Annotated in this window: 57 protein-coding genes (2 of these 57 running past the window's edge); 30 read left to right on the top strand and 27 right to left on the bottom strand. The window is 70.4% G+C overall.

From position 1 onward, the window contains the following. The 3 genes from pafA to rfbA all read right to left on the bottom strand — a co-directional run. Positions 1-1,269 carry the 5' portion of a Pup--protein ligase gene (gene pafA / locus FB453_RS05795; RefSeq protein ID WP_088989658.1) on the bottom strand. It extends 90 nt beyond the left edge of the window, so 1,269 of the gene's 1,359 nt are visible here — the first part of the coding sequence; it begins with the start codon at positions 1,267-1,269; its stop codon lies beyond the left edge, outside the window. Between the two features lie 68 nt (positions 1,270-1,337). After that, the gene (gene rfbC, locus FB453_RS05790) at positions 1,338-1,961 is read right to left on the bottom strand and encodes a dTDP-4-dehydrorhamnose 3,5-epimerase (protein WP_145788117.1); all 624 of its coding nucleotides are present in this window, start codon (positions 1,959-1,961) and stop codon (positions 1,338-1,340) included. Continuing rightward, a complete protein-coding gene (gene rfbA / locus FB453_RS05785; protein WP_112587307.1) occupies positions 1,958-2,848 on the bottom strand; it encodes a glucose-1-phosphate thymidylyltransferase RfbA in 891 nt (296 codons plus the stop codon). Before rfbA ends, rfbC begins: the two co-directional genes overlap by 4 nt. 85 nt (positions 2,849-2,933) lie before the next feature. Between rfbA and rfbB the strand changes: the two genes are divergently transcribed. From rfbB to FB453_RS05755, 6 genes are read left to right on the top strand one after another with little or no spacing between them, the layout of a single operon-like run. Next, positions 2,934-3,935, top strand: coding sequence for a dTDP-glucose 4,6-dehydratase (gene rfbB, locus FB453_RS05780; protein WP_112587309.1), 1,002 nt, complete (start codon positions 2,934-2,936; stop codon positions 3,933-3,935). Continuing rightward, positions 3,932-4,819, top strand: a complete 888-nt coding sequence (gene rfbD, locus FB453_RS05775) for a dTDP-4-dehydrorhamnose reductase (RefSeq protein WP_112601106.1) — start codon at positions 3,932-3,934, stop codon at positions 4,817-4,819. Before rfbB ends, rfbD begins: the two co-directional genes overlap by 4 nt. Continuing rightward, on the top strand, positions 4,816-5,187 hold the full coding sequence (locus FB453_RS05770; RefSeq protein ID WP_112587313.1) for a DUF2304 domain-containing protein: 372 nt from the start codon (positions 4,816-4,818) through the stop codon (positions 5,185-5,187). Before rfbD ends, FB453_RS05770 begins: the two co-directional genes overlap by 4 nt. After that, positions 5,180-5,881 (top strand): glycosyltransferase family 2 protein, encoded by a 702-nt coding sequence (locus FB453_RS05765; RefSeq protein ID WP_145788115.1) that lies wholly within the window; start codon positions 5,180-5,182, stop codon positions 5,879-5,881. The genes FB453_RS05770 and FB453_RS05765 overlap by 8 nt, the downstream gene beginning before the upstream one ends. Beyond that, positions 5,878-7,188, top strand: a complete 1,311-nt coding sequence (locus tag FB453_RS05760) for a lipopolysaccharide biosynthesis protein (protein ID WP_112587318.1) — start codon at positions 5,878-5,880, stop codon at positions 7,186-7,188. Before FB453_RS05765 ends, FB453_RS05760 begins: the two co-directional genes overlap by 4 nt. Continuing rightward, a complete protein-coding gene (locus FB453_RS05755; protein WP_145788113.1) occupies positions 7,185-8,213 on the top strand; it encodes a glycosyltransferase family 2 protein in 1,029 nt (342 codons plus the stop codon). The genes FB453_RS05760 and FB453_RS05755 overlap by 4 nt, the downstream gene beginning before the upstream one ends. A 53-nt stretch (positions 8,214-8,266) precedes the next feature. Here FB453_RS05755 and prcA read toward each other — a convergent pair whose 3' ends face one another. The 7 genes from prcA to FB453_RS05720 all read right to left on the bottom strand — a co-directional run bounded on the left by prcA (position 8,267) and on the right by FB453_RS05720 (position 15,476). After that, on the bottom strand, positions 8,267-9,106 hold the full coding sequence (gene prcA / locus FB453_RS05750; RefSeq protein ID WP_145788110.1) for a proteasome subunit alpha: 840 nt from the start codon (positions 9,104-9,106) through the stop codon (positions 8,267-8,269). A 58-nt stretch (positions 9,107-9,164) separates the two neighbouring features. Next, positions 9,165-10,004: a proteasome subunit beta gene (prcB, locus tag FB453_RS05745; protein ID WP_181518379.1), complete on the bottom strand. Its 840-nt coding sequence runs from the start codon at positions 10,002-10,004 to the stop codon at positions 9,165-9,167. Beyond that, positions 9,923-10,609, bottom strand: coding sequence for an endonuclease VII domain-containing protein (locus FB453_RS05740; protein ID WP_145788108.1), 687 nt, complete (start codon positions 10,607-10,609; stop codon positions 9,923-9,925). Before FB453_RS05740 ends, prcB begins: the two co-directional genes overlap by 82 nt. A gap of 22 nt (positions 10,610-10,631) precedes the next feature. Then, on the bottom strand, positions 10,632-10,847 hold the full coding sequence (locus tag FB453_RS05735) for a ubiquitin-like protein Pup (protein ID WP_088948111.1): 216 nt from the start codon (positions 10,845-10,847) through the stop codon (positions 10,632-10,634). A gap of 108 nt (positions 10,848-10,955) precedes the next feature. Further along, a complete protein-coding gene (locus FB453_RS05730) occupies positions 10,956-12,182 on the bottom strand; it encodes an acyltransferase family protein (protein WP_186718076.1) in 1,227 nt (408 codons plus the stop codon). A gap of 113 nt (positions 12,183-12,295) precedes the next feature. Then, positions 12,296-13,813, bottom strand: coding sequence for a depupylase/deamidase Dop (dop, locus tag FB453_RS05725; RefSeq protein ID WP_112726389.1), 1,518 nt, complete (start codon positions 13,811-13,813; stop codon positions 12,296-12,298). Positions 13,814-13,850: 37 nt separating this feature from the next. Then, the gene (locus FB453_RS05720) at positions 13,851-15,476 is read right to left on the bottom strand and encodes a DUF2142 domain-containing protein (protein ID WP_145788104.1); all 1,626 of its coding nucleotides are present in this window, start codon (positions 15,474-15,476) and stop codon (positions 13,851-13,853) included. On the opposite strand from FB453_RS05720, the gene FB453_RS34785 reads away from it, so the two are divergent. Next, positions 15,399-15,983 carry a GtrA family protein gene (locus tag FB453_RS34785; RefSeq protein WP_486480168.1) on the top strand — a complete coding sequence of 195 codons (585 nt, stop codon included), beginning with the start codon at positions 15,399-15,401 and terminating at the stop codon, positions 15,981-15,983. The genes FB453_RS05720 and FB453_RS34785 overlap by 78 nt on opposite strands. A 64-nt stretch (positions 15,984-16,047) precedes the next feature. Here the strand turns inward: FB453_RS34785 and arc are convergent, their stop codons facing one another. Continuing rightward, on the bottom strand, positions 16,048-17,832 hold the full coding sequence (gene arc / locus FB453_RS05710) for a proteasome ATPase (RefSeq protein WP_030332887.1): 1,785 nt from the start codon (positions 17,830-17,832) through the stop codon (positions 16,048-16,050). A gap of 178 nt (positions 17,833-18,010) precedes the next feature. Here arc and FB453_RS05705 point away from each other — a divergent pair, with 178 nt between their 5' ends. After that, complete coding sequence (locus FB453_RS05705; RefSeq protein ID WP_091408893.1) at positions 18,011-18,304, top strand: ferredoxin; 294 nt, start codon at positions 18,011-18,013, stop codon at positions 18,302-18,304. A gap of 50 nt (positions 18,305-18,354) precedes the next feature. Here FB453_RS05705 and FB453_RS05700 read toward each other — a convergent pair whose 3' ends face one another. From FB453_RS05700 to FB453_RS05690, 3 genes are read right to left on the bottom strand one after another with little or no spacing between them, the layout of a single operon-like run. Beyond that, on the bottom strand, positions 18,355-18,927 hold the full coding sequence (locus FB453_RS05700; RefSeq protein WP_091408625.1) for a hypothetical protein: 573 nt from the start codon (positions 18,925-18,927) through the stop codon (positions 18,355-18,357). A gap of 46 nt (positions 18,928-18,973) precedes the next feature. Then, the gene (locus tag FB453_RS05695) at positions 18,974-19,975 is read right to left on the bottom strand and encodes a tRNA (adenine-N1)-methyltransferase (RefSeq protein ID WP_373861095.1); all 1,002 of its coding nucleotides are present in this window, start codon (positions 19,973-19,975) and stop codon (positions 18,974-18,976) included. After that, complete coding sequence (locus FB453_RS05690; RefSeq protein WP_145788101.1) at positions 19,972-21,126, bottom strand: site-2 protease family protein; 1,155 nt, start codon at positions 21,124-21,126, stop codon at positions 19,972-19,974. The genes FB453_RS05695 and FB453_RS05690 overlap by 4 nt, the downstream gene beginning before the upstream one ends. 77 nt (positions 21,127-21,203) lie before the next feature. Here FB453_RS05690 and FB453_RS05685 point away from each other — a divergent pair, with 77 nt between their 5' ends. From FB453_RS05685 to FB453_RS05665, 5 genes are all read left to right on the top strand, one after another. Next, the gene (locus FB453_RS05685) at positions 21,204-22,118 is read left to right on the top strand and encodes a RecB family exonuclease (protein ID WP_112587336.1); all 915 of its coding nucleotides are present in this window, start codon (positions 21,204-21,206) and stop codon (positions 22,116-22,118) included. A 211-nt stretch (positions 22,119-22,329) separates the two neighbouring features. Then, positions 22,330-23,016, top strand: coding sequence for a response regulator transcription factor (locus FB453_RS05680; RefSeq protein ID WP_145788100.1), 687 nt, complete (start codon positions 22,330-22,332; stop codon positions 23,014-23,016). Between the two features lie 355 nt (positions 23,017-23,371). After that, a complete protein-coding gene (locus FB453_RS05675) occupies positions 23,372-24,139 on the top strand; it encodes an ABC transporter ATP-binding protein (RefSeq protein WP_112587338.1) in 768 nt (255 codons plus the stop codon). After that, positions 24,139-26,694: an ABC transporter permease gene (locus FB453_RS05670; protein ID WP_145788098.1), complete on the top strand. Its 2,556-nt coding sequence runs from the start codon at positions 24,139-24,141 to the stop codon at positions 26,692-26,694. The genes FB453_RS05675 and FB453_RS05670 overlap by 1 nt, the downstream gene beginning before the upstream one ends. A gap of 158 nt (positions 26,695-26,852) precedes the next feature. Continuing rightward, positions 26,853-27,230: a carboxymuconolactone decarboxylase family protein gene (locus FB453_RS05665; RefSeq protein WP_145788096.1), complete on the top strand. Its 378-nt coding sequence runs from the start codon at positions 26,853-26,855 to the stop codon at positions 27,228-27,230. Positions 27,231-27,278: 48 nt separating this feature from the next. On the opposite strand, the gene FB453_RS05660 is transcribed toward FB453_RS05665, so the two are convergent. Together FB453_RS05660 and FB453_RS05655 are read right to left on the bottom strand one after the other, a co-directional pair. Further along, on the bottom strand, positions 27,279-27,935 hold the full coding sequence (locus tag FB453_RS05660; protein WP_112700579.1) for an HAD family hydrolase: 657 nt from the start codon (positions 27,933-27,935) through the stop codon (positions 27,279-27,281). 121 nt (positions 27,936-28,056) lie between these two features. Then, positions 28,057-28,800, bottom strand: a complete 744-nt coding sequence (locus FB453_RS05655; RefSeq protein ID WP_112726387.1) for a neutral zinc metallopeptidase — start codon at positions 28,798-28,800, stop codon at positions 28,057-28,059. Between the two features lie 574 nt (positions 28,801-29,374). On the opposite strand from FB453_RS05655, the gene FB453_RS05650 reads away from it, so the two are divergent. Then, a complete protein-coding gene (locus FB453_RS05650; protein WP_112587347.1) occupies positions 29,375-29,776 on the top strand; it encodes a YciI family protein in 402 nt (133 codons plus the stop codon). A gap of 4 nt (positions 29,777-29,780) precedes the next feature. Continuing rightward, the gene (locus FB453_RS05645; protein ID WP_145788919.1) at positions 29,781-31,037 is read left to right on the top strand and encodes a DUF6596 domain-containing protein; all 1,257 of its coding nucleotides are present in this window, start codon (positions 29,781-29,783) and stop codon (positions 31,035-31,037) included. 48 nt (positions 31,038-31,085) lie between these two features. On the opposite strand, the gene FB453_RS05640 is transcribed toward FB453_RS05645, so the two are convergent. After that, the gene (locus tag FB453_RS05640) at positions 31,086-32,186 is read right to left on the bottom strand and encodes a calcium:cation antiporter (protein WP_145788094.1); all 1,101 of its coding nucleotides are present in this window, start codon (positions 32,184-32,186) and stop codon (positions 31,086-31,088) included. 112 nt (positions 32,187-32,298) lie between these two features. Here FB453_RS05640 and FB453_RS05635 point away from each other — a divergent pair, with 112 nt between their 5' ends. Beyond that, positions 32,299-32,661 (top strand): metalloregulator ArsR/SmtB family transcription factor, encoded by a 363-nt coding sequence (locus FB453_RS05635; protein WP_145788092.1) that lies wholly within the window; start codon positions 32,299-32,301, stop codon positions 32,659-32,661. After that, positions 32,658-33,161: an SRPBCC family protein gene (locus tag FB453_RS05630; protein ID WP_145788090.1), complete on the top strand. Its 504-nt coding sequence runs from the start codon at positions 32,658-32,660 to the stop codon at positions 33,159-33,161. The genes FB453_RS05635 and FB453_RS05630 overlap by 4 nt, the downstream gene beginning before the upstream one ends. Here the strand turns inward: FB453_RS05630 and mug are convergent. Next, positions 33,158-33,727, bottom strand: coding sequence for a G/U mismatch-specific DNA glycosylase (gene mug, locus FB453_RS05625; protein ID WP_186718072.1), 570 nt, complete (start codon positions 33,725-33,727; stop codon positions 33,158-33,160). The genes FB453_RS05630 and mug overlap by 4 nt on opposite strands. 74 nt (positions 33,728-33,801) lie before the next feature. Between mug and FB453_RS05620 the strand changes: the two genes are divergently transcribed. The 3 genes from FB453_RS05620 (at position 33,802) to FB453_RS05610 (ending at position 36,220) form a co-directional block, all read left to right on the top strand. After that, the gene (locus FB453_RS05620; RefSeq protein ID WP_112737345.1) at positions 33,802-34,545 is read left to right on the top strand and encodes an SAM-dependent methyltransferase; all 744 of its coding nucleotides are present in this window, start codon (positions 33,802-33,804) and stop codon (positions 34,543-34,545) included. Positions 34,546-34,582: 37 nt separating this feature from the next. Beyond that, the gene (locus tag FB453_RS05615; protein ID WP_186718071.1) at positions 34,583-35,401 is read left to right on the top strand and encodes a type II CAAX endopeptidase family protein; all 819 of its coding nucleotides are present in this window, start codon (positions 34,583-34,585) and stop codon (positions 35,399-35,401) included. 105 nt (positions 35,402-35,506) lie between these two features. After that, on the top strand, positions 35,507-36,220 hold the full coding sequence (locus FB453_RS05610) for an alpha/beta hydrolase (RefSeq protein ID WP_145788083.1): 714 nt from the start codon (positions 35,507-35,509) through the stop codon (positions 36,218-36,220). Between the two features lie 42 nt (positions 36,221-36,262). On the opposite strand, the gene FB453_RS05605 is transcribed toward FB453_RS05610, so the two are convergent. Beyond that, positions 36,263-36,610 carry a hypothetical protein gene (locus tag FB453_RS05605; RefSeq protein WP_145788081.1) on the bottom strand — a complete coding sequence of 116 codons (348 nt, stop codon included), beginning with the start codon at positions 36,608-36,610 and terminating at the stop codon, positions 36,263-36,265. 362 nt (positions 36,611-36,972) lie between these two features. On the opposite strand from FB453_RS05605, the gene FB453_RS05600 reads away from it, so the two are divergent. Further along, on the top strand, positions 36,973-38,112 hold the full coding sequence (locus FB453_RS05600) for a ThuA domain-containing protein (protein ID WP_225855254.1): 1,140 nt from the start codon (positions 36,973-36,975) through the stop codon (positions 38,110-38,112). A gap of 88 nt (positions 38,113-38,200) precedes the next feature. Then, positions 38,201-41,032, top strand: a complete 2,832-nt coding sequence (locus FB453_RS05595) for a PQQ-dependent sugar dehydrogenase (protein WP_145788079.1) — start codon at positions 38,201-38,203, stop codon at positions 41,030-41,032. Positions 41,033-41,077: 45 nt separating this feature from the next. Here FB453_RS05595 and FB453_RS05590 read toward each other — a convergent pair whose 3' ends face one another. After that, positions 41,078-41,890 carry a helix-turn-helix transcriptional regulator gene (locus FB453_RS05590; RefSeq protein ID WP_486480167.1) on the bottom strand — a complete coding sequence of 271 codons (813 nt, stop codon included), beginning with the start codon at positions 41,888-41,890 and terminating at the stop codon, positions 41,078-41,080. Positions 41,891-41,926: 36 nt separating this feature from the next. On the opposite strand from FB453_RS05590, the gene FB453_RS05585 reads away from it, so the two are divergent. Then, on the top strand, positions 41,927-42,313 hold the full coding sequence (locus FB453_RS05585; RefSeq protein WP_145788078.1) for a nuclear transport factor 2 family protein: 387 nt from the start codon (positions 41,927-41,929) through the stop codon (positions 42,311-42,313). On the opposite strand, the gene FB453_RS05580 is transcribed toward FB453_RS05585, so the two are convergent. From FB453_RS05580 to FB453_RS05570, 3 genes are all read right to left on the bottom strand, one after another. Further along, a complete protein-coding gene (locus tag FB453_RS05580) occupies positions 42,310-43,254 on the bottom strand; it encodes an acyltransferase domain-containing protein (protein ID WP_145788076.1) in 945 nt (314 codons plus the stop codon). The genes FB453_RS05585 and FB453_RS05580 overlap by 4 nt on opposite strands. Before the next feature lie 29 nt (positions 43,255-43,283). Next, complete coding sequence (locus tag FB453_RS05575) at positions 43,284-43,868, bottom strand: hypothetical protein (protein WP_486480166.1); 585 nt, start codon at positions 43,866-43,868, stop codon at positions 43,284-43,286. A 128-nt stretch (positions 43,869-43,996) separates the two neighbouring features. Further along, on the bottom strand, positions 43,997-44,425 hold the full coding sequence (locus tag FB453_RS05570) for a VOC family protein (RefSeq protein ID WP_112700187.1): 429 nt from the start codon (positions 44,423-44,425) through the stop codon (positions 43,997-43,999). Between the two features lie 84 nt (positions 44,426-44,509). On the opposite strand from FB453_RS05570, the gene FB453_RS05565 reads away from it, so the two are divergent. Beyond that, entirely contained in the window at positions 44,510-45,427 is a 918-nt protein-coding gene (locus FB453_RS05565) for an NAD-dependent epimerase/dehydratase family protein (RefSeq protein ID WP_145788071.1), read from the top strand. Here the strand turns inward: FB453_RS05565 and FB453_RS05560 are convergent. Then, positions 45,395-46,315, bottom strand: coding sequence for a LysR family transcriptional regulator (locus tag FB453_RS05560; protein WP_112734484.1), 921 nt, complete (start codon positions 46,313-46,315; stop codon positions 45,395-45,397). The genes FB453_RS05565 and FB453_RS05560 overlap by 33 nt on opposite strands. Before the next feature lie 167 nt (positions 46,316-46,482). On the opposite strand from FB453_RS05560, the gene FB453_RS05555 reads away from it, so the two are divergent. Then, the gene (locus FB453_RS05555; protein WP_145788068.1) at positions 46,483-47,202 is read left to right on the top strand and encodes an SDR family oxidoreductase; all 720 of its coding nucleotides are present in this window, start codon (positions 46,483-46,485) and stop codon (positions 47,200-47,202) included. 136 nt (positions 47,203-47,338) lie between these two features. Here the strand turns inward: FB453_RS05555 and FB453_RS05550 are convergent, their stop codons facing one another. Continuing rightward, positions 47,339-47,779, bottom strand: coding sequence for a VOC family protein (locus tag FB453_RS05550; RefSeq protein WP_145788065.1), 441 nt, complete (start codon positions 47,777-47,779; stop codon positions 47,339-47,341). A gap of 211 nt (positions 47,780-47,990) precedes the next feature. Here FB453_RS05550 and FB453_RS05545 point away from each other — a divergent pair, with 211 nt between their 5' ends. Further along, positions 47,991-48,560, top strand: a complete 570-nt coding sequence (locus FB453_RS05545) for a hypothetical protein (RefSeq protein WP_112625105.1) — start codon at positions 47,991-47,993, stop codon at positions 48,558-48,560. 33 nt (positions 48,561-48,593) lie between these two features. Beyond that, positions 48,594-48,872 carry a hypothetical protein gene (locus tag FB453_RS05540; protein WP_145788063.1) on the top strand — a complete coding sequence of 93 codons (279 nt, stop codon included), beginning with the start codon at positions 48,594-48,596 and terminating at the stop codon, positions 48,870-48,872. A gap of 66 nt (positions 48,873-48,938) precedes the next feature. Here FB453_RS05540 and FB453_RS05535 read toward each other — a convergent pair whose 3' ends face one another. Next, complete coding sequence (locus tag FB453_RS05535; RefSeq protein ID WP_145788060.1) at positions 48,939-49,691, bottom strand: MBL fold metallo-hydrolase; 753 nt, start codon at positions 49,689-49,691, stop codon at positions 48,939-48,941. A 359-nt stretch (positions 49,692-50,050) separates the two neighbouring features. On the opposite strand from FB453_RS05535, the gene FB453_RS05530 reads away from it, so the two are divergent. Beyond that, the gene (locus tag FB453_RS05530) at positions 50,051-50,539 is read left to right on the top strand and encodes a DUF6193 family natural product biosynthesis protein (protein ID WP_145788059.1); all 489 of its coding nucleotides are present in this window, start codon (positions 50,051-50,053) and stop codon (positions 50,537-50,539) included. A gap of 83 nt (positions 50,540-50,622) precedes the next feature. Here FB453_RS05530 and metH read toward each other — a convergent pair whose 3' ends face one another. Further along, complete coding sequence (gene metH, locus FB453_RS05525; RefSeq protein WP_486480211.1) at positions 50,623-54,123, bottom strand: methionine synthase (cobalamin-dependent); 3,501 nt, start codon at positions 54,121-54,123, stop codon at positions 50,623-50,625. 276 nt (positions 54,124-54,399) lie between these two features. Here metH and FB453_RS05520 point away from each other — a divergent pair, with 276 nt between their 5' ends. Both FB453_RS05520 and FB453_RS05515 read left to right on the top strand, forming a co-directional pair. After that, on the top strand, positions 54,400-55,269 hold the full coding sequence (locus tag FB453_RS05520; protein ID WP_030332815.1) for a PAC2 family protein: 870 nt from the start codon (positions 54,400-54,402) through the stop codon (positions 55,267-55,269). Positions 55,270-55,392: 123 nt separating this feature from the next. Continuing rightward, on the top strand, positions 55,393-55,987 hold the 5' portion of the coding sequence (locus FB453_RS05515; RefSeq protein ID WP_145788057.1) for a GntR family transcriptional regulator. Its footprint extends 197 nt past the window's final position; only the first 595 of its 792 coding nucleotides appear in the window; it begins with the start codon at positions 55,393-55,395; its stop codon lies beyond the right edge, outside the window.

Genomic DNA, 55,987 nt, shown 5'->3' with positions numbered 1-55,987 from the left:
CTTCAGGTGCACCCAGTCGACGGTGAAGTCCCGGCGCTTCTCCTGGGCGTGCCGGATGAACTCGCCCCGCAGCCGGGCCCGGGTGGTCTGCGGCGGGGTCTCCTTGGCCTCGAAGATCTCCGGGTCGGTGGCCACCCGGTCGACCTCGCCGCGGCGCTCCAGGAGCCCGTAGAGGCCCCGGCCGCGGCGCACGTCGTGGTAGGCCAGATCCATCTGCGCCACCCGGGGGTGCGACAGCGGCAGGTCGTGCTTGCGCTGGTAACGCTCGATCAGCCGCAGCTTGCTGACCCAGTCGATCTCCCGGGAGACCGGCTCCAGGTCGCCAGTCTCCACCGCGTTGAGCACCCGGCCCCACAGCTCGACGACCCGCTTGGCGGCCTGGTCGCCACCGCGTCGCTCGACGAACTCGGTGGCCTTGGCGAGGTATTCCTGCTGGATGTCCAGGGCGCTGACCTCCTTGCCGTTGGCCAACCGCACCTTGCGCCGGCCGGTGATGTCGTGCGACACCTCCCGGATGGCCCGGATCGGGTTCTCCAGGGACAGGTCGCGCATCACCACCCCGGCCTCGATCATCCGCAGCACGATGTCGGCGGTGCCGACCTTGAGCAGCGTGGTGACCTCGTTCATGTTGGAGTCACCGACGATCACGTGCAGCCGCCGGTAGCGCTCGGCGTCAGCGTGCGGCTCGTCGCGGGTGTTGATGATCGGGCGGCTGCGGGTGGTCGCCGAGGAGACGCCCTCCCAGATGTGCTCGGCCCGCTGAGAGAGGCAGTAGACCGCGCCGCGTGGGGTTTGCAGGACCTTGCCGGCCCCGCAGATCAACTGCCGGGTGACCAGGAACGGGATGAGCACGTCGGCGAGCCGGCCGAACTCGCCGTGCCGGGAGACCAGGTAGTTCTCGTGGCAGCCGTACGAGTTGCCGGCCGAATCGGTGTTGTTCTTGAACAGGTAGATCTCACCCGCGATGCCCTCGTCGTGCAGCCGCTTCTCCGCGTCGACGAGCAGGCCCTCCAGGATCCGCTCGCCGGCCCGGTCGTGGGCGACGAGATCGGTCACCGAGTCGCACTCCGGTGTCGCGTACTCCGGATGCGACCCGACGTCCAGGTAGAGCCGGGCCCCATTGCGCAGGAAGACATTGCTCGACCGACCCCAGGACACCACGCGACGGAACAAATACCGCGCGACCTCGTCCGGGGACAGCCGCCGCTGCCCGCGATAGGTGCAGGTGACGCCGTACTCGGTCTCGAGGCCGAAGATTCGCCGCTCCATGGTGTGACATTAGCCGCCCGGAGGCCCGGTTCGTCACTGTCAGACCACAGGTCGTGCCCCGAGCGCGGTCACATACCGGTTGAGTGCGACATTCCGTCCGGACCGAGGCTCGCCACGAACCGCCGGCAGCTGTCGTACTCCGGAAGCAGGCCCCGCTCGCGCGCCTGCGCCAGAGTCGGCGCCGCGTCGTCGCGCGCGGACAACAATGGAACGTCGGCGGGCCACTCGATGTCCAACTCCTCGTCCAGCGGGTGCACAGCGTGCTCGCCGGTCGGGTTGTAGGTGGCCGAGCAGAGATAGCTCAACGTCGCGTCGTCGGTCAACGCGCAGAACCCGTGCCCCAGCCCCTCGCTGAGGTAGACCGCCCGACGGTCGGTGTCGTCCAGTCGGACGCCCTCCCAACGACCGAAGGTCGGCGAGCCCACCCGCAGGTCCACGATCACGTCGAGGACCGCCCCCCGCACACAGGTGACGTACTTGGCCTGCCCGGGCGGGACGTCGGCGAAGTGGACGCCGCGCACCACGCCACGCGCGGAGACCGACAGGTTGGCCTGGGCCAGCCGCAGCGGATGCCCCGCCACCTCGGCGAGCTTGTCGAAGCGGTACCACTCCATGAACATGCCGCGCGGGTCACCGTGCTGCTGGGGGGTGATCTCCCAGGCACCCACGATGCTCAGCTCCCGGATCTTCACCAGGAACCCCCGTCGTCGCCGGCCTTGTCGCTGAGCAGACCGAGCAGGTAGTTGCCATAACCGCTCTTGGTCAGCGGCTCGGCGAGCGCACGCAGCTGCGCGTCGTCGATCAGGCCGGCCCGCCAGGCGACCTCCTCGACGCAACCGATCTTGAGGCCCTGCCGCTCCTCGACCACCCGGACGAACTCGGCGGCCTGCATCATCGAGGTGAACGTGCCGGTGTCCAGCCACGCGGTGCCCCGATCCAGCACCGTCACCGCCAGCTCCCCGGTCTCCCGGTACACCTCGTTGACCGCCGTGATCTCCAGCTCGCCGCGGGCGCTCGGGGTGAGCTTGCGGGCGATGTCCACCACCCGGTTGTCGTAGAAGTAGAGGCCGGGCACCGCGTAGCGGGACTTCGGGCGGGCCGGCTTCTCCTCGATCGAGAGCACCCGACCATCGGCGTCGAAGTCGACCACGCCGTACTCCTGCGGGTTGGCCACCTGATAGGCGAAGACCCGCCCGCCGACCGGGTCACCGTGGTCGGCGAGCTGCCGGCCCAGACCCACGCCGTGGAAGATGTTGTCGCCGAGGACCAACGCCACCGACTCGGTGCCGATGAAGTCCGCGCCGAGGATGAACGCCTGCGCGATGCCCTCCGGGCGCTCCTGGCTGACGTACTCCAGCCGCAGCCCGAACTGGCTGCCGTCCCCGAGCAGCCGACGGAACTGGTCCTGGTCGTCCGGAGTCGTGATCACCAGGATCTCCCGGACCCCGGACATCACCAGGGTGGAGAGCGGGTAATAGATCATCGGCTTGTCGAAGACCGGCATCAGCTGCTTCGAGACCGCCCGGGTGATCGGCCAGAGCCGGGACCCGGTGCCGCCGGCAAGTAGGATTCCGCGCATCGGGGAAGCCTAACCGCACCCGGACACGGTGTGCGGGGGTCGCATACCAGGAGCCGCGCCGTCCGTCGCGTATACTTCCGGACCCGTGAGGATCCTCGTCACCGGCGGAGCCGGATTCATCGGGTCGGAGTACGTTCGTCTGCTGCTGGGCAAGCCCCTCGGCAGTGCGGACGGCGTGCCGCCGCTCGAGCCGGCCGTCGTGACCGTACTGGACAAGCTGACCTACTCGGGCAACCTGGCCAACCTTGAGCCCGTCCGCGACGACCCGCGACTGCGGTTCGTGCAGGGCGACATCTGCGACCCGGTCGTGGTCGACGAGGTGGTGGCCGAGCACGACGTGATCGTGCACTTCGCCGCCGAGTCACACGTCGACCGCTCGATCGCGGGCGCCGCGCCGTTCGTCACCACCAACGTGCTGGGCACCCAGACGCTGCTCGACGCGGCGCTGCGCCACGGCACCGGCCGGTTCGTGCACGTCTCCACCGACGAGGTCTACGGCTCGATCGACGAGGGCTCCTGGACCGAGACCTGGCCCCTCGCCCCCAACTCGCCGTACTCGGCATCCAAGGCCGGCTCCGACCTGCTCGCGCTGTCGTACCACCGCACCCACGGCATGGACGTGGTCGTCACGCGCTGCTCCAACAACTACGGCCCGTACCAGTTCCCCGAGAAGGTCATCCCGCTGTTCGTCAGCAACCTGCTCGACGGCGGCACCGTCCCCCTCTACGGCGACGGCGGCAACATCCGTGACTGGCTGCACGTGCACGACCACTGCCGGGGCATCGCCCTCGTCCAGCAGAAGGGCCGCGCCGGTGAGGTCTACAACATCGGCGGCGGCACCGAGCTGACCAACAAGGAACTCACCGGCCTGCTCCTGGACGCCTGCGGCGCCGGGTGGGACCGGGTCGTCCCGGTCACCGACCGCAAGGGCCACGACCGCCGGTACTCCCTCGACATCACCAAGATCAGCGAAGAGCTCGGCTACCACCCCAGCATCACCCTGGACCAGGGCCTCGCCGACACCGTCCGCTGGTACCGGGACAACCGCAGCTGGTGGGAACCCCTCAAGTCCGCGCCGACCGCATGACCCGAATCCTCGTCACCGGCGCGGGCGGGATGCTCGGCCGGGACCTGATCACCGTGCTGGGTGCACGGCCCGACCTCAAGGTGACCGCCGCCACCCGCACCGACCTGGACGTCACCGACCGCGCGGCGGTCCACGCCGCCGTCGCCGGGCACGACCTGGTGATCAACGCGGCCGCGTGGACCAACGTCGACGCCGCCGAGGCCGACGAGGCCGCGGCGACCGCCGTCAACGGCCACGCCGTGGCCAACCTGGCCGCGGCGTGCGCCACCGACGGAACCCGGCTGATCCAGGTCTCCACCGACTACGTCCTCGCCGGCAACGCGGACACCCCGTACCCGGAGGACGCGCCCACCGCGCCGGTCAACGCCTACGGGCGCGGCAAGCTGGTCGGCGAACAGGCCGTCGCGCGGCTGCTGCCCGACACCGGGTACGTCGTGCGCACCGCCTGGCTCTACGGCGCGCACGGCCCGAACTTCGTGGCCACCATGCTCCGACTCGCCAGCCAGCGCGAACACCTCGACGTGGTCGACGACCAACACGGCCAACCGACCTGGTCGTACGCGCTCGCCGAGCGGCTCGTCGCGCTCGCCGACGCCGCGCTGGCCGGTCACGCGACGCCCGGCGTCTACCACGGCACCTGCGCCGGGCAGACGACCTGGTACGGGCTTGCCCGCGCCGCGTTCACGCTGGCCGGACTGGACCCGGACCGGATCCGACCCACCACCAGCGACCGGTATCCGCGTCCCGCCCCCCGGCCTGCGTACAGTGTGCTAGGGCACAGCCGCTGGGCAGCCGTGGGTCTGCCCGCGCTTCCAGACTGGCACCGCGCCCTGGTTGACGCGTTCCACTCCCCCGCTCCACCCGCCCCGTGGAAGGTCGCATGAAGCTCACCCTCGTCACCGGCCTGACCGGCCTGCTGCTCCTCGGCACCATCGTCGAGCTGTTGCGCCGCCGTCAGCTGCGCGAGAAGTACGGCATGCTCTGGCTCGCCGTACTGATCATCGTGATTCCGCTGTCCCTTTTCCCCCGGCTGCTCGACAACGTCGCCGAACTCCTCGGCGTCGCCTCCGGTGTCAGCCTGGTGCTCTTCCTCGGCATCGTCTTCCTGCTGCTGGTGTGCGTACACCTGAGCTGGGAGGTCAGTGCCCTGGAAGAAGAGACCCGCACCCTGGCCGAAGACTTCGCCCTGCTGCGCGCTGAAATCGACGCGGACCGGGCAGCCCGAGACGAACTGGTGTCGACCGATGGTTAACGGCAAGCGCACACTGATCATCATCCCGGCTCTCAACGAGTCGGGCTCGATCGCCGACGTCGTCGGCGAGGTCCGTGGCGAACTGCCCGGCGTCGACGTGCTCGTCGTCGACGACGGCTCCACCGATCGCACCGCCGCCGCCGCCGCCGCCGCCGGGGCCCTGGTCGCCAAACTGCCGTACAACCTCGGCGTTGGTGGGGCCATGCGACTCGGCTACCGCTACGCCCGGGACCACGACTACGACGTCGCCATCCAAATCGACGCCGACGGCCAGCACGACCCCCGGTACGTGCCGAAGCTCGTCGACCTGCTCGACGACAACGACCTCGTCATCGGCGCCCGCTTCGCCGGTGAGGGCGACTACAACGTCCGCGGCCCCCGCCGCTGGGCGATGGTGATGCTCTCCGCCGTGCTGTCCCGGGTCGCCCGCACCAAGCTCACCGACACCACCTCCGGCTTCCGGGCCGCCAACCGGCGGGTCATCGAGATGTTCGCCGGCTGGTACCCGGCCGAGTACCTCGGCGACACGGTGGAGACCCTGGTGCACACCGCCCGCCGCGGCTACCGCATCCGCCAGGTGCCGGTCGCCATGCGCAAGCGGATGGCTGGCACACCCAGCCACTCCCCCGCCAAGGCGATGGTCTACCTCGGCCGCGCGTTCGCCGTTCTCACGCTGGCGCTCATCCGCCGGTGATCCGACGGCTACTGAGCCTGGTCCCGCCCGGCACCGTCGCTGTCGGTGCCGGGCTGGCCCTTCTCGGGCTCGCCTCCTACGTTCACCTCGCAGTCGCCGGCCACAGCCTCAGCCAGGCCGACTACTCGTCCCTGTCGGTGCTCTGGTCGATCGTGTTCACCCTCGGCATCGGCGTGTTCATGCCGATCGAGCAGGAGGTCGCCCGGGTCGTCGCCGCCCGACACAGCCAGGGCCTGCCCCCCGGGCCGGTACTGGCCCGCGGCGTCACCGTCGCCGCCGTGATGCTCGCGGTGCTGGTGTTGGCCGTCACCATCGGCCGTCAACCGCTCGCCGACAAGCTCTTCGCCGGTGACGGCAACCTGGTCACCGTGCTGATCGGCGCGCTCGCCGCGATGGCCGTCGCCTACGCCACCCGAGGCGTCCTCTCCGGCCTGCAACTGTTCCCCTGGTACGGCGCTCAACTCGGGATCGACGGCGGCCTGCGGATCATCATGGTCGCCCTGCTCGGGCTGGCCGGAGTGACGTCACCCGTCTGGTACGGGCTCGTGCTCGTCGCCGCCCCACTGGTCAGCGTCCTGCTCACCCTGCCGCCGGTGCTGCGCGCCATCGGCGGAGGCCCGCCGGTGGCCTGGGCCACCCTGCTACGCGGCCTCGGCCTGCTCACCGCCTCCAGCCTGCTCTCCCAGGTCGTGGTGAACATCGGCGTGATCAACGTGCAGCTACTCGCCCCCTCCGACGCGGCGGCCGCCGGCGCACTGCTCTCCGCCCTCGTGCTGGTCCGCATCCCCCTGTTCGTCTTCGGCTCCCTACAGGCGTCACTGCTGCCCGGCCTGGCCACCACCGCCACCACCGGCGACCAGGCCGGCTTCCACAGCCTGCTGCGCCGGGCGCTCGGCATCGTCACCGCACTCGGCCTCACCGGCGCCCTCGGCGCCGTGTTGCTCGGCCCATGGCTGGTCGGCACCCTCTTCGACGCACCCGGCGTTCTCGGGCACGGCGACTTTGCCTGGTTGGCGGCCGCCACGCTCGCCTACCTGTGGGCGATGGTGCTCGGCCAGGCCCTTCTCGCCCTCGACCGGCACCGCGCCCAGGCCCTCGCCTGGACCGCCGGCGTCGCCGCCCTGATCGCCGTGACGCTGATCCCGGCTCCGGTCACCCTGCGAGTCGAACTGGCGTACACCATCGGCTCCGTCATCGTGGCCGCCACCATGGCGATGCTGCTGCGCGGCGGCGTCCGCCGACCCACCACCCCCACCCGGCCGCTCGCCGAGGCCGTCGCCCCTGCCGCATCCGGAGGCATCCGATGACCCGACCCCGGGTGAGCGCCGTCATGCTCGCCTACGGCCCGGAGCCCTACCTCGTCGACGCCGCCCATGCGGTGCTGGCCAGCACCGACGTCGAGATCGACCTCATCGTCGTCGACAACGGCTGCACCGGGGACGGCATCGACATCGTCAAGGGCCTCCCCGGGGTGCGGGTGATCCGACCGGAGGAGAACACCGGCTACTCCGGCGGTTGCCGGGTCGGCGCGGCCGAGGCCACCGGTGACTGGCTCGCGTTCGTCAACTCCGATGCCGTCGTCGCACCCGACGCCCTGGCCAAGACCACCGCTGTGGCCGCCGAAGCGGGCGTCGGCGCGGCCATGGCGTCCATCCGGCTGGCAGACACCCCCGAGCTGATCAACACCAGCGGTAACCCGCTGCACTTCACCGGCCTCTCCTGGGCCGGCGGCAACGGCGAACCGGCCAGCAACCACGCCGAGCGGCGGGCCGTACCCTCCCTCAGCGGCTGCTGCTTCGTGATCAGCAGGCAGCTCTGGCGCGAACTCGACGGCTTCGCCGCCGAATACTTCGCGTACCACGAGGACACCGAACTCAGCCTGCGACTGTGGCAACGCGGACTACGACTGGAGTACGTGCCGGACGCCGTCGTCCGTCACCACTACGAGTTCTCCCGCAACTCCCTGAAGCTCTACCTGGTCGAGCGGAACCGACTGGTCACCCTGCTCACCGCCTACGAGGCGCGGACACTCGTGGTGCTCGCCCCGGCGCTGCTGCTCACCGAGGCCGCCATGCTCACCGCCGCGGTCGTCGGCGGCTGGTCCCGGCAGAAGCTGCGGGGTTGGGGCTGGTTGTGGCGCAACCGCGACTGGGTTCGCGGCCGTCGACGCCAGCTACAGGCCGAACGCCGGGTGCCGGACGGGGTCATCGCGGAGCTGATGACCGGTCGGGTCACACCCTCCGGTGTGCCGACCACACCCGGCCTGGGCGCGTTCAACGCCGTCGCCGGCGGTTACTGGGCCCTGGCCCGGCCCCTGCTGCGCCGAGGATGACCGCCGCGCTGGTGCCGGCCCCGAACGCGGGCCCGGCACCAGCGGGCGAAACCCTAGCGCTCGCCGCCCTCCGCGGGCCGGTCCTCCAGGTCCGCGGAACCGGCCGAACTCGTCGGCTTGTGCCCCTCCGTGGTCGGCACGACCGGCTCGGCGGGACCGCCCGCCGCATCCGCCGCCTGCCCCTCGGCAGCCGCATCCCCGTCCAACAGGGCCGTCAGCGCGGCACCGGTGATCCGCCGGAACGTCCGTCCGATCCGCTGACGGTCCAGGACCGCCACCTCGAGCTGGTTCGCGGCGATCGTGCGGGCGGCACCGCCCTCACCACCGACGGTGCTCAACGCCTGCACCGCCACCCTGACCGCCTCGCCCAGGGACATGTCCGCCCGATGCTGCGACTTCAACACGCCGGTGATCGCCTCGGCCTGGCCACCCATGGCCATCCGCCCTGGCTCGTCGTTGACCGAACCGTCATAGGTCAGCCGGTACAGCTCGTCCGCCTCCGGGGTGGCACCGACCTCCGCCACGCAGATCTCCACCTCGAACGGCTTCGACTGCTCGGTGAAAATGGCACCCAGGGTCTGCGCGAACGCGTTGGCCAGGGCCCGACCAGTGACGTCACGCCGGTCGTAGCTGAGCCCGTTCAGGTCGGCCATCCGAACACCGGCGCGGCGCAGGTTCTCGAACTCGTTGTACCGGCCGACCGCGGCGAACCCGATCCGGTCGTAGATCTCGCTGACCTTGTGCAGGGCGCTGGAGAGGTTCTCCGCGACGAAGAGGACCCCGCCGGCGTAGCTGAGGACCACCGCGCTGCGACCCCGAGCGATGCCCTTGCGGGCCAACTCGGAGCGGTCGCGCATGATCTGTTCGGGGGAGGCGTAGAACTGCATGGCCACGTCGGCGGTTCTCCTTACGGCGCTGTGCTGACGACTGCTGACTGGTGGGGTGCGGGTCTCAACCGCCCGGGTTCTCCATCCGGCCGGCAACCACACCCTCGGCGATCGCCGCCGTCTCGGTGTCGGTCAACCGGCGGGTGCCCTCGGCGGTCGCGGTCATCACCACGGGGTAGATGCGGCGGGTCAGATCCGGCCCACCGGTCGCGGTGTCGTCGTCGGCGGCGTCGTAGAGCGCCTCGACCGCCAGCCGCGTCGCGTCCTCGACGGACAACCCGGCCCGGAACCGCTTCTTCAACGCGGACTTCGCGAACAGCGACCCGGACCCGATCGCGTCGTAGCCGGTCTCCTCGTACGGGCCACCGGTCACGTCGAAGCTGAAGATCCGACCGGCGCGCGCCGGGTCGGCGGCGGCCAGGTCGAACCCGGCGAAGAGCGGCACCACTGCCAACCCCTGCATGGCCGCCCCCAGATTGCCCCGGATCATCGAGGCCAACCGGTTGGCCTTACCGTCCAACGAGAGCATCGCGCCCTCGATCTTCTCGTAGTGCTCCAGCTCCACCTGGAACAGTCGCATCAGCTCGATGCCGATACCGGCGGTGCCCGCGATGCCGACCAGCGAGTACGCGTCGGCGGGGTGCACCTTCTCGATGTCGCGCTGAGCGATCAGATTGCCCATGGTGGCCCGTCGGTCGCCCGCCATCACCACACCCTCGGCGGCCGCGATGGCCACGATGGTGGTCGCGTGCGGCGCCAGGTCGGCGGCCATGCCCGGCGGCAGCGGTCGCCGACCGGGCAACATCTCGGGGGCCACCCGACTCAGAAACGTCGTGAAGGAGGACGTCCCCGCGTTGGTGAACACATCTGGAAGACGCCCGGATGGATCAAAGCCCGCTGCCACGTGGTTCCTCTCAGGTACGTGATCGCCCTGGCCAGCCTCATGGGACTGTCACGGAACTGGCCAAGACCACCGTTGCAGTTGAAGCAGAGTATCCCGCGCACCCATCCGGTGCGATGATCGTGGTCCAGATGTTGAGGGTCGGCACTGCCACAGATGGCGCAGACCCCGCCCTGCTCGGCCAGGAGCTCCTGAAACTCCTTCTCCCCGATGCCGTACCGCCGCCGCAGGTGGTACTCGCGAAATCCGCCGTGCAGGCGAAGCTTGCTCTCCTTGCCCTTCGCGTTGTGGCAGGGCTTGCAGTATCGGCCGTAACCTCCACGGCCGGAGCGGTTCCGCGGAAAGTCATCGAGGGGCTTGGTGGCACCGCAGTCGGGGCATCGCCGGTGGCCCGCTGGTACCAGCGGCAGTTGACGCACGTCCCTACCCTGCTGCTCCTTCAGGCGCTTGGCGTAGCTCGCCTTCGACCGAATGTTGAAGCAGGGCTTGCAGTAGCTGCCGCGACCGTCCGGTCGTCTGCTGTTTGCGCAAAATTGATCAAGGGGCAGCCACTCGCCGCAGTCGCGGCAGCGGCGGTGGCCATCCCGGTCATCCAGAGGAAGAGGCATGTCCGCTTTAGGCGATTACGCCCTATTCGCCCCCTTTTTGAACATAGCCTCTCACAAATTCCTCTGCGTTCTCTTCCAGGACGGAGTCGATCTCGTCGAGGAGGTCGTCGACGTCCTCGGTGATCTCGGCGTGCCGCTCGGCCACCTCGGGGTTGGCCTCGGTGGTGACGTCCTCGATTTCCTCGCCCTGACGGGACTTGCCGGACTGCGACTGGCCGCCGCTGTCATGAGTGGCCATGGCTGTCTCCTCCACGATCGTCTGGGATGAAATCTACCCCGCGCAGGCGACAGAAAGCCCTCACGTCCGCCGTGTTCGGGTCGGGGGCCTTCGATTGCGCCGAAGCGGTCAGCCCCGAGGAGCCGACGCGTCGGCCGGGGCCGGGGCCGAGACCGGCACCGGGACCCGCTCCGGCTCACGCTGCCCCTCCCCCGACGCCTCCACCGGTGGTGCCTCGCGCCGCAGGCGGGGCGTCCAGTCCTTGAACCGCAGCGCCTGCTTCTCCACCAGATGCCAGGACAGGAACGCCAGGACGACTGTGAAGACCATGACCACCGCGAAGTAGCCGACGAACCCCCAGGCAGCCGCCCCCAGCCAGGCCAGCATCTGCTGCACGACGAAGGAGTAGATGTAAATGCCGTACGAGTAGTCGTTCTTCTGGCCCACGCGGTGCAGCAGCCGTGGCAACCGGACCGCGAGGTAGAGGATGGCGTACTCGTAGGTGAGCAACGCCGGGCCGAACAGGTGGCCCTCCAGGGTCTGCCAGCCGGTCACCACGATGGCGAGCACGCCAAGGACGTCGCTGATGGGCAGCTTGTCGCTGTACAGGTCCGCCACGGCGCCCACCAGGAACATGAAGCCGAACCGCAGGAACCAGATCTTGCTGAGCGCGCCGAGCAGCGGCAGCGTGCCGACGGAGCCGCTGGTGAAGTACGTCGACCCGCCGAAGCGCAGCGCCTCGTACTGGTTCCAGAGCAGCAGACCGAACACGAGAACGGCGGCCGCGAGCACCAGCCAGCGGGCACGGCGCAGCACCGCCACCACGGCCAGCGAAGCCACGATCAGGTAGCAGAAGATCTCGTAACTGAGCGTCCAGAGTGAGCCGTCGAGGACGCTCTTACGCACCAGGTCGCCGTACGGCGTGTCCCGGAAGACGTCGACGATCCCCTGCTGACGGTAGCCACCCCACCAGTTCGCCTGCAGGAAGTTGACCACGCCGGCCGGGTGCCGCCACAGGCCGTCCAGATTGCCCCGATCGGCGTACCAGACGATCGGGGCCACCACGAAGCCGATGAACAGCAGACACACCCAGAGGCCCGGCCAGATCCGCAGGGCCCGGTGCCACAGGTAGCGGGGCAGGCTGGCCCGCCGGGCGCTGCGGGTGATCAGGAAGCCGGAGATGCCGAAGAAGCCAGCCACCCCCAGACCGGCCACGTCGACAACCTCGGTCAACGGTCGGGCATACCCGATCACCGCGGTGTGCGCGAGGACGACCGCTACGGCAAAGCAGAGCCGCAGGAAGCCGAAACTGTTGGCACGCCCGGCGTACGCGTTCGACAGCGGTACGGCGGTCATCGCACGCAGGCCAACCTGCCGGGCAGAGGGGAGCATCGCATCACCGTGTGGGTCGACGGATCGGGGGACGGCCTAGCATGCCACAGAGCGATCGCCGGTGGAGGCACCGGAGCTCAGCCCCCGGTCAACGTCTCCAACAGGTCCTTGGCGCTGGCACAGCGGTCGAACAACGCCCCGACGTGTGCACGGGTGCCCCGCTCCGGCTCCATCATCGGAACCCGGACCAACGACTCCCGGCCCACGTCGAAGATCACCGAGTCCCAGCTCGCGGCAACGACCTCGGAGGCGTACTGGGCGAGGCAGCGACCGCGGAAGTAGGCCCGGGTGTCCTCCGGCGGCTCGGTCATCGCGCTGCGCGTCTCGTCGTCGGTGAGCAGCGTCTTCATCGCCCCCCGGCTGACCAGGCGGTGGTAGAGGCCCTTCTCCGGCCGGACGTCGGAATATTGAAGGTCGACGAGCTGGAGCTTGTGCGAACCCCAGCCGAGCTTCTCCCGCTCCCGGTAGCCCTCCAGCAGCCGCAGCTTTGCCACCCAGTCCAACTCGTCGGCGCAGAGCATCGGATCCCGGCCCAGCCGGTCCAGGACGCTCTCCCAGCGGTCGAGCACGTCGATGGTCTGCTCGTCGGCGTCGGTGCCGTACCGGTCGTCGACAAAGGACCGGACCCGCTCCAGGTACGCCCACTGCAGGTCGAGGGCGGTGAGCCGACGGCCGTCGCGCAGTCGCATGCGGTGCGTCAGAGCCGGGTCATGGCTGACGGCGCGCAGCTCGCTGACCGGGTCGGCGATGCCGAGGTCGGCGCCAAGGGCCTTCTCCTCGATCATGGTGAGGATCAGCGCGGTGGTGCCGACCTTGAGGTAGGTGGAGATCTCGGAGAGGTTGGCGTCGCCGATGATGACGTGCAGCCGGCGGTACTTGTCGGCGTCGGCGTGCGGCTCGTCGCGGGTGTTGATGATCGGCCGCTTGAGGGTGGTCTCCAGGCCCACCTCGACCTCGAAGAAGTCGGCACGCTGGGAGATCTGGAAGCCGCTCTGGCCGCCGTCCTGGCCGATGCCGACCCGGCCGGCGCCGCAGACGATCTGCCGGGTGACGAAGAACGGCGTCAGGTACGCCACGATGTCGGCGAACGGCGTCTGCCGGCGCATCAGGTAGTTCTCGTGGGCGCCGTAGCTGGCGCCCTTGTTGTCGGTGTTGTTCTTGTAGAGGTGGATCGGCTGGGTGCCCGGGATGGTGGCGGCCCGGCGGGACGCCTCGGCCATCACCCGCTCGCCGGCCTTGTCCCAGCGCACGATGTCCCTGGGGGTGGTGACCTCGGGGGTGGAGTATTCGGGGTGGGCGTGGTCCACGTAGAGCCGTGCGCCGTTGGTGAGTATCACGTTGGCCAGGCCGAGGTCTTCGTCCGCGAGGGCCTCGGCGGGGTCGTACGCGGCGCCGGAGTAGGTGAAGCCGCGGGCGTCGCGCAGCGGCGACTCTTCCTCGTAGTCCCACCGGGCGCGGCCGCCCCGGTTGAGTTCGGGGCGTGCCCCATAGGCGTTGACCACCTGCGACGAGGTGACCATCGGGTTGGCTCCGGCCTGCCCGGGCACGGAGATGCCGTATTCGACCTCGGTGCCCATGATCCGTCTTACGCTCATCGACCTACCCGCTTCGCTCGCCCGACCCGGTCCCCCGTCAGGTCGAGCGTAGTCCGCCCTGAGCACCTGCACTCTGCAGGTGAGTGCCGGCGGGGCGGAACAGTTCGGTGGATTCGGTGTCGGAACGCTCAATGGTCGGCGTCGGGTCGTCGCTCGGCGTGGAGCGCGTGGTCCAGACGAGCCACCCGAACAGCACCAGGCCGAGGCTGGCGCTCAGCAGCGGGATCACCGAGCCGACCACCGGGTGCCAGTCGCCGGCGAGGGGGTTGAGACTGCTCAACCCGATGTTCGCGGGCAGGCCGTTCTGCCAGCGAACCATCGTGTACGCCAGGCAGAAGAGCTGGATCGGCAGGAGGAGCAGCACGGCGAGTCGGGTGAACGAGCGTGCCCGGGCGATCTCGAAGCCGCGTTGTTCGGCGATCCACGCGGCGTAGAGCAGGACGCCGACCAGCATGGGCAGCATGTAGCGGCCCTGGGTGACGAAGCCGCTCTCGTTGACCAGGGCGATCTGCATGAGGGAGGGGACCGCCACGCCGCCGCCGAGCAGCACGAGCAGCCGCCACCGGTCGAGTGTGCTGCCCCAGACGACACCGATGAGCAGCAGCGCGCCGGCGACGAGCTGCCAGATCAGGTACGGCGGGGCGGGCATTCGGGTGTCCAGCCAGGAGGTGACCCCGACGATCTGGTCGAGGTATCCCCGCCACCGGTCGGCCTCGCGCAGCGCCGCCTGCCCGTAGGTGAGCCGGTCGGCGGAGTAGTTGCCGAGGTCGGAGGTCTGTTGGCGGACGGACCAGGCGAGCACGACGAGGGTGGCCAGGACGATGCCGCCCGCCCAGAGCTGCGCGGCCCGGTCCCGTAGCAGGCCGAGGAGGTTGCTGCGGCGCAGTGGGAAGGCGAACGCGATGAAGGCGGTGGCCAGCCAGAGCGGGCCGGTCTGGCGCAGCACCGCCAGGAGCAGCGCGCTGATCCCGACGAGGACGATGAGGCCGCGCCGTGGGCCGGGTGGGCCGAGCAGCAGGGGGATGACCGCGCTGAAGAAGGCGATGCCGGCGGCGATCTCCAGGCCGTTCGGGTTGACCGCGCTGGCCATGTGCACGGCCATCGGGGTGGTGACGACGACCAGGGCGCCCATCATGAGGCCGCGGCGGGAGCGGTTGCGGATCACGACGTACGCGCAGGCGAGCAGCGCGGCGCAACACAGGGCGCTGATCATGCGGGCGAGCAGGACGCCGGACCAGCCGGGCCAGAGCACCGTCGGCGCGCCGACAAGGGCGTAGTAGGCGGGGAAGTAACGGCCGGCCCCGGTGCCGGCCCGGGTTGGCGTGTCGTCGCTGCCGGGCGGCTGGGCGCAGGCCGCCGAGACTTCCTTCTTGAACTGCCAGCACTGCTCGCGGACGAGACCACCGGGGACGGTCTGGAAGGCTCCGGTGCCCTTCTTCGCGGCGGCCGGCGGGGGTGCGATCTGCCCGGCGGCGACGCCGGCCGCCCGGACGATGTGCTCGCGCTCGTCCGGGGTGCCGTCGTAGGGGGCGGCCATCGACCAGGCGAAGATGATCAGGAAGAACGCGGCGAAGGCGAGGGCCCAGTGTCGTCGGGCGGTGCTCGTGGTGGCTGCCGGGCTTGCGCCGGCGGCCGGCGGCGTCACTCTTCCGGGATCAGGCACGTCAACCTCGCGGCTCGCGCGGGCAGGCCCCGCTGGGTGGATGGACAGACGATAGACTCCCTCGTCGTCCTCACCGCTCCGGGTCCCCCCTTGGAGAACTCTTTGCTGTCACCTGTTGCCGATTCCGTCCGCCACCTGTCCCGACACAGTGCTGTGCGGTTCCTGGTTGTCGGTGGTCTGAGCGTTGCCGTGGACACGGGATCACTCTTCGTGTACCACGGAGTTCTCCGGATTGTCCTGCCCGTTGCGGCCGCCATGTCGTTCCTGACCTCGTTCTGGGTCAACTTCGGGCTGAACCGGGCGTGGTCGTTCGGCTCGTCCGCCCAGATGGTGCCGCAGGTGGGGCGCTACTTCGCGCTGGTCCTCGCCAACCTGACCGCCAACGTGGTGCTGGTGTCCGCGTTGACCTGGGCGGGCGTGCCGTACCTGCTGGCGAAGCTGCTGGTGACGGCATCGTTGTCGGCGGCGAACTACGTGGTGTCGAAGCGGTGGATCTTCGCGGCCTGACCGACGCACTGACATACCCGCAGCGAGGGTGCCCACCGTCCGGTGGGCACCCTCGCTGTTGGGGTCAGAGGTACTGGCCGGTGTTGCTGGCGGTCTCGATGGACCGGCCGGCTTCGGCGCCCTTGCCGCCGGAGACGAGCGTGCGGATGTAGACGATCCGCTCACCCTTCTTGCCGGAGATGCGCGCCCAGTCGTCGGGGTTGGTGGTGTTGGGGAGATCTTCGTTCTCGCGGAACTCGTCGACGCAGGCGTCGAGCAGGTGCTGCAGGCGCAGCCCCTTGCGACCCGAGGTGAGGAACTCCTTGATGGCCATCTTCTTGCTCCGGTCGACGATGTTCTGGATCATCGCGCCGGAGTTGAAGTCCTTGAAGTAGAGGACTTCCTTGTCACCGTTGGCGTAGGTGACCTCGAGGAATCGGTTCTCCTCGGTTTCCGAGTACATCCGCAGCACCACGGCGTCGATCATCGCCGCGACGGTGGCCTGGGGGTCGGTGCCGTGTTCGGCCAGGTCGTCCGGGTGCAGGGGCAGCCCGGAGAGGATGTACTTGGAGAAGATGTCCTTGGCCGCCTCAGCGTCCGGTCGCTCGATCTTGATCTTCACGTCGAGGCGACCGGGGCGCAGGATCGCCGGGTCGATCATGTCTTCCCGGTTGGAGGCGCCGATGACGATGACGTTCTCCAGCCCCTCCACGCCGTCGATCTCGCTGAGCAGCTGCGGAACGATGGTGTTCTCCACGTCGGAGGAGACACCGGAGCCGCGGGTCCGGAAGATCGAGTCCATCTCGTCGAAGAACACGATCACCGGCGTGCCCTCGCCGGCCTTCTCCCGGGCGCGCTGGAAGATCAGCCGGATGTGCCGCTCGGTCTCACCGACGTACTTGTTGAGCAGCTCCGGGCCCTTGATGTTCAGGAAGAAGCTGGTGTGCTTCTCCTTGCCCTGCCGCTCGGCGATCTTCTTGGCCAGCGAGTTGGCCACCGCCTTGGCGATGAGCGTCTTGCCACAGCCGGGTGGACCGTAGAGCAGGATGCCCTTGGGTGGGCGGAGCTGGTGCTCACGGAACAGGTCCGCGTGCAGGAACGGCAACTCCACCGCGTCGCGGATCTGCTCGATCTGCGACTGGAGGCCACCGATGTCGCCGTAGTCGACGTCGGGCACCTCCTCCAGGACCAGCTCCTCGACCTCGCTCTTCGGGATCCGCTCGTACGCGTACGCCGAGCGGGGCTCGATCATGAGCGAGTCGCCGGCCCGGATCGCCGAGCCGATGAGCGTCTCGGCGAGGTGCACGATGCGCTCCTCGTCGGAGTGGGAGACCACCAGCGCCCGGTCGCCCGGCCCGCCGTTCGGTCCCTCCAGGATCTCCTTGAGCATCACCACTTCGCCAACCCGCTCGTAACCGAACGCGTCGACGATGTTGAGCGCGTCGTTGAGCAGGACCTCCTGGCCGCGCCGCAGGTCACCCACGTCGAGCGAGGGCGAGACCGCGACCCGCAGTTTGCGGCCACCGGTGAAGACGTCCACCGTGCCGTCCTCGTGCTTGGCCAGGAAGACTCCGTAACCGCTCGGCGGTTGCGCGAGCCGGTCGATCTCTTCCTTGAGCGTCACGATCTGCGTGCGAGCTTCCTTGAGGGTGCTCACCAGCCGGTCGTTGTTTTCTGTCAGCCGCGCCAACTGTGCCTGGGTGGCCGCCAGCCGCTCTTCGAGCTGCCGGACGTGTCGGGGGCTTTCGGTCAACTTGCGCCGCACCAGGGCGAGTTCCTCTTGCAGGAACGCGACCTGCGTGGAGAGATCGTGGGCTTCCTTCTCCCACCGTGCGGCGCGCGAGTCCGCGTCGTCGCTACGTGCTGCCACGTCCCACCTCCCCGGGGGGCTTGAACGTTCTGCCCTAACACTAGCCGCTATGAGGCCGATTCGGTCCCACGCAACACCCTCGTCACCGAACCTTGATCGCCAAGGGTGGCCTGACGGGCCGTTACCGGCGTTCGGGTACCGTCGGAGCGTGGCACGGGAGAACATGGGGGGTGCACAGGTGGCCGAGGTCGCGACCGACGAACTGCAGGTCTGGGTCGACCAGGACCTCTGCACGGGCGACGGGCTCTGCGTGCAGTACGCGCCGGAGGTGTTCGAGTTCGACATCGACGGTCTGGCCTACGTCAAGGGCGTCGACGGTGAGCTGCGGATGGCACCGGGCAGCCGGGTCGACGTCCCCGCGCACCTGCGACTCGAGGTGATTGACTCCGCGAAGGAGTGCCCGGGCGACTGCATCCACGTGGTGCGCGGCGACGGCGTCGAGGTCGCCGGCCCGGACGCCGAGGAAGACTGACCCACCGGCCGGGCCGCGAAGGCCCGGCCGGGCCCGGTTCGGGGTACGCCTCAGAGCATCGGACGGCCGACGACCGAGGCGACCAACCGCGCGAACTCCTCCAACCGGGCGATCTGCCCGGCCCCGCCGTCGTCGAGGGTCTTGCCGAAGCGCAACGCGTCGTGCCGGGGTGTGCCGGCCATCTCCTCGCTCGGCGGCGCCTCGTCCAACGAGGTGAGCAGCAGGTAGACGTCGATGCTGTCGACCCGGATCTCGCCGCTCTCGGCACGGTTGAGCCGCCGCCGGCAGCCCACCTCGGTGACGGTGGAGACCGGCACCACCCGCAGCGACGAGGTCATCGAGCCCGGCGGGCCCTCCTCCGGCGGTACGTCCTCGCCGTGCCAGAGGATGAGCCGGCTGCCGTCGCAGACCACGACCTCCTGCCACACCCCGTTGACCTCGTTGACGAAGCGTTCCAGGGTGAAGCCGAGCACCGACGCGCCGCGCAGCACGCCGCCGAGCGCCTCCAGGGCGACGTCCGGGTCACGCAGGTAGGCCCGCGCCGCCGACTCCAGGTCCTGGTAGGGCGACCAGTCGGGAAAGACCGCGGGGAGGTCTCCACCGCCGTAGCCCGGTCGGCTCATGCCAGCGTCTCCCCCTGCTCGGCGCTGCCGACACCCAGCTCGATGGTCACGGCCTGTCCATCTCCCCCGCACCGTTGGGTTGCGCGCCTGCGGCCTGCGCGGCGGCGGCCTGTCGGGCCGCCTCCGCCTCGCGCAGGTCCTGGCGGCGCTGCGCGTACGCCTCGGTGCCCTTGCTGGGCTTGCGCCGGCGCGGCGGCGCGGTGACCCCCGGGGCCAGTTTGCGCGCGGACACCAGGAAGGCGGTGTGCGCGATCATCCGGTGGTCCGGACGGACGGCGAGGCCCTCGGCGTGCCAGTCGCGCACCAGGGACTCCCAGGCCCGCGGCTCGGTCCAGCCGCCGCGCTCGCGCAGCGCCTCCACCAGCTCGGAGAGCTGCGGTGTGGTGGCGACGTAGCCGATGAACACCCCACCGGGCACCAGCGCCCGCTCGACCATGTCGAGGGTCTCCCAGGGGGTCAGCATGTCCAGGATGATCCGGTCGAAGCCGGTCTCCCGGCACTGCGCGACGTCGCCGACGTGCAGGTTCCACGAGGGGTGCGGCCCGTTGAAGAACGCCTCGACGTTGCGCTTGGCGATCTGGGCGAAGTCGTCGCGCAGTTCGAACGAGTGCAGCTCGCCCTCGGTGCCGACGGCTCGCAGCAGGGAGCAGCTCAGCGCGCCGGAGCCGGCGCCGGCCTCGAGGACCTTCGCGCCGGGGAAGATGTCGCCCATCGCCACGATCTGCGCCGAGTCCTTGGGGTAGATCACCTGGGCGCCGCGCGGCATGGACAGCACGTAGTCCGACAGGAGCGGCCGCAGGGCCAGGAACGCGGTGCCGCCGCCGGCGGTGGTCACCACGCTGCCGTCGGGGAGCCCGATCAGCGCGTCGTGCGCCAGGATGCCGCGGTGGGTGTGGAACTCCTTGCCGGGCTCCAGCGTCACGGTGTGCATCCGCCCCTTGGGGTCGGTCAGCTGGACCCGGTCGCCGGGCCGGAACGGCCCGCGGTGCACGGGTGTCAGCGCCGGGTTGGCGGGGTCGGCGGCGACGGTGGAGGGAGTTGCGGTCACGGTGTCATCTTCCGGTTGGGTTCGAGGAGCTGTGCCAGGTCCGCGATGTGCAGAATGCCGACGACATCTTCGCCTGACGTCACCACGTACTGTGCGCCCGGGTGGGTCTGTACGGCCTCCATCACCCGCTCGCCGTCCCACCCGACCGACAACGTGGGAAGGGTGCCCAGCGACCGGGCTACGGCGTCGACCGCCAGCCACGGTCGGCGCTCGAGGGGCACCGCGTCGGCGGCCGCCGGGTCGACCAGCGCCACCGGTCGACCGGTGGAGTCGGTGACCAGCAGCGCGGCGTCGGGCTGCCCGCTCTCGGCGCGTCGGCGCTGGGCCTCGGCCAGCGGCGTGCCGGTGGCCACCGGCCAGACCGGCCGGGCCAGCCGGGCGAGGTCGATCAGCGGGAACCGGCGGCTGACCCGGGCGGCCCGGATCGACTGCCCGGCGCCACGCCAGAGGGTGACGGCGACCAGCAGCATCAGCGGCAGCGCCAGCGGCGCCAGCCGCCGCTCGACGGTGAGCAGCAGGACCAGGGCCGCGGTGCCGACGGCGACGACCCGGCCGGCCCACCCGGCGACCTCGGTGCCGAGGTGCCGGTCGCGGGTCAGCCCCCACACTGCGGCACGCAGCGCCCGGCCGCCGTCGAGCGGCAGCCCGGGCAGGCTGTTGAACAGCGCCACGATGACGTTGCTGACCGCGAGCTGGAAGGCGAGCTGGTGCGCCACGGTCCCCTCGGGCAGGGCGAGCGTGGCGGTGACCGCCAGGACGCCGAGCACCGCGGAGACCGCCGGGCCGGCCAGCGAGACCAGCAGGTCGACGCGGGGCGACGGGGCGTCCCGGTCCATCTCGGTGTAACCGCCGAGCAGCTCCAGGGTGATCCCGCGCACACCGATGCCGTACCGCCGGGCGGTGAGGGCGTGGCCCAGCTCGTGCAGCAGCACCGAGCCGAGCAGCGACACGACGAACCCGAAGCCGATCAGGTAGCCGCTGAGCTGCGGCAGGTCCAGTTGCCGGCGGGCGAACTCGCCGTACAGCACCGCGATGAGCACCGCGAGCAGGACCATGGAGCCGTTGAGGTGCAGCGGCACCCCGAACACCTTGCCGACGTTCAGGCCGAGGCGTCGGTCCGGTCGGCGCGGCGGCCTGGTTGTCTGCTCCATCGCCACGATGCTACGGACCGTCGCTGTGTGGGGCGGGCGGCGGTCGGTGTCACACCGGTGCCCTAACCTTTGCCGACATGACGGCGGAATCGGTCACCACCTCCCAGCCCTCCCCCGCGGCGCAGACGCCGCCGACGGTGCGGGCCTCGCTGTCCCCGTCGCGGGCGGCGGATTTCAAGACCTGCCCGCTGCTCTACCGGTTCCGCAGCATCGACCGGCTGCCCGAGCGCACCACCATCGAGCAGGCCCGGGGCACGTTGGTGCACGCGGTGCTGGAGCGCCTGTTCGACCTGCCGGCCACCGGCCGCACGCCGGAGGCGGCCGGTGACCTGGTGGCCCCCCAGTGGGACCGGCTGGTCACCGAGCAGCCGGAGCTGGCCGGGATCTTCGACGGCGCCGAGCCGGCCGGCCCGGTGGAGTTCCTCCGCTCCGCCGCCGGGCTGTTGCAGGGTTACTTCGCGGTGGAGGATCCGACCCGGCTGGAGCCGGCCGAACGCGAGAGCCTGATCTCCGCGGTCGTCGACGAGGAGCTGCTGATCCGGGGCTACCTCGACCGGCTCGACGTCGCTCCGGACGGCGCGCTGCGGGTGGTCGACTACAAGACCGGCGGCGCTCCACGGGAGGCGTTCGAGGCGCGGGCGCTGTTCCAGCTGAAGTTCTACGCCCTGGTGCTGTGGCGCACCCGGGGGGTGGTGCCCCGCGTGCTGCGGCTGCTCTACCTGCGCGACGCCGAGGTGTTGGACTACACCCCCGATGCCGACGAGCTGGTCCGCTTCGAGCGCACAGTGGTGGCGCTGTGGCGCGCGATCGAGCAGGCCACCGCCCGACAGGATTTCCGGCCCCGGCCGAGCCGGCTCTGCGACTGGTGCAGCCACCAGGCGCTCTGTCCCAGCTTCGGCGGCACCCCGCCACCGTTCCCGGTCGCCGCGGCGAGCGCCGACCCGCTGCGCGACTCCCGGTCTACCCCGGTGGCGCCGGGCGCCGACGAGTGACGGCCTCCTGAGCGACGCGTACGCCCGGCGCGGCGATTCAGGCCGGCGGGATCGCCTGCCGCACGCCGATGCCGAAGACCCGACCGCAGCGGTGCCGCCTCGGTCGGGACAGGGCGACCGGCCGGCCTCTACGGTGATCCGCGACGCATCGGCTCCGGTACGCGAGGATGACCGGTGCGCGCGCCACGACGTCGGCGGGACGGGAGACGAGATGAGCGATCAGGCGCCCTCGGCGCGGCCGGTGCGGATCCTGCTCGCCGACGACCAGCCGCTGCTGCGGACCGGGTTCCGGATGGTGCTGGGCGCCGAGAGCGACCTGGACGTGGTGGCGGAGGCCGGTGACGGCATGGAGGCGGTGGAGTTGTCCCGCCGGCTGCTGCCCGACGTCGTACTGATGGACATCCGGATGCCTCGGATGGACGGGGTGGCGGCGACCCGGGCCATCGTCGACGCCCGACTGCCGGTACGGGTGCTGGTGCTCACCACCTTCGACCTGGACGAGTACGTGGTGGGCGCGTTGCGGGCCGGCGCCAGCGGGTTCCTGGCCAAGGACGTGCCGGCCGAGGATCTGATCGCGGCGATCCGCACTGTCGCCGGCGGGGACGCGGTGGTGGCACCTCGGATCCTGCGGCGGCTGCTGGACCGCTTCGCCGAACTGCTGCCCGACCCGGCGGCGACGCCGTCGGCGGCGCTCAACGCGCTCACCGACCGGGAGCGCGAGGTACTCGTGCAGGTTGCCCGGGGGCTGTCCAATGCCGAGATCGCGACGGTCCTGTCGGTGAGCGAAACCACAATCAAGACGCACGTCGGGCATGTGCTGACCAAGCTGCGGCTGCGCGACCGGGTGCAGGCGGTGGTGCTGGCGTACGAGTCGGGTCTGGTCCGCCCCCGGGCGTAGTCGGACCGGCCCGGGTACCTCACCCGGCGTACTCGAAGATCCCTCCGTGGGGGGACGGCTGCCGTTGCCGTCGTCACCTACCGTGACCGGAGATGGCCCGGTTCGGTTGACCCTCCTGTGGCGTCAGGTGCAAGTGTCGGTGCGGCCGCCCGCCGCCGTGGGGAAAAACGGTCGACCGGCCGTCGACTCAGGGGCAACCCTGATCCGACATGGGGGTGCACCCGCAGCGGGAAATCCGCGCCGGGTCCCCCCTGGGTCGGACGGGGTGGGCGTACCCAGCACCGATGATTGAACAGTCGCGCCGGACCATCGGGGGGCGGCGTGCATTTTCGGACAGACGGAAGAGGTAGATGACGTGACCGCGACGGTAGGCCAGCAGGCGCAGGCCGCGGCCCGGGCGAACGACGTGTGGAAGGTGTACGGCAGCGGCGAGGCTCAGGTCGTCGCGCTGCGGGGGGTCAGCGCGGAGTTCGAACGTGGCCGCTTCACCGCGATCATGGGCCCGTCGGGTTCCGGTAAGTCGACGCTGATGCACTGCCTGGCCGGCCTGGACTCGGTGACCCGGGGGACGGTGTCGATCGGTGAGACGACGGTCACGGGGCTGGGCGACGCGGGGCTGACGAAGCTGCGGCGCGACAAGGTGGGCTTCATCTTCCAGCAGTTCAACCTGCTGCCGACGTTGACGGCCAAGGAGAACATCCTGCTGCCGCTGTCGATCGCCGGGCGCAAGCCGGACCCGGCCTGGTACGACACGGTGATCGAGACGGTGGGTCTGAAGGACCGGCTGGACCACCGGCCGGCGCAGCTCTCCGGTGGGCAGCAGCAGCGGGTGGCGTGTGCCCGGGCGCTGGTCTCCCGCCCCGAGGTGATCTTCGCGGACGAGCCGACCGGCAACCTGGACTCGCGGTCCGGCGCGGAGGTGCTCAACTTCCTGCGTAACTCGGTGCGGGAGCACGGCCAGACCATCGTGATGGTCACTCACGACCCGACGGCCGCCGCGTACGCCGACCGGGTGGTCTTCCTCGCCGACGGCGAGATCGTCTCGGAGCTGATCGAGCCGACCGCCGAGACGGTGCTGGACACCATGAAGAAGCTGGACACTCCGGCCGAGGTGGGCAACTGATGTTCCGCGCGACGCTGAAGAGTCTGCTGGCCCGTAAGGTCCGGCTGATCCTGTCCGGCCTGGCGGTGGTGCTCGGGGTGATGTTCGTCTCCGGCGCGTTCGTGCTCACCGACACGCTGGGTCGCTCCTTCGACTCCGTCTTTGCCGACGGTTTCTCCGAGATCGACGTGAACGTCGCGGCGAAGCCGAAGGTGCAGGTCAACGAGATGGAGGGCGAGCAGACCGTCGCCCCGCTGCCGGCCGCCCTGGTGGAGCGGGTGAAGCAGGTGCCGGGGGCGGCTTCGGCGACCGGTGTGGTCAACGCCGACGGCGCCCGGGTGATCGGCAGCAACGGCAAGGTCGTCACGTCGTTCGGCCCGCCGCAGTTGGGCGAGAACTGGACCGGCGAGAGCGAGCTGCTGAAGCTGCGTGAGGGGCGCGCGCCGCAGGCCGAGGACGAGATCGTCATCAACAAGGCGTTGGCCACGGCCGCGAAGGTGCAGGTCGGCCAGAAGGTCGGCGTGCTGACCGCGTTCGAGTCGAAGAAGCGGGATTTCACACTGGTCGGCGTCTTCGGGTACAGCGGTGACCGGGACTCGATCGGCGGGGTCAACGAGGTCTTCTTCACGACGCCGGTGGCGCAGCGGCTGATGCTGGGCGAGCCGGACGTGTTCAGCAGCATCACCGTGCAGGCCGCCGACGGGGTCTCGGACGAGAAGCTGCGCGACGACGTGGCGCGCACCCTGGGCGCGGACTTCGAGGTGAAGACCGGCGAGCAGGTGGCCGCGGACGCCTCGGCCAGCCTGAAGGAGGGCCTGTCCTTCTTCAACAAGATCCTGCTCGGCTTCGCCGCGGTGGCGCTGCTGGTGGGCACCTTCCTGATCCTCAACACCTTCTCGATCATCGTGGCGCAGCGGACCCGGGAGTTGGCGCTGATGCGCGCCATCGGGGCCAGCGGCCGGCAGATCATCGGTTCGGTGGTGCTGGAGGCCATCGCGGTGGGGTTGATCGCGTCGGTGCTCGGCCTCGCCGCCGGTATCGGGGTGGGCGCGCTGCTGGCGTACCTGTTCGGCAAGCTCGCCGGTGGGCTCACCCTGGCCGGCATCGGCGTGCCGGCGGCTGCGGTGATCGGTTCGTTCGCCGTCGGTCTGGTGATCACCGTGGTGGCGGCGCTGCTGCCGGCGCTGCGGGCGTCCCGGATCCCGCCGATCGCGGCCATGCAGGACGTGGCCACCCCGGACCGGCCGTTGACCAAGATCACCGTGGCCGGGTCGCTGGTCACCGGTATCGGCGCGGTGCTGCTGTTCCTCGGGCTCAGCGGCAACGCCGGCGGTCAGACGCTGTCGACCATCCTCGGTGGGGTGCTGTTCGCCTTCATCGGGGTGGCGCTGCTGACCCCGCTGATCAGCCGGCCGGTGGTGAGCCTGCTCGGGGCGATCTTCTCCTGGTCGGTGCCGGGCAAGCTGGGCCGGCTCAACTCGGGGCGCAACCCCCGTCGTACGGCCATCACGGCCGCCGCGCTGATGGTCGGCATCGCACTGGTCACCGGCGTCACGGTCATCCTCGACTCGGCCAAGGGCAGCATCAGCGCGCTCGCCCAGGACACCATCAAGGCCGAGCTGGTGATCGCCGGTCAGCAGGGCGGCCCGCGTCCGCCGACCTTCGACCCGGGTGTGCTGGACCAGGCCAAGGCCCTGCCCGGTGTGCGGTTGGTCGACGGCGAGTACGGCGACATGGCGCGGATCGACGGCGAGGGCACCTGGGTCGCGGCGAGCAGCGACATCGCGTCGCTGCGGCAGATCTTCGGCGCGAAGCCGACCGCCGGTGACATCGACCGGCTCGGGCCGACCCAGATGCTCGCCAGCTCGGACACGGCCACGTCCCGTGGCTGGTCGGTGGGCTCCACTGTCAACGTGCAGCTGACCCGGGGCGAGGCACGCACCTACACGATCAGCGGCATCTACGAGTCGTCGCAGCTGACCAACCCGGTGACGCTGCCGGTGACCGCGGCTAAGGACTTCGCCATCCCGCAGCCCATCCAGGGCTTCATCCAGCTGGACCCGGGCACCCGGGTGTCCGACGTCCAGCCGCAGGTGGAGGCGTTGCTTGCGGACAGCCCCGAGGTGTCGGTGGCCGACCGGGACGCGTTCATCAAGCAGCAGACCAGTTCGCTCGACGGGCTGCTCACGATGATCCAGATCCTGCTCGCGTTGGCCATTGTGATCGCCGTGCTGGGCATCATCAACACCCTGGCCCTGTCGGTGCTGGAGCGGACCCGCGAGCTGGGTCTGCTGCGGGCGATCGGCCTGCGCCGGTCCCAGACCATGGGCATGATCACCGTGGAGGCGGTGGTGATCTCGGTGTTCGGCGCGCTGCTCGGCGTGGTGGTGGGCACCGGCCTCGGCGCCGCGGTGGTCGAGGCCCTCAAGGACGAGGGCATCACCGACCTGATCCTGCCGTGGGGGCAGATGGGTGTCTTCCTCGGTCTCGCCGCCATCATCGGCGTGGTGGCCGCGGTGCTCCCGGCCGTCCGGGCGGCCCGGATCAACGTCCTGGGCGCCATCGCCCACGACTGATCGGCACCGCCGAGGCCCCCGGTCGCCATCCGCGCGACCGGGGGCCTCGGCCTGTCCCATTCCCCCTCGGCCACCCGTACGCGACTGCAAGGCTGGTGCTGCCGGCAGGGCGCCGGCCCGCCCCGCCAACGGGCGGCCGGATAGCCGGGACTGGTGACATGACCGATCAGGACGCGTACCAGCGGGCACTCGACAACGCCGAGCGGCTGCTCGGGCAGCCGTTGGTCCTGCCGCTCGGCGAGGGCGAGCCGCCGGTGGGGCACGACTTCCGTCGACTCGCCACAGAGCAGACCTTCGGCGCGGCCTGGCCCCGGGAGGGCCTGGACCTGCGCAGCCGGTGCCTGGTCTCGGTGGCGATCGCCGCCGCCCTCGGCACCCACGAGCCGCTGCGCGGGCAGCTGCGCATCGCGCTGACCTCGGGCGTGACCAGGGAGGAGATCGTCGAGCTGTTCATCCACCTGGCCGCGTACGCGGGGGCCGCTCGGGCCTTCGACAGCTACCAGGTGGTCGCCGCGGTCTTCGCCGAGCGTCGCTGAACGAGGCCGGTCGCGACAGCCGAGCGCCGGCGACCCGCGCCGGGCGGGTCAGCCGGTCGCCGCGGCCCGATCGGTCAGCAGCGCCGCGAGCAGCGCCAGGTCCACGCCGGTCAGGCTCTCCACCTGGTGTACGCCGACAGTGCTCGGCAACGCCACCTCCGCCGGTACGGCCAGCACCGCCGCGCCCGAGGCGAGCGCGCTGGCCACCCCGGTCGGTGAGTCCTCGATCGCCACACACCGCTCGATCGGCACACCCAGCAGCCGCGCCGCGGTCAGGTACGGCTCGGGGTGCGGCTTGGCCGCCACCACCTCGTCGCCGGCGACCACCGTGTCGAAGTTGTCCCGACCGAGGGTGTCCAGGGCGATCTCGACCAGCGCCCGAGGGCTGGAGGTGACCAGCGCGGTGGGGATGCCCGCAACGCGGACCGCGCGCAACAGGTCGAACGCGCCCGGCCGCCAGCGCAGACCGGTGCGGAACAGATCCAGGATGCGCGCGTTGATCCACGCCGCGCTGATCTCCGGATCCCGTTCGGGCTGCCCCAGATCGTCGTGCAGGATGCGCATCGACTCGGCCATGGCGGTGCCGATGATCGACTGGCGGGCGTCGACGGAGAGTTCCCCGCCGTACTCCTTCGCGAGTTCCTGCAACGCGACGTCCCACAGCTTCTCGCTGTCGACCAACGTGCCGTCCATGTCGAAGAGCACAGCGGCGGGGTGATGGCTGCTCAGCGGAACCTCCAGGGTCGTGACCGACACCGGCGATCCTGCCAGCACCCCCCGGGGCCGGTGGCGGCAACGGGCGCCAGGGTGATCCGGGCAACCCAGTTCAGCCCAGGTCGCACTCCTTCAGGGAACCCTCGTAACCCCGGAAGAACATGTCGGTGCGCTGCTCGGCGGTGCCGTGCGCCCCTTCCGCGAACCACGGCTGGTCCGGGTCGTCGCCGACCGCCGCCACCCCCTCCCGGAACTCGTCAAGGTCGCCCTCGGCGAGGGTCAGGGCCTCCGAGCGCACCGAGTCGCCGAGGTACGCCCCGGCCATGCAGTCGGCCTGCAACTCCTGCTGGATGGTGAAGCTGTAGTTGATGCCGAGCCGCACCTGGATGGCGTGCGCGTACTCGTGCCCGAGCAGGTAGAACACGAACGCGTCGCCGACCTGGCGGAACGCCGCCACCGACCAGGCGACGTCGTACGCGATGAAGTCGCCCTGCGAGCAGTAGACGGCGTTGTTGCGGGGCAACGCCTGACCGCCGCAGGACACCTCGCCCTCGCGCTGGTACGGGATGATCCGCCGGATCGGTCGGAACCGCTGCCCGGATTCCTTGAACTGGGCCGCCCAGTACCGCTCGGCGACCGCCTGCGCGTCGGCGACGTCCTGCTCGAACTCGGCGACGCTGGTGGTGCTGTCGGCCCGGGTGGTTCTCGGTCCCGGTGACGCTGCCGACTGGTTCGCCCCGGGGCGCTCGGCCTCCGGCTCGGCCAGGCCACCGCCTGCGCAGGCGAGGGAGACCAGGGCGGCGACCAGCAGGCCTGCCAGCGGGCCCCGCGCGTCGCGTCCGAACCGTGCCCCCACTGTGCCTCCCCAGACATCGGTGCTCAGGCTGGTAGTACCCCGACGACAGGACCGAAACGCCCGTCACCGGTTTCACGCAGGGCACGGCCGGACGGTTCACGCACTACCTGGTCAACCACCGGCTACGCCGCTCGTACGGCCAGTAGGGTCGCTCAACCGCCCGAATCCCGACCGCGCTGCCACGTGTCACCCTGGTCACCGTGCCGCTCGGCCTCGTACCGCTGCTGCCGCGCCCGAGCGTCCCGCCCGGCCCGAGGTTCGTCGCCCCCAACCTCACCGACCCGCCCCCGCCGCACCACAACTCCAAACGCCACCCCCGCCACGACGACAAAAACCCCCACCAAGACCCACACCACAGTCATCCCGCCAACCTAGGCCCCACCCACCACCCCTGAACCCCGGTGATCATGGAGTTGGCGTCATCCCACTCGGCGTGTCGTGACGCTACCTTCATGATCACCGGTTCTGGTGGGGGGCAGACCCGGGGGCGGTGGGGTGTCCGGGTGGGGGGTTGGGGTTCGACGTTTCCTGTGAGGCGCCGGGGTGGTGTCCTCGCAGGAGGAGGGGAAGAACCATGAAGTACATGATTTTGCTCTACGGGTCGCAGCAGGACTATGACGTGCTGTCCGGGCGGGCCTCTGACCGGCCGGCGATGTCGGCCGAGCAGATCGCGGCGATGCACCAGCACATGGAGACCTTCCACCAGACGCTGGCCGAGTCCGGGGAGTTGGTCGACGCCCGGGGCCTGAGCGAGCCGGTGCACGCCCGCCGGGTGCAGGTGCGCGAGGGGGCACCCGTGATCACCGACGGCCCGTACCCAGAGACGCAGGAGGTCCTCGCCGGTTACACCATCGTGGAGTGCGCCAGCTTCGACCGGGCCACCGAGATCGCCGCCGGCCTGGTCGACCCGGACGCCCCCGGTGGGTACGTGGACGTGCGGCCGGTGCTCGACGGTGTCGAGGACCTGGCCGGCTGACCCGGTGCCGGAGACTCCCGCCGAGGATCTGCTGCGCGAGCTGGCGCCGCAGGTCCTCGGCGCGCTGGTCCGCCGCTACGGGCACTTCGACACGGCCGAGGACGCGGTGCAGGAGGCGCTGATCGCCGCCGCGCACGGTTGGCCGCGCGACGGCGTACCGGACAATCCGCGTGGCTGGCTGATCACCGTGGCGTCCCGTCGGCTGACCGACCTGCTGCGTCGCGAGCAGGCCCGGATGCGGCGGGAGGACACGGTGGCCCGGTGGGTGCTGCCGGAGCAGTGGCGCGCCCCCGCCGCCGACCGTCCGCCGGCGGACGCCGACGACACGCTCATCCTGTTGTTCCTGTGCTGCCACCCGGCGCTGTCAGCGGCGTCGCAGATCGCGCTCACCCTGCGGGCGGTGGGCGGGCTGAGCACCGCCGAGGTGGCGCGCGCGTTCCTGGTGCCGGAGGCGACGATGACCCGGCGGATCAGTCGGGGTAAGCAGCGGATCCGTGACAGTGGGCTGCGGTTCGCGCCGCCCACCGGCGCGGAGCGCGCCGACCGGCTCGCCGCCGTGCTGCACGTGCTCTACCTGATCTTCACGGAGGGGTACGCCCGCACCGCCGGGCCCGGGTTGCTGCGCGCCGACCTGACCGCCGAGGCCATCCGGCTGACCCGGCTGGTGCGCCGGCTGGTGCCCGAGGATCCCGAGGTCACCGGACTGCTCGCGTTGATGCTGCTCACCGACGCCCGCGCGCCGGCGCGGATCGGCCCGCACGGTGAGCTGGTGCCGATGGCCGAGCAGGACCGCTCCCGGTGGCGCGCCCACCAGATCACCGAGGGCGTCGAGCTGATCACCGGGGCGCTGCCACGCGGGGTGGTCGGGGCGTACCAGCTCCAGGCGGCCATCGCGGCCGTGCACGACGAGGCGTCCTGCGCGGCGGCCACCGACTGGGCGCAGATCACCGCCCTGTACGAGGTGCTCCTCGGGATGTCCGACAACCCGGTGGTGGCGCTCAACCACGCGGTGGCGGTGGCCATGAGCCGAGGCGCGTCGGCCGGGTTGGCGCTGCTCGCCGACCTGGCCGACGACCCGCGTCTCGCCGACGACCCGCGACTGCCGGCCGCCCGCGCCCACCTGTGGGAGCTGGAGGGTGAGCGGCTCGCGGCGCGGGAGGCGTACCGGATGGCGGCAGCCCGCTCGACGAACCTGGCGCAGCAGCGCTACCTCAACGCCCGCGCGGAGCGCGTCGCGGGCGACCCGCCGCCCGCCGGCTGAGCCGCACCGTCCGTGCGGGTCACGGCCTGAGCCGGCACGCCGTGCGGGTCACGGGCTGGCGGCCAGGAAGACGAAGGCGGCCATCAGCACCAGGTGCACGCCGCCCTGCAACACGTTGGCCCGGCCGGGCACCACGGTGAGGACGGCGGTCACGGCGGTGAGCGCGAGGAGGGCGAGCTGGGTACCGCCGAGGCCGAGCAGCAGCGGGCCGTCCAGCCAGATCGAGGCGATCGCTATGGCCGGGATGGTCAGGCCGATGCTGGCCATCGCCGAGCCGAGCGCGAGGTTCAGGCTGATCTGCACGCGGTCGCGGCGGGCGGCGCGGGCGGCGGCCAGGGTCTCCGGCAGCAGCACGAGAAGGGCGATGATCACGCCGACGAACGCGTGCGGCAGGTTCGCCGCGGCCACACCGGCCTCGATGGTCGGCGAGACGGTCTTGGCGTCGCCGACCACCGCCACCAGCGCCACCAGCAGCAGCCCCAGGCTCATCAGCGCCGCGCGGGTGGTCGGCGGCTTGGCGTGCTCCTCCGCGTCTATCACCTGACCCCGGCTGTCGACCGGTAGGAAGTAGTCGCGGTGCCGGCCGGTCTGCACGAGCACGAACAGCCCGTAGAGCGCCAGCGAGGCGACGGCGGCGAAGGCGAGCTGGGCCGGGCTGAACTCCGGGCCGGGCCGGGCCGTGGTGAAGGTCGGGATGACCAGACTCAGGGTGGCCAGGGTGATCACGGTGGCCAGGGCCCCGCCGGTGCCCTCAGGGTTGAACACCGCGACGCGGCGGCGCAGCGCTCCGAGCAGTAGGGACAGGCCGAGTATCCCGTTACAGGTGATCATGACGGCGGCGAAGACGGTGTCCCGGGCGAGCGACTGGGTCTTCTCCGGACCGCTGATCATCAGCGTGACGATGAGGGCGACCTCGATCACGGTGACCGCGACGGCGAGCACCAGCGACCCGTACGGCTCCCCCACCCGGTGGGCCACCACCTCCGCGTGGTGCACGGCCGCGAGCACGGCACCGCCCAGCAGCACCGCGACCACCACGATGATCGGGCCGGGCAGGCTTCGTCCCCAGGTGACGATCAATACCAGAACCGCGAGCACGGGTACGGCGAAGGTCCAGTCGGTCAGGCGGGAGCGAAGCAGGGCGGCCATGCCGTAAAGAGTGCCAGGTCAGGTGATCATGTGCCCACCATCGACGCACGGATCTGCGGTGTCGACGGTCCACAACCGGCAAAACCCGTAACCTATAGGTTACGCTTTCGGGGTGGATGAGGTGGCCGTCGCGATCGCCGACCCGGTGCGGCGGCACATCCTGACCATGTTGCGCGCCGAACCCCTCTCCGCCGGCGACATCGCCCAGCGGTTCGCGATCAGCCGGCCCGCCATCAGCCGCCACCTGCGGGTGCTGCGCGACAGCGGGCTGGTCCGTGACGAGCTGGTCGGACGGCGGAGGATCTACCGGCTCGATCCGGTCCCGCTCGCCCCGCTGCTCGACTGGCTCACCGGGCTCACCACAGTCGACCGGTGGGGCCGGCACCTCGACGCGTTGGAGACCGAGGTCTATCGCACCCGCCGAGAGCGCCGCAGCCGCGGCCCGGCGGAGCATCGAAGGGAGCACACGGCATGACCCGCACACCCGCCGGACGCCTGTTCCAGACCGACACCGGCCACGATCTCGTCCTCACCCGAACCTTCCGCGCCCCGGCGGCGGACGTCTGGGCCAGCCTGACCGAACCGGAGCGTACGGCCCGCTGGTTCGGCCCGTGGGAGGGCGACGCCAGGCCCGGACGGACCATCCGGGTCCAGATGGCGTACGAGGAGCAGCAGCCCTGGTGCGAGATGCGCATCGACGTGTGCGAACCGCAGCAGCGCCTCGCCGTGTCGATGGTCGACGACTACGGCAGTTGGCTGCTGGAGCTGTCGCTGACCGAGACCGACGGCACCACCGAGCTGCGGTTCGTGCAGCACCTGAGCAGCGTGGAGGGCATCGCCGAGGTGGGCGCCGGTTGGGAGTACTACCTGGACCTGCTGGTGGCCTCCCGGGACGGCTCGCCCCGCCCGGAGTTCGACGACTACCACCCGGCCATGCAGCCCTATTACCAGGGGCTAATCGCCACGGCCGGCTAGGCGTCGAGCTCCCGCCGCAGCTTGGCGAACTCGGCGGTCAACGCCGGCAGCGGGAAGTGCGCGTTCAGGCCGCTGGGGTTCGGCAGCACCCAGACCTGGGCCGGCCCCAGCCGGTCCGGTCGCGGGCCCAGCCCGGCCTTCGGTCGGGCGAAGGCGATCCGGTACGCGGTCACCCCGAGGATGGCCACCCAGCGCGGCCGGTAGCGCTCGGCCTTCACCGCCAACCCGGTCACCCCGGCCACCAGCTCCTCCGACGTCAGTTCGTCGGCGCGGGCGGTGGCCCGGTTGCTCAGGCTGGTGATGCCGAGGCCGTGGCGCAGCAGCTCGTCGTGTTCCCACGGGTGCAGCTCGCGGTCGGTGAAGCCGCCGCCGTGCAGGGCCGGCCAGAACCGGCTGCCCTTGCGGGCAAAGGGCAGCCCCACGGCGGCCGAGTAGAGGCCCGGGTTGTAGCCGCAGAACAGCACCCGCAGCCCGGGACCGATGATGTCCGGCAGACCCCGGCCGGCCGCCGCCGCCACCTCCTGCGGGGTCGGCCGCCGCGCCGGCCCCGCACGCTCCGCGTCCACTCCACCGATCCTGCCGTACGCCGGGGTGTCGGACCCGGCGCACGGCGACGATCACGCCTTGACACCCTCAACGGATGCAGTCAACCGACCACCTCGCCGCCAGCCGTTACGCGCGGATGCGCTGGAACACTCCGCTCTCGCCGGAGCACGCCGCGTTGCTGCTGCAACGACTCGACGTGCGCCCCGGCGCGCGTGTGCTCGACCTCGGCTGTGGCTGGGGTGAGCTGCTGCTGCGGGCGGTCGCCGCCGGCGGTGTCTCCGGCCCGGTCGCGACGCGCGGCGTCGGCGTCGACAGCGACGAGGCCGCGCTCGCCAGAGGGCGGCGGCTGGCCGCGGGGCGGTCGCTGAACCGGCACGTCGCCTTCGTGATGGGGGAAGCGGCGGCCTGGCAGGAGCCGGCCGACCGGGTTCTCTGCATCGGCTCGGCACACGCCTTCGGCGGCACCGAGGCCGCCCTCGACGCCCTCGCCGCAGTGGTCCGACCCGGCGGGCGGTTGCTGTTCGGCGACGCGTTCTGGGAGCGGTCCCCCACGGCGGAGATCGCCGAGATCTTCGGCCCGGAGGTCCCGACCCTTCCCGGGCTGGTCGAGGCCGCCCGCCAGCGAGGCTGGCGGTTGCTGCACCTGAGCACCGCCGACCAGCGGGAATGGGACGACTTCGAATCCACCTGGCTCGCCGGTCGGCAGGAGTGGCTGCTGGCGTACCCGGAGGATCCCCGCGCGGCCGAGGTCCGCGCGGAGCTCGATGACCGGTTGCGCCAGTACGTCGGCGGCTACCGGGGTGTCCTCGGCCTGGGCTATCTCGTCCTCGGCCGCTGACCGTCGGCCCTTGACGCCGCTGGCTACGCTGCGCGTGGTGAGCGCCGGATCTCGTCTCGCCCTGCCCTGGCGGATCCTCGTGTTGGCCACCGCCGCCGTGCTGGTGTGGCTGTTCCTGGGCGCCCTGCTCGACCATGACTACGACCGGCCCACCCATGCGGTCGGGGCGGTCCTCACCACAGCTGTCGTCGTACCCCTGGTGGTCGTCGCCCGTCGCGTCCTGGACCGACGGCCCTGGGTCGACCTCGGGTTGCCGTCGCTGCGCGCCGGCTGGCGGCGTCTGCTGTTCGGCATGGCCTGCTGGCTCGTGCCCGCCGCGGCGGGGTTCGCGCTCTGCCTCGGTGTCGGCTGGGTCGAGATCAGTGTCCGGACGTCCGTCGGGGACGTGCTGCGGGTGGCGGCGCTGCTGGTCGTGCTGGTCTTCCTGAAGGAGGCGCTGCCGGAGGAGCTGATCTTCCGCGGGTACCTGCAACACAACCTCGCCACCCGGCTGCCCGCCGGGCAGGCCGTCCTTGGGCAGGCAGTGCTGTTCACAGTGTTCGGGTTCCTCGTCGGGGCGGCCAGATCCGTCGACCGACTGGCGCTCTTCTTCGTCTTCGCGCTGCTGCTGGGTGCCTTCCGCGCCGCCACCGGCGACATCTGGGCCGGCATCGGCCTGCACGTCGCGTTCCAGACGGTCGCTCAGCTGTTCGGCAACGTCGGGGCGGTCTTCGACGTGGTCGGCGCGGACGTCCTGGGCGTGGTGGCCATGGGGGCCATTCCGTTCTCGGTCAGCTGGTTGGTCCTGCGACACCACTACCGGGACGATCTGAACTGGCGCGCCCTCGCACCGCACCCGGTGCGCCAGAGCGGCTGAAGCTGGGCGTTTGGCCCACCGCACCGACCGGCGTGGGGAAGAGTGGCGGGCGAGAGCTGTCGTCGAGAAACGAGCGACGGCGCGGCGTCGTGCGGAGGTTTTCGGATGAGCGACACGTCTTCGGCCCAGCCCGCCCGCAACGTGGTCCTGGTCCACGGCGCGTACGCCGACGGCTCGTCCTGGTCCGACGTCATTCCGCTGCTACAGCGGGCCGGGCTGACGGTCACCGCGGTCCAGAACCCGCTGACCTCCCTGGCCGACGACGTCGCGGCCACCAACCGCGCCCTCGACCGCCAGGACGGCCCGACGGTGCTGGTGGGCCACTCCTGGGCCGGCACGATCATCAGCGAGGCCGGTAACCACCCGAGGGTCACCGCCCTGGTCTACGTCGCCGCCCGCGCGCCGGACGCCGGCGAGGACTACGCCGCGCTCGCGGCGAAATACCCCACGCCGCCGGCGAATGCCGGCCTCGTGCACCACGACGGGTACGCGCAGCTCAGCGAGAGTGCCTTCCTGGCCGACTTCGCCGGTGGAATCGAGCAGACCCGCGCCCGCGCCCTGCACGCGGTGCAGGGCCCGATCGCCAAGGACCTCTTCCAGGGCCGCACGACGACGGCCGCCTGGCGGGACCGGCAGTGCTATTACTCGATCTCCACCCAGGACCGCACGACCGCGCCGGAGCTGGAGCGGTTTCTGGCCGATCGGATGAACGCGACGACCATCGAGGTCGAATCGTCGCATCTGGCCATGGTCACCCACCCGGAGACGATCGCCGACCTCATCCTGATGGCGACCCGGGGCACCCGCAGCCCCGCGTAGGGCGGCAGAGGCTGGCCGCGCGACGGCCGGCCGACGTGGTGCTCAGGTCAGGCCGCACGCGGATCCGCAGTACGGGCAGAACGCGCGCTTGGCATTCGAGACGACCTCGATGTCGCACCGTGCGCAGTGGCCGTTCTCCCACAGGCCCTGGTCCATCCCGAGGTCCCCGTCGTAGTAGTCGCGGTCGGGCCAGGCGACCAGTTCGACGTTGAGGCCCGGTTCGACCTCGTCCTCGTAGTAGGTGACGCTGGCCAGAGTCAGCGTAGTTCGCATGCCGTACGCCTCCTCGGTGAAGTGCGGCAGGGCACGGCGCAGGACGTCGACCAGCTCGCGGACCGGCAGCGCCACGAGTTGCCCGGCGAGCCGTTCTCGATCTTCGTCGGTGGCCATGCCACCGACCATACGTCGCACCTCCACGCCGACGCCGGCCGTGCGCGGGCGTACTCGGGACCGAGCACGTGGGCTTGACGGGGCCTAGACATCGGAGGTTTACTGCGTCAACGATGCCAGTCGATGAATTGTGACCGTCCACTGTGGGTGGTTCGAGTCGTCGGCTGGTTTCACCGCCCCACCCCTGCACCCCCAACCACCCCGCACCACCTCAGCCGAGCATCGGCGGCCCGGCTTCCGCACCACCGCCATCGCGGCCTCCGGCCTGCCCGTGTGCACAGCCTGAGGTCGACGCTCAGCAGAGGAGCAAGACCATGCGTTCCCGTCCCCGCCTGTTGGCACTCGTCACCGGCCTGGCCGTCATGCTGGCCAGCCTGGTCGCCCTGCCGACCCCCGCCTCAGCGGCACCCCTGACCAAGGTCCTGGTGTTCAGCAAGACCGCCGGCTTCCGGCACTCGTCCATCCCCAACGGCATCGCCGCGATCCAGCAGCTCGGCTCGGCCAACGGCTTCACAGTGACCTCGACCGAGGACGCCGCCCAGTTCACCACCTCCAACCTGGCCCAGTACCAGGCGGTGGTCTTCATGTCGACCACAGGTGACGTCCTCAACGCCAGCCAGCAGAGCGCGTTCGAGTCGTACATCGCCGCCGGTGGTGGCTACGTCGGCGTGCACGCCGCGGCCGACACCGAGTACAGCTGGCCGTGGTACGGCTCGCTGGTCGGAGCGTGGTTCGACTCGCACCCGGCGATCCAGAACGCCACCGTGAAGATCGAGGACCAGACCAACCCGTCGACCGCCCACCTCGGCACCACCTGGGTCCGCTCCGACGAGTGGTACAACTACCGCACCAACCCCCGGTCCAGCGCACGGGTTCTGGCCAGCCTCGACGAGTCGTCCTACAGCGGCGGCAACATGGGCGGCGACCACCCGATCACCTGGTGCAAGGCGTACGGCGGCGGGCGTGCCTGGTACACGGGCCTCGGGCACACCGAGGCGTCGTACACCGACCCGAACTTCACCCGCATGCTGCTCGGTGGCCTCCAGGTCGCCGCGGGCTCCGTGACCGCAGACTGCTCGCCGCGCACGACGACCCCGCCGCCCACCGCCAGCGGTTCCACCCTGCGGGCCCGCGCCAACAACCAGTACGTGAGCGCGCCCAACGCCACCACCTCGCTGATCGCCAACAAGACCTCCGTCGGCACCACCGAGCGGTTCGACCTGGTCAACCTCGCCAACGGCAACGTGGCGCTGCGCGCCAAGGGCAACGGGCAGTTCGTCGCGGCCGAGAACGCCGGGGCCGCCGCGCTGATCGCCAACCGGGCCACCGCCGGCGCCTGGGAGACGTTCCAGCTGGTCCGCAACTCCGACGGCACGGTGAGCCTGCGGGCCACTGTGAACAACCGTTACGTCGCCGCCGACAACGCGGGCGCGTCCCCGCTGATCGCCAACCGGACCTCCATCGGTCAGTGGGAGAAGTTCGACCTGGTCACCACCAACTGACCTGGTCCCCCCGCACGTTCTCCACCACCCCACCTGGTCGTGGTGCGCCCCCGCGCGCCCGTCCCCCGGTCGTCGAGAAAGGACGATCATGCTCTCGTACCCCCGGCGCTGGCCCCGGGCGCTCTTCGCGGCGGTCCTCACCGTCGCGAGCGCGGCCCTCGCTGTGGCTGCACCGTCCACCGCCCAGGCGGCGGTGATTCCCGCCTCCGACTATCAGCAGGTCAAGCTCGCCACCGGTTCGGGCGAGCTGGGTGAGGCCATGTCCCTGGCCGTCCTGCCCAACCGCTCGGTGCTGCACACCGCCCGCAACGGCGTCCTGCGGGTGACCGACGTGGCCGGCAACACCAAGGTCTCCGGAACCCTGCCCGTCTACACCCACGACGAGGAGGGGTTGCAGGGCGTCGCCGTCGACCCCAACTTCGCCACCAACCGGTGGATCTACCTGTACTACTCCCCCACGCTGAGCACCCCGTCCGGGGACGCCCCGACCACCGGCTCGCAGTCTGACTGGGACCGGTGGAAGGGGCACCTGCGGCTGTCCCGGTTCACCCTCAACAGCGACGACACGCTCAACCTGGGCAGCGAGAAGATCGTGCTCCAGGTCGCCAACGACCGCGGGCAGTGCTGCCACGTCGGCGGTGACCTGGACTTCGACGCCGCCGGCAACCTGTATCTGACCACCGGCGACGACACCAACCCGTTCGAGTCCTCCGGCTACGCGCCACTCGACGAACGGACCAACCGCAACCCGCAGTTCGACGCCCAGCGCTCGGCGGGCAACACCAACGACCTGCGGGGCAAGGTGCTGCGGATCAAGCCGCAGGCGGACGGCACGTACACGATCCCGTCGGGCAACCTGTTCGCCCCCGGCACGTCGGGCACCCGCCCGGAGATCTACGCCATGGGCCTGCGCAACCCGTTCCGGATGAGCGTCGACAAGGCGACCGGCGTGGTCTACCTCGGTGACTACGGCCCCGATGCAGGCAGCACGAACTCCAGCCGGGGCCCCCAGGGTCAGGTCGAGTTCAACCGCATCGCGGCGCCCGGCAACTACGGCTGGCCGTACTGCACCGGCAGCAACACCAGCACGGAAACATACAATGAATACACCTTCCCGTCCGGGCCGTCGCAGTCCAAGTACAACTGCACGGGCGGGCCGACGAACAACTCGTTCCGCAACACCGGGCTCGGCACGCTGCCCGCGGCGAAACCGGCCTGGATCAAGTACGCGGGCGACTCCGGTTCGCCGTCGGAGTTCGGCAGCGGCTCGGAGTCACCGATGGGTGGGCCGGTCTACCGGTACAACGCCTCGCTCAACTCCAGCATCAAGTTCCCGTCATCGCTGGACGGCCAGTTCTTCGCCGGTGAGTACGGCCGCCGCTGGATCAAGGCCATCAAGGTCAACTCCGACGGCTCGCGCGGGGAGATCTCCAACTTCCCGTGGACCGGCACCCAGGTCATGGACATGACCTTCGGCCCGGACGGCGCCCTGTACGTGCTGGACTACGGCACCGGCTCGAACAACCAGGCGCTCTTCCGGATCGAGTACATCGGTGGTGGCAACCGCAGCCCGATCGCGGTCGCCTCGGCGAACCCCACGTCGGGGGCCAACCCGTTGACCGTCAACTTCTCGTCGGCCGGCAGCTCCGACCCCGAGGGCGGCGCGCTCAGCTACCTGTGGACCTTCGGCGACGGCACCACGTCGACGGCGGCAAACCCCACAAAGACGTACACCACCAACGGCTCGTACAGCCCCACCCTGAAGGTCACCGACCCGACCGGCCTGTCCGGCACGGCGAGCCTGATCGTCACGGTGGGCAACACCGCACCCACGGTGTCCCTCACCTCGCCCACTGACGGGCAGCTGTTCAGCTTCGGTGACACGGTGCCGTACCAGATCTCGGTGAGCGACCCGCAGGACGGCACGATCGACTGCTCCAAGGTGAGCCTGACCTACGCGCTGGGCCACGACAGCCACGCCCACCAGATCACCTCGAAGACCGGGTGCAGTGGCACGATCACCGTGCCGACGGACGGTGAGCACGACTCGGCGGCCAACATCTACGGGGTCTTCGACGCCGCGTACACCGACAACGGTGGGCTCACCACGCACAGCATCAAGACGCTGCAACCGAAACACCGTCAGGGTGAGCACTTCAGCGCCCAGTCCGGTGTCCAGGCCACCGACCACACCAACGCCGAGGGTGGCCGCACGGCCGGGTTCATCGAGAACAACGACTGGATCTCCTACCAGCCGTACAACCTGTCCAACGCGAACCGGTTCACCGCTCGGGTCTCCTCGGCCGGTGCCGGCGGCACCATCGAGGTTCGCGCCGGGTCGGCCACCGGCACCCTGCTGGGCACCGCCACGGTGCCGGTGACCGGTAGCTGGGAGACCTTCGTTGACGTCTCCACCGCCATCAGCAACCCGCCCGCCTCGACGACCACGCTGTACCTGGTGTTCAAGGGCGGCTCGGGCAACCTGTTCGACGTGGACGCGTTCACCTTCGCCACCGGCACCACCACCCCCAGCGGAGGGATCACGCTGCGGGCGCAGGTAAACAACCAGTACGTGTCGGCCGTCGGCACCAACCCGCTGATCGCCGACAAGGCCAGCGTCTCGACGACCGAGCAGTTCGACCGGGTGGACGCCGGCAACGGCAACATCGCCCTGCGGTCGCGCGCCAACGGGCTGTACGTCTGCGCCGACAACGCCGGCGCCAATCCGTTGATCGCGAACCGCACGACGATCGGGCCGTGGGAGACGTTCCAGATCATCAACAACTCCGACGGGACGGTCGGTCTGCGGGCTCTGGCGAACAACCAGATCGTGGCCGCCGAGAACGCCGGGGCCGGATCACTGATCGCCAACCGGACGTCGGTCGGGTCCTGGGAGAGGTTCGTCCTGACCACCAGCTGACCAGCACGTCGTAGGGCCCGGCCTGGGCGGTGACCAGGCCGGGCCCTACTGCGTGAAGTAGGCGGCGCTCTGCGGGTCCGCCGGGTAGTAGGACTCCACAGCGATCTCCTCGATGGTGATGTCCATCGGGGTGCCGAACGTGGTGATGGTCGAGAACAGCCGCAGCTCGCGTCCAGCGATTCGCAGGATCATCGGGATCACCACGTCGGCGTCGACCCGTTGGTCCGGCGGGTCGTCGGGCAGCGGGTTCAGGAGTTCGTCGTAGAGCGCCGCGAGTTCCGCGTCGGGCGCGGCGGCGAGCTGGCGCGAGATCCGGCTGCGGAACACCGCCCGCACGTCCGCCAGGTTGACGACCAGGGGGGCGAGCCCGCGCGGGTGCAGGCCCAGCCGAACCAGGTTCACCGGCGGCCGCAACAGGTCGGGTGCCGCGTACGCGAAGAACGGGTCGACCGCGCGGTTGGTCAGCACGATGTTCCACCGGCGGTCGAAGACCAGCGCCGGATACGGCTCGTGCGCCTGGAGCACCCTGCGGACCGCGTCGAGGGCACCCGACAGGGCGGCGTCGTCGAGCGGGCGCTGGGTGTACCGGGGCGCGAAGCCGGCGGCGAGCAACAGCTGGTTGCGATCACGCAGCGGCACGTGAAGCTGGTCGGCGAGCCGGAGGATCATGTCGGCGCTCGGCGTGGACTTGCCGGTCTCGACCAGGCTGACGTGCCGAGCCGAGACATCCGCGGCGATCGCCAGGTCGAGTTGGCTGAGCCCTCGGCGTTTGCGCCACTGCCGCAGGAGTTCCCCGACCGCGTACACGATCATGAGCCTACTCATCGTCGCCCGCAACGCCATGAAGTGCGATGTCATCGACAAGCGCACGAGGCCGGGGAAACACTTGCGGCCATGACCACCGAGAACAAGAGCATCGTCGGACGTGCGTTGGCGGGACTGGTCGACACCGGCGACGTCGACACGCTCGCCTCGTATCTGAGCGAGGACTTCACCCATCACCGGTCGGATTCGACGACCTCGACCAGGGCACAGTGGCTCGCCGCGGTCCGCGCCGCGCTGGGCCCGACCGCCGGCATGCGGGTCGACATCCTGCACCTGCTGGCCGACGGTGACCACGTCGTGGTGCACTCGCGACGCCGACTCCCCGATGGAGGGCCGGAGATCGTGGTGGTCGACGTCCTGCGGATCGCCGACGGATTGATCGCGGAGGTGTGGGAAGTCATCGAACCGGCAGCCCAGGCGGCCGCCAACGGCGCGTGGTGGGACGCGGGTGCCTAGATCGGGAAGCGGCCGTGGCGCCAGTGCCAGTGGCCGCCGGCCCGCAGGTGGTCGATGATCGCGCGCTGGAGCACCGTGCGGCGCGGCAGCTCGTCGAGCGGCGTGCTCAGGGTCCGGAACCCGAACCGCAGCACCTCGATGTCGGCGTCCGGCCCCGCCGACTCGTCATAGGGCTCCAGCTCAAACCGGCGCTGGAACCGCACGATGTTGGAGTCCTCGGGAAGGTACTCCCGCAGCTGTGGGTCGAGCAGCCACGAGGCGCAGGAGAACGCGGTGTAGCGCTCGTCGGGGAAATGCCGGGGGAAGAACGCGCGGGCCTCGCCGAGGGACGCCTCGACCGCCTCCGTGGTCAACGGCCCCGAATCGGGGACGTGCAGGCCGATGGCGCCGTCGCCACGCTGGTGCTGTAGCCGGCCCAGCTCGTAGACGCTGCCGCGCGAGTGCAGCGTCAGCCAGCTCTGCATGACCGGCCACCCCTCGCCGCGCATCCGTCGGTCGATGGCGAGGTTGCGGCCCAGGTCAGCCACTGTCACCCAGGTCACGGCATCGGGGATGCCGTGGTCGCGGTGGTACCCGCGCACCACGTCGACCAGGGCCAGGTACGCGTACACGTAGAGATGGCGCCAGGCAGGCCCGCGCTCTCGCGGCAGCTCCGGGCCGGGCGACAGCCAGTCGTAGCCCGCGAGGTCGGCGCGGACCAGGGCGATCGAGCGGTCGAGCAGCCAGCGCAGCTCGGGAGTCCACAGCGGAGAGTCAGGGTCGGGCCAGCCCGCGATGATCTCGGCGGCGTCGTCCGGCCGCACGGCGAGCCGGTCGAGGAGCGCGGGCGCGTCGGCCTTGTCTGGCAACGGAACTGACGGCCCGTCAGCGGCGAGCCGGTGCACCCGGTCGACCTCCTCGACGGGCACCCCGAGCCGGGCGGCGATGTCGTCCAGATCCACGCCGACGACAGTACCGGCCGGCGGGCCTCTCAGGAGTCCGCCGGCACTCCGGCGTCGAGTTGCCCGATCATCGGCGCGAGAAGCTCGTTGAGCTCCCGGGCCAGCACCGCCACGGCCCGGCGTGCCGCCACGGCGACCTCGTCGTCCGGACCGTCGGGCGTCGGCGGCAGGTCGTCGAGCGGGACCGGCGCCTCCACCTGAAGCAGCGCGCGCAGATGCGGACGTCGCGTCTGGTCCTCCTCGGTGGGTGTGGTGAACTGGCCGAACAGTTGGGGCCAGTCCTGCCAACCACGGTCGCGCTGCCACTGCCTGGTCCAGGTCAGCTCGGCCGGCCAGCGGGAGGCCAACGTCACCGCGCAGACCAGGCTGCCGTCCCACGGGCTGCGCGCGCAGGTCGCCGAGATGATCCGCCGGTGCCAGCGCACGAAGCCCGGCGACAGCTCGGTGGCCAGCCGCCAGGCGGTCACCGCGAACGCCACGGGCGCGAAGTCACCCCAGGTGTCGGCGAACTCGTCGATCCGACGAAACACCTCGGCCTCGTACCGGCCGCGCCCGTCGGTGCCGTGCTCACGGTCGAACTGCTCGTCCAGCCAGAAGGCGCGCGGTTCCGGCATCCTCAACCCCGTTTCACAGCGATGGTGTTGCCTGCCTCGAACCTATGCGAATGTCGGGGTCGCGGACGCCATCCTCGCCCGTTGCCAACCTGCGCGCCGCCGAGGTGGCGGCAACCCGCTCAGCCCGCTCAGCCGACGAATACGCAGAAGGGATGCCCAGCCAGGTCGGCGTACACGCGCAGTGGCTCGTCCGGGTCGTCGATGCGGTCGTACAACAGCCGGCCGCCGAGGCGCAGCACGCGCTCATGCTGGACCAGCAACTCCTCGACGGACTCCACGGTCAGGTCCAGGTGCAGCTGCTGGGGCACGGTATTCGCCGGCCACGTCGCCTCCGGCAGATGCTCCACCTGCTGAAACGCGATCTGGGGTCCGCCGCCGGGCGACCGCAGCACCAGCCAGTCACGGCCGCGTTCGTCGGCCTCGCCGGCCGCTGGCGGTTCGTCACCGGGCCGGTAGACGAAGCCCAGTAGCTGTCGATAGAACTCCGCCAGCGCCCGCGCGTCGGTGCAGTCGAGCACCACCGAACACAGCTTGGGCACGCTCTCCTGGTCGACCATGGTTGATCACCTCCAGGTGCCATTCTGGTCGAATCGCGGCGCAGCCGCTTGACAAAGGCCTGCCTCCAGAGTGGACGATGCACCGTGCGAATTCTTGTGGTGGGTGGCAGCGGCCTGATCGGCGCTCACGTCGTGGACGTGCTCCGGGAACGTGGCCATGCCGCGACCACTGTGGCGCGTACCGCCCAGCCGGGCGTCGACCATCTGCTCGATGTCGGGTCCGCCTCGATCGAGGAGCTGCGGCCGTTGCTCGCCGGTCACGACGGCGTCGTGTACGCCACCCGCACCGAGGAGCAACGGCCGCTGCCCAAGCCGATCTATCCCGAGTTCCGCCGCGACAACGTCGACCCGGTGGTACGCCTGTTCACCGCCGCCCGCCTCGAAAGGCTCACCCGGGGCGTCGTGATGGGCTCCTACTACACCTACTTCGACCGGCTCCACCCGCAGTGGCGCCTCGCCGAGCGGCACACGTACATCCGGTGCCGCCTGGAGCAGGCCCGCGAGGGTCGGGCGGCTGCCGGCGAGGGTCTGCCGGTCGCCGTACTCGAACTGCCCTTCGTCTTCGGTCGGGCGGGCGACCGACTGCCCAACTGGGCCGGTCCGCTGGACCGGTGGGCCCGCTCGCGTACACCGCTGGTCGCCCCGACCGGCGGCAGCGCCGCGGCCTCCGCCCGCAGCGTGGCCGAAGTCGCTGTCGACGCCCTCGAGCAGGCCAGCGGCGCGGACATCCCGGTCGCCGACGAGAACCTCACCTGGCACGACATGATCGGGCGCATCGCCGACGCGGTCGGTCGGCGACGCCGGGTCGCGCGGATGCCGTCGGGCGCCGCGAAGGCCGCGCTGCGACTGGGCGGCGCGCTACAGGCCCTCGGCCGTAAGGAGTCGGGGGTGAACCCCAGCTACCTCGCCGACCTCCTGCTCGCCGATCTGTTCATCGAACCGACGAGCGGTCGACCGCTGGACCCGGCCCTACGCGAAACCTTCCCGAGCCGCGCCGCCTGACCCCCCTTGGCGTCGATCGTCAGGTTGTGGAGTCTGCCGGGCGGCGATCTCGACGAACTCGTGCACCAGAGGTGACCGGTTGTCCTCGGCCCAGGCCAGGCACACCTGGTTGTGGCCGAGGTCGGTGACGGGTACGTGGCTGACGTCGGGTCTCGTGTAGAACGTCGCCGTCGACAGCGGCAGGATCACCATCCCGGCGTACGCGGCGACATGCTCCAGTTTCTCCTCCACGGAGTTCAGCTCGGGCCGAGGGCGGAGACCGGGCTCCGTCCGGCGGTTCGGTAGGTCCCGCCACTCCGGCACCGCGTCCGGGTCCTGCAAGAGCCGTTCCTCGACCAGCTCGGCGAGGTCGATCGACTCCTTGCCGGCCAGCCGGTGATCGGTGGGCAGGACGACGACGCGGGGTTCGGTGAACAGGGGGCGCAGGCGCAGGCCACGCTGGTCCACCGGGAGCCGCACGTAGCTGACGTCCGCGCGCCCCTCGCGGACGATCTCGGCCTGGTCGTCCCAGGAGGTACGGACCACGTTGACGGCCAGGTCGGGGTGCCGCTGGCCGATGGCACGGGCCTCGGCGGTCACGAGAACGCCGGGCATGAACGCGATGGTGAACGTCGGCCTGCCGTGGGCGGCCCGTTGCACCCGCCGTCGCAGGGCCTCGGCCGAGGCGAGCAGCGGACGGGCGTCGGTCAGCAGCTGGCGACCGGCGTCGGTGAGCACGGTGGAGCGGCGGTCCCGGACGAAGAGCTCGGCGCGCAGTTCGTGCTCGAAGGCCCGGATCTGGCGCGACAGGACCGGCTGGGCGATGTGCAGCCGCGCGGCGGCCCGGCCGAAGTGCAACTCCTCCGCGACCGCCACGAAGTAGCGGAGCTTGCGCAGATCGACGTCCACCCTGCCCCCATCCGTTTCCGCTCCGGGCGGTTCCACGATACCCGCAAGGTATGACCGGGGTGATGCTCAATGGGCATCACAGGAGGTGAAAGAGGTCTTGGACGCGGGCCTCCCCGGCGGAGCACGGTGGTAACCGTTCCCACCACTCGATCCGGAAGGACACGATCATGACCCTCATCGACCAGCGCGTCGTCGTACTCGGCGGAACCTCGGGGATCGGCCTCGCCACCGCCGCCCGCGCCGCCCGCGAGGGCGCCCAGGTCGTGGTCGCCTCCAGCAATCAGCGCAGCGTGGACCGCGCCCTGACGACCCTGCCGACCACCACCCAGGGGTACGTCGCCAACCTCACCAAGCCCGACGCCGTGTCCCGTCTGTTCCACGATCTCGGGTCGTTTGACCACCTCGTCTACACCGCCGGCGAACCCCTCGCGCTGATGTCCGTCGACGCCCTCGACCTCACCGCCGCCCGGACCGCCTTCGACCTGCGCTACTTCGGCTCCCTGTCGGCGGTCAACGCGGCGTTGCCGTACCTGCGCCCCGGTGGGTCGATCACCCTCACCACCGGCACCGCAAACCACCGGCCCAGCGCTGGCTGGTCCGTCGCGGCCAGCATCACCGGGGCGATCGACGCGCTGGTCCGCGCGCTCGCCGTCGAACTCGCCCCGATCCGGGTCAACGCCGTCTCCGCCGGCGTGATCCGCTCACCGCTCTGGGACTCACTGCCGACCGAAACCCGAGAGCAGATGTACGCGCAGCTCAGCGGCTCGCTTCCGCTCGGACGTGTGGGCGAGCCCGAGGAGGTCGCCGAGGCGTTCGTCTACCTCCTGCGGGCGACCTACGCCACCGGCACGGTGGTGACCGTGGACGGCGGCACCCTGATCTCCTGAACCCGTCTGCTCCTGCGCGCTGCGCGCCGGGTTTGCGCACTCCAAGATCCGCGCTACTTCAGGGATGTGGTGGTCTCCGCCGCCCGCGAGGGCCCTATATCCCTGAAGTTGCGGGTGGACCGTACTGCGGCGGCCGTCAGCGGAGCTGTTCAGCCAGGCCGACGATGATGCCCTCGGGGCCGCGGACGTAGCAGAGCCGGTAGACGTCCTCGTACCGCTCCACCTCCCCGACAAGCTCGGCGCCAAGGCCGCGCAGCCGGGTGATCACGTCCTCGATGTCGTCGACGGCGAACATGATGCGCCGAATGCCCAGCGTGTTGGCCGGCGCGTTCTTCGGTTCCGCGCTGATCGCCGTCGGTCGGTGGAACATCGCCAGCTCGACCTTGCCGTGGCCGTCCGGGGTCCGCAGCATCGCGACCTCCTGCCGGACGTCGTCGATCCCGATGACACGCTCCACCCACCGCCCCTCGACCGGCCCCCGCCCCTCCAGCTCCATGCCGAGTTCGACGAAGAACGCGATGACCGTGTCAAGGTCCTCGACAACGATGAGGACGTTGTCCATCCGCTGGATCGCCATGCTGGATCTCCCTGCTCTGGTGCGGTCACAGTGACCGCATCCTCCCCGAGGACGGAGCCACTCGGCCGTTCTCGACGTCCAACGCGGGCCGCCTTTTCGCGTGGCGGGCCGCTGACCGTCGACGAGCGTCTGCACATCCGCGGGTACGGTCACCGCTGCGCGGGCGTTGGTCGTCGCTGGTCGCTGTTAGCTAGCCTTCGACGGCCCGGCGATGGTCAGCGACGTGCAGGGAGGCCGGATGTTCGAGGTAACGGGACCCGTCATGACTGATGCTGGCATGCAGGTGCTCTGGAACCCGGAGGGCTTCGCCTCGGTCGTCGACGACGACTCATGGGAAGGCTCGTTGCTCAAGGACGATGACATCCTCCAGCACGTCCTGGCCGGCGTGCTCGTGCCGATCAACCTCGGGGACTCCGCGTTCCAGTTCGTGGTCCGTGTCGGCGACTCCCAGCAGGCTGCGGACCTGACAACGCGCGAGCGGGCGCGCCTCGTCGTCGCATCAGAGCCCTACCTCATCACCTCAGCCGGGTCGCTCTACCTGAGCGGACTGGAGGACGTGTCAGCAATCCCGGACGAGAAAGCCCTACACGTGGCGGCGCCCGCCGGCCGTTACGCGGTGACCGTCAACCTCATCGACTGGGAGAGCGAGCCGGACTCGCGGGCACTGACTGGGGATCCCTCACCATGCGCGTTGCCGGACTTCGTCCTTCTGTTGACCGCGCCCACGTGGCCGGAACCGGCCTTTCGGCACAGCTTGCAGACGCTTCCTCCACCGCCGTAGCTTCGGCCACACGGCGGCTGAAAGGCTGAGCAGGTGGGGTTGAAGAACGAGTCGGCGGCAGGGCTCGCCAAGGCGCGCCTGGCTGAGTGGCGAGGCGTCAACTACGGCGGCTGGCGCGCGATGCTCGATGACAAGCACGTACGCCACGCCATCGGCGATGACGGCAAGCGGTATCGCCTGGTCAGCTACGCCCTTGATGACGACGATGGGCGCATCCGCATGTCGGTCGCCGTGGATGGCGGGACCTGGTCGGCCTTCGTACCGCTGGTGCGAGACGAGATCATGAATGCGGATGGCACGTTCGTCGAGTGACTGTGCTCCGACCGTCATTGAGCTGGCCGCTCGACGGCCAGTCGCGCACGGTGCGACAGAGGAAGGTCAGCTATCTGGTGTTCCAAGCACCAAAGTGAGCCCTTCCTCAGCCGCCAGCACCGCACCGCCGAACTCCACCTGCGCGGCTGCCACCGCGGCTGACCGGTCGTTGCCGGGCCAAAAATGGGTGAGCATCAGGCGGCGGGCACCCGCGCGGCGAGCCCACCGACCGGCCTCGGTGGAGGTCATGAGGTGACGGGTGGGACGGCTGGCCTCACCCTCGTAGTCCGTCGCTTCGACGATGAACAGGTCGGCGCCACGGCCCAGCTCGGCCAACGCGGGAGTCGGCCCCGTGTCCCCGGAGTAGGCCATGACGATTCCGTCGGCCTGAATCCGGATGCCGGCGTTGGGCACGAAGTGCGGCAGAGACAGCCCAGTGAGGTCGAACGGCCCGACCCGGTAGCTGCCAGGCAGTGGATGCAGATCGAATACCGAGTGCAGGTCGACATCGGGCTCCAACCCACCGAGCCGGTCCAGCACGCCGGGCGGGCAGAACAACGGCAGCCGTGGTCCCCCGGGATGTCCGTAGAACCGCATCCTGAACAGACCGTGCAGGTCGACGCAGTGATCCGGGTGCTCATGGGTGATGACGACGGCATCCAGCGCACCATCGGGCCAGTGCGTGAGCAACCGCGGCAGCGTGGCGTAGCCCAGGTCAAGCACCAATCGGTAGCCGTCCCAGTCCACCGCGAAGCCGCTACAGGCACGGCCTGGCTCGGGAAACGCACCAGAACTGCCAAGCACGGTGACCTGTCGCATCCGCACAGCGTGCCAGAGTCGCCAAGTCTCGGTTCAGCATGATGGCTCGCGTCGATCGAGACCCAGACGCACGGACGGCCGCCAGCGCCGGGTTGCGGCAGAATGCGTGCATGCCCAGCGGACCCACCATGGATGACCTGTACCCCGAGGTGGTAGCCGCAGGCCGCCTTGCCACCTCCCTCGACGCCGTCGCCGCAGATCATGGCCTCTCACTCGGATCGGCTCGAACGTCGGAATGGTCCTCCCCCCTGACGTGGGCGAGTGTCCCAAGTGGAGCTTTGGTTCGTGACGATCTCACGGTTAGTGCGAGCACCGATGAACGCCGCTTCAGAGTCGAAGGATGGGGGCAGGGAATCCAGTTGATCGCTGGCACCACCAACGACCTGGTCGAGGTCGTCCGAGCGGCGCACAACTGGCGTTCCGGCATGCCATTGCACGACATCAGGCGCTCGGTGCCATTTGTCACGCTGACTCGTCGAGGCGAAGTCGTCGAGCTAGGCCCGGCGCGAGTGGTAGCGGCGGAATGGCAGTGGCTAAGACAAACAACCGAGGAGACCGATCAGCCGAGCCACCGGGCGCTGATCGAGGCAGCTTACGACGAGCCGAGGCTACGGCAGCTGTACCCGTACATGAGTCACTCCGTCCTGAACTTCTCTACCACCACGGGCTATCCGTTCTCACCCAGCCCGGTCAGCCTCGGTGCGCTTGGTTCGCACTCGAACTTCCGGGTCTGGGGACGTAGTGAGGTAGTCGGCGAGACCGCCACCGCCGCAGAGGCCGTGGCGTTGGCGGTCTCGCACTTTCCGGCCGACCTCGGCCCGGCCGTCGCTGGCAGACACGAGGCGTAGCCCCGCACGGCCGTGCGACCTCGCCGTTGTCTGCCAACCAGAGTGACGGTCGACAGGCGCTCCCCACTGCGTGAGGACAGGCGTCACTTGGCGTTGAAGTAGTTGGCCTCCGGGTGGTGGACCACGATCGCGTCGGTGGCCTGCTCCGGCATCAGCTGGAACTCCTCGGACAGCTCGACCCCGATCCGCTCCGCGCCGAGCAGATCCATGATCTTCGCCCGGTCCTCCAGGTCGGGGCAGGCCGGATAGCCGAACGCGTACCGGCAACCCCGGTAGTCGTTGTGCAGGATGCCGGCGAGGTCCGCCGGGTCGTCGTGCCCCAGCGGACGACCGTCGGGCAGGGTCATCTCGGCGCGGATGCGCTGGTGCCAGTATTCGGCGAGGGCCTCGGTGAGCTGCACGGAGAGCCCGTGCACCTCCAGGTAGTCGCGGTACTCGTTGCGGGCGAACAGCTTCGCCGCGTACTCGCTGACCGGCTGGCCGACGGTGACCAGCTGCAACGCGACCACATCGAGCTGGTCGCCCTGTGGCCTGAAGAAGTCCGCCAGGCAGAGCCGCCGCTCCTGGCGTTGGCGGGGGAAGGAGAACCGGGCGCGCTCCGCGTGCCCGTTCTCGTCGAGCACCACCAGGTCGTTGCCTTCGGAGTACGCGGGGAAGTAGCCGTACACCACGGCTGCCTCAAGGACCTGGTCGGCGATCAGCCGGTCCAACCAGTACCGCAGCCGCGGCCGGCCCTCGGTCTCGACCAGCTCCTCGTAGGAGGGCCCGCTGCCGCCCCGGACGCCACGCAGCCCCCACTGCCCGGAGAAGGTGGCACGCTCGTCGAGCAGCGCGGCGTAGTCGGCCATCGGCACGCCCTTGACGACCCGGGTGCCGAAGAACGGCGGGGTGGGCACCGCCGCGTCGGCGGCCACGTCGGAGCGGACCGAGGAGTCGTGCAGCTCCGGCAGCGACGTGGTGACCATCGAGCGCTGCCGTTCCCGGCGCGCCCGTCGGGCCGCGAGGGCCGCCTCCCGCTCCGGGTCGATCACCGGGGCGCCACCGCGCTTGGCGGTCATCACCCGGTCCATCAGGGACAGGCCCTCGAACGCGTCCCGTGCGTAGTGCACCTGCCCGGGGAACGTCGACCGCAGATCGTCCTCGACGTACGCGCGGGTCAGCGCCGCCCCACCCAGCAGGACGGGCCAACGCTCCGCGACCCCGCGGGTGGCCATCTCGGCCAGGTTCTCCTTCATGATGACGGTGCTCTTCACCAGCAGCCCGGACATGCCGATCGCGTCGGCGCGGTGCTGCTCGGCGGCGTCCAGGATGGCGCTGATCGGCTGCTTGATGCCGATGTTCACCACCTCGTAGCCGTTGTTGGACAGGATGATGTCGACCAGGTTCTTGCCGATGTCGTGCACGTCGCCGCGCACGGTGGCGAGCACGATGCGGCCCTTGCCGCCGTCCTCCGCGGTCTCCATGTGTGGTTCCAGGTAGGCCACCGCGGTCTTCATCACCTCGGCGGACTGGAGCACGAACGGCAGCTGCATCTGGCCGGAGCCGAACAGCTCACCGACCACCTTCATGCCGTCCAGCAGGATGTCGTTGATGATCGACAACGGTGACCGGCCGCCGGCCATCGCCTCGTCCAGGTCGGCCTCCAGGCCGTTGCGCTCGCCGTCGATGATCCGCCGCTTGAGCCGTTCGTCCAGCGGCAGCGCCGCCAACTCCTGCGCGCGGCTGGCCCGGGCGCTGGTCACGTCGACGCCCTCGAAGAGCTCCAGGAAACGTTGCACCGGGTCGTACCCCTCGCGACGCCGGTCGTACACCAGGTCCAGGGCGACCTCGCGCTGCGCGTCGGGGATCTTCGACATCGGCAGGATCTTGCTGGCGTGCACGATCGCCGAGGTCAGGCCGGCCTGCACGCACTCGTGCAGGAACACCGAGTTGAGCACCTGCCGGGCCGCCGGGTTGAGCCCGAACGAGATGTTCGAGATGCCCAGGGTGAAGTTGACACCAGGGTAGCGGCGGGAGATCTCCCGGATCGCCTCGATCGTCTCGATGCCGTCGCGGCGGGTCTCCTCCTGTCCGGTGGCGATCGGGAAGGTCAGCGCGTCGATCAGGATGTCGGAGCGGTCCACGCCCCAGCGGCCGGTCAGGTCGTCGATCAACCGCGCCGCGACCCGGACCTTCCACTCCTGGGTACGGGCCTGGCCCTCCTCGTCGATGAGCAGCGCCACCACCGCCGCGCCGTGCTCACGGACGATCGGCATCACCCGCGCGTACCGGGATTCGGGGCCGTCGCCGTCCTCGAAGTTCACCGAGTTGACCACGCAGCGGCCGCCGAGCATCTCCAAGCCGGCCTCCACCACGTTTGGCTCGGTGGAGTCCAACATGATCGGCAGGGTGGACGCGGTGGCGAACCGGCCGGCCAGCTCCCGCATGTCCTGCGTGCCGTCGCGGCCGACGTAGTCCACACACAGGTCGAGCAGGTGCGAGCCGTCGCGCGCCTGACTGCGGGCGATCTCCACACAGGCCCGCCAGTCGCCGGCGAGCATCGCCTCCCGGAACGCCTTCGAACCGTTGGCGTTGGTCCGCTCCCCCACCATCAGCACCGACGCGTCCTGAGCGAACGGCACCGGGTGGTAGACCGAGGAGACGCCCGCCTCGTGCCGGGGCTCGCGGGCCGGAGCGGTGACGCCGTGCAGGCGCTCGGCCAGCACGCGGATGTGCTCCGGGGTGGTGCCGCAGCAGCCGCCGACCAGCCCCACGCCGTACTCGGTGATGAACCGCTCCAGGGCCTCGGCCAGCTCCACGGGAGTCAGCGGGAAGTACGCCCCGTCGGCGGTCAGCACCGGCAGGCCGGCGTTCGGCATCACCGACAGCGGGATGCGGGAGTGCTGCGACAGGTAGCGCAGGTGCTCGCTCATTTCGGCCGGGCCGGTGGAGCAGTTGAGCCCGATCAGGTCCACGCCGAGCGGCTCGATCGCGGCGAGGGCCGCCCCGATCTCGCTGCCGACCAGCATGGTGCCGGTGGTCTCCACGGCCACGTGACAGATGATCGGCACCGACTGGCCCAGCTCGGCCATCGCCCGCTTCGACCCGACCACTGCCGCCTTGACCTGGAGCAGGTCCTGGCAGGTCTCGATGATCAGCGCGTCCGCGCCGCCGACGATCAGACCCGCGGCGTTCTCCTGATAGGCGTCGCGCAGGGTCGAGTAGGCGGCGTGCCCGAGGGTGGGCAGCTTGGTGCCCGGCCCGATCGAGCCGAGCACGAACCGGGGTCGCTCCGGGGTGCTGGCCGCGTCGGCGGCCTCCCGGGCGATCCGGGCGCCCGCCTCGGACAACTCGCGGATGCGGTGCGGGATGTCGTACTCGGCGAGGTTGGCGAGGTTGGCCCCGAAGGTGTTCGTCTCCACGCAGTCGGCACCGACGGCCAGGTAGGCGTCGTGCACGCCGCGCACCACGTCCGGGCGGGTGACGTTGAGGATCTCGTTGCACCCCTCCAGCCCGTCGAAGTCGTCGAGCGTGAGGTCCGCGGCCTGAAGCATCGTGCCCATCGCGCCGTCGGCGATGAGAATGCGATCAGCCAGCACATCCATCAATGAAGTCCGCACCCGTTCAGGTTAGTGCGATTCGGCCGGACTCCACGACCATCCTCGAGCGATCCCCTATTGTGTCACGGGGATCACCCTGTCTGGTTCGTTCGGGTATGACCTGCTGCCGGAGCGGCCGACCGGCGCGGCCGCCGGGCCGCACCCTCGCCCTGCACGTAGGCTGACGGACGTGAAGGACAACAGGGACGCCGCCGTGCCACACGGTATGACGACCGGGCGCGGTCCCGGCGCCAGCCGCGACGAGCAGGGTGAGGTGACGGCGTGACCGAGTTCGACGGACTGCCGGTGCTGCGGTCCCCGGTGGCGATCGCCGCATTCGAGGGCTGGAATGACGCCGCCGACGCGTCCACCGCCGCGGTCGAGCACCTGGAGCAGGTCTGGAACGCCCGGCAGATCGCCGAGCTGGATCCGGAGGACTTCTACGACTTCCAGGTCAGCCGGCCCACCATCACCATGGCCGACGGGGAGACCCGACGGGTGGAGTGGCCGACGACCCGGTTCATGGTGGCCAGCCCGGAGGGCACCGACCGTGACGTGGTGCTGATCCGCGGCATCGAGCCGAGCATGCGCTGGCGGACGTTCTGCGAGCAGGTGCTGGAGATCTGCCACAGCCTGGAGGTGGAACGGGTGGTGCTGCTCGGCGCGTTGCTGGCCGATGTGCCGTACACCCGGCCGCTGCCGATCAGCGGCAGCGCCTCCGACGCGCAGGCCGCCGAGCGTTACCAGCTCACCCCCACCCGGTACGACGGGCCGACCGGCATCGTCGGCGTGCTGCACGACGCCTGCACCCGCGCCGAGGTGGACGCCGTCTCGTTCTGGGTGCACGTGCCGCACTACGCCAACAACCCGCCCTGCCCGAAGGCCACCCTCGCCCTGCTGCACCGGGTCGAGGAGGTCGTCGACCTGCCGGTGCCAATGGCCGACCTGGCCGAGGAGTCCGCCGAGTGGGAGCAGCGGGTGCGCAGCGCCGCCGAGCAGGACGCCGAGCTGGGCGAGTACGTCCGCGAGCTGGAAGAACGGGTCGGCGACGAGGGGATCACCCCGTTGACCGGTGACGAGATCGCCCAGGAGTTCGAGAAGTACCTGCGCCGCCGGGGCGGTTCGGCGGGCCCCACCGCCGGCTCCTGGTAGCACTGTTTCGCTGCGGGCCTCCGGACCTTTTGTGGTCCGGAGGCCCGTTTTCGCGTGTCCGGGGTGGCGCCGTCACAACCGCTGGGGCATCCTAGGAACCTAGATGTGATCAAGGAGGCGAGTGTGCAGATCAATCCCGGTGCCGCGGAGTTCCCGCACCGACAGATCGCCGCGCAGCTCAAGGCCCAGGTCCGCCGCGGCGACTGGGGGCCGGGCGAGCGGCTGCCGTCCATCCCTGCCATCGCCGAAATGTTCGGCGTCGCCAAGCAGACAGTGCAACGCGCCGTCGACCAGCTGCGGGTCGAGGGCATCCTGATCACCAAACCCGGCTCCGGTACGTACGTCCGAGGCACCCGCCGCCGCCTCAACCGCCTCTCCCGAGGCCGGTACGGCGGCTTCCGCGGCTACCACACCGACCTGGCCGCCCGATACCGCCAACAGCTCGTCTCCGTCGGGCACGCCCCCGCGCCCTCTGAGGTGGCCGACGCCTTCGGGGTGTCCGACGGCACCAACCTGCTCTGCCGCCGGCACCTCGTCCGCACCGACGACTCCCCCGTCGAGGTGGGCGCCTCCTGGTTCCTCCCCCGCGACACCGCCGGCACCTCGCTGGAGCGCACCGAGGCGTTCGGCCGGCCGCTCTACCAGGAGGCCGAGGAAGCGACCGGACGGCGGTACGTCTCGGCCACCGACACGATCAGCGCCCGCCAGCCGAGCCGGG

It is taken from the genome of Micromonospora sp. CNZ322, from assembly GCF_007827755.1.
This window is presented reverse-complemented; position numbering and strand designations above follow the sequence as displayed.

Excerpts from the sequence above, each read along its gene's own strand:
- FB453_RS05700 (WP_091408625.1), bottom strand. The coding sequence starts at position 18,927 with ATGAGCCGACCGGGCTACGGCGGTGGAGACCTCCCCGCGGTCTTTCCC.
- FB453_RS05575 (WP_486480166.1), bottom strand. The coding sequence starts at position 43,868 with ATGCCGGAACCGCGCGCCTTCTGGCTGGACGAGCAGTTCGACCGTGAG.
- FB453_RS05640 (WP_145788094.1), bottom strand. The coding sequence starts at position 32,186 with ATGGCCGCCCTGCTTCGCTCCCGCCTGACCGACTGGACCTTCGCCGTA.
- FB453_RS05595 (WP_145788079.1), top strand. The coding sequence starts at position 38,201 with ATGCTCTCGTACCCCCGGCGCTGGCCCCGGGCGCTCTTCGCGGCGGTC.
- FB453_RS05570 (WP_112700187.1), bottom strand. The coding sequence starts at position 44,425 with ATGGTCGACCAGGAGAGCGTGCCCAAGCTGTGTTCGGTGGTGCTCGAC.
- rfbD (WP_112601106.1), top strand. The coding sequence starts at position 3,932 with ATGACCCGAATCCTCGTCACCGGCGCGGGCGGGATGCTCGGCCGGGAC.
- FB453_RS05550 (WP_145788065.1), bottom strand. The coding sequence starts at position 47,779 with ATGGCGATCCAGCGGATGGACAACGTCCTCATCGTTGTCGAGGACCTT.
- FB453_RS05600 (WP_225855254.1), top strand. The coding sequence starts at position 36,973 with ATGCTGGCCAGCCTGGTCGCCCTGCCGACCCCCGCCTCAGCGGCACCC.
- FB453_RS05620 (WP_112737345.1), top strand. The coding sequence starts at position 33,802 with ATGCAGTCAACCGACCACCTCGCCGCCAGCCGTTACGCGCGGATGCGC.
- FB453_RS05545 (WP_112625105.1), top strand. The coding sequence starts at position 47,991 with ATGGTCAGCGACGTGCAGGGAGGCCGGATGTTCGAGGTAACGGGACCC.
- FB453_RS05690 (WP_145788101.1), bottom strand. The coding sequence starts at position 21,126 with ATGGAGCAGACAACCAGGCCGCCGCGCCGACCGGACCGACGCCTCGGC.
- FB453_RS05590 (WP_486480167.1), bottom strand. The coding sequence starts at position 41,890 with ATGACATCGCACTTCATGGCGTTGCGGGCGACGATGAGTAGGCTCATG.
- FB453_RS05610 (WP_145788083.1), top strand. The coding sequence starts at position 35,507 with ATGAGCGACACGTCTTCGGCCCAGCCCGCCCGCAACGTGGTCCTGGTC.
- FB453_RS05770 (WP_112587313.1), top strand. The coding sequence starts at position 4,816 with ATGAAGCTCACCCTCGTCACCGGCCTGACCGGCCTGCTGCTCCTCGGC.
- rfbA (WP_112587307.1), bottom strand. The coding sequence starts at position 2,848 with ATGCGCGGAATCCTACTTGCCGGCGGCACCGGGTCCCGGCTCTGGCCG.
- FB453_RS05755 (WP_145788113.1), top strand. The coding sequence starts at position 7,185 with ATGACCCGACCCCGGGTGAGCGCCGTCATGCTCGCCTACGGCCCGGAG.
- dop (WP_112726389.1), bottom strand. The coding sequence starts at position 13,813 with ATGAGCGTAAGACGGATCATGGGCACCGAGGTCGAATACGGCATCTCC.
- FB453_RS05535 (WP_145788060.1), bottom strand. The coding sequence starts at position 49,691 with ATGCGACAGGTCACCGTGCTTGGCAGTTCTGGTGCGTTTCCCGAGCCA.
- FB453_RS05735 (WP_088948111.1), bottom strand. The coding sequence starts at position 10,847 with ATGGCCACTCATGACAGCGGCGGCCAGTCGCAGTCCGGCAAGTCCCGT.
- FB453_RS05630 (WP_145788090.1), top strand. The coding sequence starts at position 32,658 with ATGACCCGCACACCCGCCGGACGCCTGTTCCAGACCGACACCGGCCAC.
- FB453_RS05555 (WP_145788068.1), top strand. The coding sequence starts at position 46,483 with ATGACCCTCATCGACCAGCGCGTCGTCGTACTCGGCGGAACCTCGGGG.
- FB453_RS05670 (WP_145788098.1), top strand. The coding sequence starts at position 24,139 with ATGTTCCGCGCGACGCTGAAGAGTCTGCTGGCCCGTAAGGTCCGGCTG.
- FB453_RS05585 (WP_145788078.1), top strand. The coding sequence starts at position 41,927 with ATGACCACCGAGAACAAGAGCATCGTCGGACGTGCGTTGGCGGGACTG.
- FB453_RS05680 (WP_145788100.1), top strand. The coding sequence starts at position 22,330 with ATGAGCGATCAGGCGCCCTCGGCGCGGCCGGTGCGGATCCTGCTCGCC.
- FB453_RS05685 (WP_112587336.1), top strand. The coding sequence starts at position 21,204 with ATGACGGCGGAATCGGTCACCACCTCCCAGCCCTCCCCCGCGGCGCAG.
- metH (WP_486480211.1), bottom strand. The coding sequence starts at position 54,123 with ATGGATGTGCTGGCTGATCGCATTCTCATCGCCGACGGCGCGATGGGC.
- FB453_RS05665 (WP_145788096.1), top strand. The coding sequence starts at position 26,853 with ATGACCGATCAGGACGCGTACCAGCGGGCACTCGACAACGCCGAGCGG.
- FB453_RS05730 (WP_186718076.1), bottom strand. The coding sequence starts at position 12,182 with ATGACCGCCGTACCGCTGTCGAACGCGTACGCCGGGCGTGCCAACAGT.
- FB453_RS05605 (WP_145788081.1), bottom strand. The coding sequence starts at position 36,610 with ATGGCCACCGACGAAGATCGAGAACGGCTCGCCGGGCAACTCGTGGCG.
- FB453_RS05765 (WP_145788115.1), top strand. The coding sequence starts at position 5,180 with ATGGTTAACGGCAAGCGCACACTGATCATCATCCCGGCTCTCAACGAG.
- FB453_RS05650 (WP_112587347.1), top strand. The coding sequence starts at position 29,375 with ATGAAGTACATGATTTTGCTCTACGGGTCGCAGCAGGACTATGACGTG.
- FB453_RS05740 (WP_145788108.1), bottom strand. The coding sequence starts at position 10,609 with ATGCCTCTTCCTCTGGATGACCGGGATGGCCACCGCCGCTGCCGCGAC.